We start from the raw sequence: 56,893 nt of genomic DNA, 5'->3' as shown, positions 1-56,893 counted from the left end.
CGTCCGTGCTGGGGCGGCGCTTCTCCGGTCGCACGCGGTGTGCGGGGCCGCTGAGGACCGCCGCTTCGCCCGCGATCGGCCCGTGGGCCCCTCCGGTGATCGGCTGCCCGGCGCGTCCCGTGAGCGGGCCCGTGACCCGGCCTGTGAGCGGGCCCGTGGCCCGGCCCGTGGTGGGCTCGCCGGTGTGTTCCGTGGGCTGTTGCCTGACCCGCACGGCGGTCGTCTCGCTCATGGTCGTCAGGCCGCCGCCCTTGACGTCCCGGGTCCGGGCCACCGCCGCGAGCACCACCTTCCGTGCCCCCTCAGGCGCCCTGAGCGTGACGTCCACGGCCCGCTCGCCGGCGACCTTCCCCAGCGCGCACACCCGCGTGCCCGGCACGACCCCGTCCGCCGGCGCAGCGGCGCCCACGGCGGCCAGCGCCCGCACCGCCGGCGCCCCGGCCGCCGTGCCGTACCCAGCCGAGGCGGGGTGCGGGTCCGGAGCGGAGCGCGAGTCCGGAGCGGAGCGCGAGTCCGGAGCCGAGCGCGCGTCTGAGGTGGAGCGCGTGTCTGGGGTGTGGCCGGCGGCCGAGGGGGCGGCCACGGCGCCGCTCAGGGGGGCGCCGGCGGCCTCGGGACGGCCCGTGGCCGGGCCCTGCGCCGGGGACGGCACGCAGGCCACCTCCGCCAGCGCCTCCGCCGGGCTGGCGGCCACCGCCACCCGGGCCCCTCTGGCCATCCCGTTGATCCGCACCCGGAACCGCTGCACGTCGCCGGTCCGCATCCACTTGCCGACCCCGTCGGCGCCGTTGACGCGTTCGAGCACCAGCGACACCCCGGCCGCGGCCACGGGCACGGCGGGCACCGCCGCCAGGACCAGCGCTCCGGCGATGATCCAGCCACGCCGCATCGCTCCCCAACTCCCCCTGCCGTGACAAAACTACCGCTAGTAATCATTGTGTCACAGAGAGGGACGGCCTAATCGGGGAGGAGCAGATTTTCCACGGCCTTCATGATGGGCAGGTCGGCCCCCAGCCACTCGACGTCGCCGTATTCGCCCGGCCCGAGCCAGCGCAGCGCCAGGTGCTCCTTGGCCTCGGGGGTGCCGGAGACGAGGGAGCAGAGCCACACACGCATGACGTACCCCTCGGCCAGCGGCCAGTCACCGCCGACGCGTTCGCCCACCGCGATCTCCACGCCGAGCTCCTCCCGGCACTCGCGCACCAGGGCCGTCTCGTCGTCCTCCCCGGGGTCCACCTTCCCGCCGGGGAACTCCCAGCCGCCGGCCAGCGCGGCGGGCTCGGCGCGCTGGGCGGCCAGCACCCGCGCGCCGGGAGCGACGATCACCGCGGCCACCACCACAGTCATGGGCTTCATAGGGAAGGATTCTGCAGCTTCTTGATCTGCTCCAGCACGTCGGGGTTCTGGAGGGGACGGGTGAAGCCCACCCGGTTGTCGCGCGCCTGGTAGCTCGTCACCTTGATCGGCCCGCAGAGCCGGCACCGGGCCTCCAGCATCTTGCCTTTCGACACGACCAGACCGACGTGGCCGGGGTTGTTCGGGGAGGTGCCGGGGCCGGAGTTGAAGAACACCAGGTCCCCCGGCTGCTCCTGACCCTCTAACACCTTCACGCCGAACGGCCACTGCCCGAACGTCGTACGCGGGATCGACAACCCCGCCGCCTTGTACGCCGCGTAGATCACCCCGGAGCAGTCGAACGAGTCGGGCCCCGTCCCGCCCCACAGGTACGGCTTGCCGCGCTGCGCCAGCGCGAACTGCAGGATCTTGGCCACGAGGTCGCTCGGCGCGGCCTCGATCAGCGGGTCGTCGCAGTCCTCGGACGCCTGCGGCGGCACCTTCACCTCGCCGGACTTGGCGTACTTCCTGGCGATCTCCTCGACCTGGTCGACGTACCACCAGGCCCGGTTGTAGACGAACAGCGCCCGCCGCACGTTCTCGGGCGCGCCGTTGCGCTTGAGCATCTTGGCGGCGCCGAGGATCGCGTCGGCCGGGTTGTAGACGTCGGCCACGCCGTCCTCGTCGCCGTCGGAGGCGTACCCGTTGACCTTGGCCGTCGCCGGGATCCTGGCCTTGCCGCCCCACGTGGAGATGAGGAACTGCATCGGCCCGGCCGCGCCCGCCGAGTTGGTGCCGCTCTTGACGCCCGGCAGATCGGAGCGGCCGTGGTCGGTCTCGCGCTTGCCCACCGCGGCCAGGATGTTCCACTGGACGCCGATCTTCTTGCCGTGCTTCTCGTACAGCTCCAGGTATTCGGCGGGGATGTCGGAGGTGGCCGAGTCGGAGACCTCCTCCACCTGCGCGTCGTCCTCGCAGTCGACGGTGGTGCCGCCGTTGCTGAGGAACGACGGCATCGACATCAGCAGCAGCGGAGAGATGATCACGGCCGCCAGGAGCAGCATCCCGGCCAGGCCGAGGATCAGGGCGAGGCGGCCTCGCGACAGTTTCACCCGAGCTCGTCCCCCTTCTGGCCGTCGGTGGAGGGCAGGATGTCGTAGATGCGCCAGTCGGCGCCGGACTGGCTGACCGTGACCGCGAACTCCTCCGCCACCTGCTGGTTGCCGCTCCTGGCGGTGACCTGCCGGTTCGCGGTGACCACGAAGACGATGGAGGTCTTGTCGACCTGCCTGATCTCCTTCAGCGTGGCGGTGGCGGTGGAGACGATCTCGTCGGCGCGCTTCTGCTCGACGGTGCCCGCCGAGGTCATCGTCCTGGCCAGCGTGTCGCCGAGCTCGGCCGTGGTGTACGCCTTGAGCCGCTCGGCGTACGCGGCCGGGTCCTCGTCGTGACGCCAGGTGCCGTACGCGGCGGTGAACCGCTCCGCCACGTCCGCCGCCGCGGCGAGCTGCTCCTTGCTCATCGGCAGGTAGGAGTAGACGTCGAACGGCGCGGCGCTCGCGGTCGCCAGCGGCGTGCTCGTCGCCACGGCCGGGCCGGTGACGAGGGTCGCCTCCGGCTCGGGCGCCGCCTGCTCGGGAGAGTCCGGCCACATCGTCAGGTAGATGCCGACCGCTGCGATGACCACGACGACGGCGGCGAAGGCCACCCCTCGCCTGTCACCCGGCTGCGCCATATTTCAGTCCTTGTCGGGATTATTCGGTTTGAGCCAGAAGGGCACGGAAGGCCGGTCACCTCCGGAGCCGCCGCCGCCGTCGCCGCTGCTGCGCAGCCAGAGCGGAGGCGCCTCCGAGGAGCGGGACGACGGCTCGCCGGAGGTGAAGATCCGGGAGGCGGACGACGACCCGCCGCCGCCCGAACGTGCGGAGCCGCCGAACAGCCCGCCGCCGGAGCCGCGCGACCCGTTCGACCCGTTCGAGCCGTTCGACCCGCCGGAGCCGCCGAACAGCCCGCCGCCGCCCGAGCCGCGCGAGCGCGACCCGCCGAACCGGGAGCCGCCAGAGCCGCCAGAGCCGCCGAAGCGCGAGCCGCGCGCGGCGGAGGAGCCGCGTGAGCCGCCGGAAGAGCCGCCGCGCCGGGCCCAGCCGCCGCCCGACGCCCCGCCGAACCAGCCCCCGGACGAACCCGAGGAACCGGAGGAACCGCCGGAACGCGCGCCGCCCGAGGCGGCCGTGGCGCCGGAGACCGCGGAGCCGCCGCCGGTGCGCGGGCCGCCGCCGCCCGCCGCGGGCCCGCGGCTACGCGCCGGCGCGCCCAGGTTGAGCGGGGGCGCGGTGCCCCTGCGCGGTTCGAGCGTGGCCCGGCCGGCCGCCTTGCCGCCCTGCTGGTCGGTGTCGAGCGGGGCCGCCGTGGCGGGGATGCGGGTGCCGGCGGCGGTGCCGTCGCCCTCCTCGGCGCGCGCGCGGACCTGCCCGGCTGCGGTGGACGCCGCCGCGCCCGCCGGGTTGGCCATGCCGGCCGCCCTGATGAGCGGCTCGGCCTTGCGCAGGCCCCAGCGCCCGATGCGGGCCGAGGCGACCGGCGGCAGCGTGCCGGCCGACCGCTCCAGCACCGACGAACTCGCGGCCTCGCCCAGCATGCGGGTGGTCACCGTGTGGCCGCTCATCGAGGCGAACAGGTGCTGGAACGGGCGCCGGTAGAAGAAGACCGCGATCGTCAGCAGGGCCATGAACAGCACCTGCATGCCCCAGGGCATGGCGGTGGAGATGATGAGCGCGTACCCGTAGACCAGGACGCTCAGCACGATCGTCAGCACCGCCTGCCGCAGCAGGGTGCCGATGAGCATCTCCACCCAGCGCATGGCGATGATGCGGCCGCTGCCCGGATGCACGCCGATGAGCAGGAAGATCGGCCCGAGGATGAGCAGGAGCAGGAAGCCCACCTTCAGCACCAGCAGCGAGACCGCCACGAGGAAGATGAGCAGCCCCGCCACCAGGGCCGCGATGAACGCCCCGACGGCGACGCCGAGCCGGTTGGACCAGTCGCGGCCGGAGAAGGTGGCGTAGCGGGGGTCGTTCCTGAGCTTGTCGGCCAGCGAGGCGTACTCCGACTGCCTGGCCCCCACGTCTGGGGCCGGCTGCCCGGCCTGGATCTGCGGGACCGACTGCATCTCCAGCACCTTGCGGCCCCAGTCGCGCACCACGGGCTGCTGCGGGTCGGAGGTGCCGAACAGGCCCACCAGCCATGGCTTGCAGACCAGCGTGGACCACAGCGCGTCGGCGTTCTGGTCGACGCCCGGAGTGCCGCTCTGGGCGTAGCCGCCCGCCTTGACCTGCGGGGTCGTCGCGCCGGGCGGCGGCAGGCAGGACGCGCCGCCCGCCCCGGGCAGGCCGGAGAACGCGGAGTTGACGACCTCGCCGGTCTTGTCGGTGACGACCTTGCCCAGGCCGGTGAAGTCGCCCGGCCGGCTGAAGAACCAGGTCGCCACGGTGACCGCCAGCACCATCCAGATCACGCCCTCGGCGGTCGTGGTGGCCCGCTTGCGGATCAGCCCGTACCAGGCCAGCCAGATCGCGCCGAGGATGACGATCGGCCGCAGGTACGGCCAGTACATGGCGTTGGACAGGTTGATGACGATGTCGTCGACCACGTCCTTGATCGACTGGAGCGGTCCCTCGGTCGCCGCCGCCTGGTACGTGGTGATCGTCAGCCGGTCCACGGCCTTGGCCGCGGTGAAGATGCCGTTGGCCCACATGTTGCCCAGCACGGCCACGTAGTCGGAGCAGGTCAGCTCGTGCGTGTGCCAGAACTGGCCGCTCATGCCGAACTGGGCGTAGTTGGTGGTCGCCGCCTGCGGGCCGCCCGGCGGGGCCGGCGCCTGGATCAGGCCGTCGACGCCGCTGCCGACCATCTCGGGGTTGAGCGGCCCCGACAGGTCGCAGGGCGCCGCGGCGGCCGGGGTGGTGGTGGCGCCCAGCACCAGCGGCACCACCAGCACGGCGCTCACGAGCGCGAGCACGAGCGCCAGTCGTCGGGATAGCCGGATCTTCATGACCGTACCTCCTGCGCCCTGCCCACGCCCCCTTGATGATCATGATGCCCGGCGCCGCCGGGTTTGTCGTGCGTCGGGTTCGTGTCGAGCCAGCGGAGCAGTTCCTCGGAGATCAGGTCTACTCCGATGCGGCCCGCCCTGCCATCCAGATCGCGGAATACGCATTCGCCGTTGCCCAGCGAGCGCAGCACGGCCTTGTGCTCCTCCGACGGCTCCACCCCGAGCAGGGACATGACGTGGTCCACCTCCACCCGTTCGGTGGACCGGAACGCGAAGACGGACGACAGGCAGTTGGTCACCTGCTCGTTCAGCAGGTCTCCCGCGTTCTGCGAGACCAGCACGAGCGCGGTGTTGCGGGAGCGGCCCATCCGGCTGACCTCGGGCACCAGCTTGGCGCCCTCGGGCGTGGAGGTGATCGCCCACGCCTCGTCCAGGAAGATCGCCTTCGGGGCGCGCCGGTCGAGGCCGTTCATCAGCCTGCGCGCGAACTGGGACACCAGGTAGAGCAGCGCCACCGACAGCCGCTGCTCGTAGGAGTAGTCCTCGCGGCCGGTGGCCACGTCGGGCAGCGTCAGCCCGCCGAGGGTGAACACCGTCGTCCACCCCTCGGTGTCGATCTGCTCGCCGCCGGAGGGGTCGAAGCAGAGCCTGGCCAGGTGCATCTCCGACATGGAGCGCAGCACCGCGCCCAGGTTCTTCGAGGCCGGGTCGTCGGCCTGCTCCAGGTAGTCCACGACCTTGCCCAGCGAGGGGTCCGCGCCGTTGGAGACCGCCGCCACCGCCTGGATCATCGCCGACTCGCGCTCCTCCGACATGCGCGGCAGCAGCAGCCGCAGCGTCTCGGTGGCCATGGTCTTCTTCGCCGCGATGTCGTCGCCGAACGAGAACGGGTCCAGCAGGCCCGGCGCGGCCGACCCGAGCGGGATGACCCGGGCCTTGCGCCCCCGCTTCTCCAGCAGTTGCACCAGCGACTCCGCGTCGCCCTTCGGGTCGATCACCGCCACCGTCACGCCGCGCAGCGCCATCTGGTAGATCATCAGCAGCGCGAGCGTGGTCTTGCCGCCGCCCGGCTCGCCGGTGATCGCGATGGCGGTCGGCCGGTTGCGGGTGGCCGCCACCAGCGGGTCGAAGTGCACGATGCTGCGCGCCCTGCCGACGGTCTCGCCGATGTACGGCCCCAGCCAGCCCTCGCTGCCCTCCCCCAGCCGGTCGCCGAGATCGACGGTGGCCGTGGCCATGCCGCCGGCGATCGTGCGCAGGGGCTGGCGCTGGGCGTAGGCGTTGACCCGCACCCGCTCACCCGGCAGCGCCTCGCAGAACAGCGAGAACTGGTCGCCCGTGGAGTTGACCACGTCGATGCCCATGTCGCGGTAGTGCTCGACGACCGCCTCCACCCGCTGCACGCAGATGTCCTCGGTCGGGGCCGCCACGATCAGCCGGTGCCAGCCGTACACGAAGGGCAGCCGCTCCTTGGTGATGCCGTGCTCCAGCATCCGGGCCGCGTCGATCTGCTCGGCCAGCGCCAGCGGCGCCTCCGCGCCCGCCTCGCGGATGTGGTGGTCCATGTCGCGGGCATGCGCGAGCTTGCGCGCCACGTCCTTGGACGCCTTGACCGGCGGGATCAGCCGCATCCGCGAGGAGATCTCCACGGGGAACGGGAGCTGGTCGGCGAAGTGCATCCACGGCTCGCCGTCGGGGAACGGCATCAGGTCGGGGAAGCGCGCGAACGACAGGTGGGCCACGTACGAGTCTCCCTGCGGCTGCACGATCCGCAGCAGCGACCTGCCGTTGTGGATCTCGCCCTCGACCAGCGACTCGATCTCGCCCCTGCCCCAGCGCCTGCGCGGGCTCGCCGACGGCGGCGGGTCGCCGAGTGCGCCCGCCGCGGCGTGCTGGAACAACCACGCCACCTCGACCGAGGTGGCGTGACGGGCGTAGAGAGCGCTCGACGCGAGCGCCCGGCCGAGTCGCTCGGCCTGCTCCGTCCACCGCCCGATCTCGCTGTCGGGTACGTGGTCGTCCTCCATCCCCAGCACCTTCTCCGTCTTCTGGTAGAAGCCGAAGATCTGGGCCAGCACGCCGCTGCCGAGCTGCTTGCCCCGGGGCCCGAGCCGCACCCCCAGGTAGACCTCCTTGGTCCAGAAGTCCTTGGCCCAGACGTGCCGGTACATCTCCTCCAGGTAGTCGCGCCAGCCCGGCCCCTCGTCGGAGGTGGCGTTCAGCGCCATGGCCCACTCCGCCGCGGGGTAGGTGCGGTGCGCCACCCTCAGGTGGACCTCCGCGTCGGGCATCCTGATCGCCGCCAGCGCGATCGTGATGTTGGTGGCCAGCGCCTCGCGCTCCTCGGGCGTGACGAACTCGTAGCTGACCGTCGGAAGCCGGAAGTACGCCCATGCGCAGGTGTCCGTGAGCAGGATGCGGTCGTCGAAGTAGCGGACCGCGAGGCGCTGGTGCGCTCGTGACGCCCTGCTCATGCCGCCCCCTCGGCGCATGAACGGGCCAGACCTGCTCGCTTGTTCACTTATCGCTCACCGATTCTCGTGCCCGGGGGGTCACTCGCCAACTCCTCTTCGCTCGGTCGTACGGTCTGTGCCGCGAAGCCCGCGACCACGACACCGGCGAGGGCGAGATAGGCCCGCCGCCCGGCCGCGCGCAACTGCCCGGGGTCGACGACCTCCGCGCCGCCGGGCGCCAGGTCGTCCTCCCAGGGGACCCTGACGATGGCCCGGCACCTGCCCCTGGCCACCGACTCCGCCTGCTCGACGTCGGCCATCGAACGCCTGCTCACGCCGTTGACCACCATCACCGCCCGCCTGCGCAGCTCCGCGCAGCCGTGCCCGTCGAGCCACTCGTACGTCATCGCCACCGACTCCGACGCCTCCTCGCTCGCCGGAACCACCAGGACGAGCTGGTCCGCGTACGGCAGCAACCTGGCCGCCAGGGCGGCGGCCGGGTCGATGACGGCCAGCTTGTAGTGGCGGTCGAGCAGGCGCATGGATTCGCCGAGCCGGTGGTCGGAGAAGAAGGACCGATCCGCGAGGCGCTGTGCGGCGCCCGCGTCGGTGTCCGCGCTGACCACCTCGAGACCCGAGGCGGTCCGCGTGGTGTAACCCCGCATGGTGAGATAGCCGCTGACCCGGTCGAGCCCCGACAGCAACGAGGTCAGGGTCTCGGGGGTCTCCGGCTGGATCCTGCTGGTCAGCGTGCCGCCGCCGGTGTTGGCGTCGACGGCCACGATTCTGTCGTCACGGTACTGCGCGAAGGTGTGGCCCAGCATGAGCGCCGTCGTCGTCTGGCCCGCGCCGCCGGCGCAGCCCAGCACGACGATCCTGCGGCTGCCCCCGAACACGGCCCGTGCCCTGGCCTCGTCGATCTCCGACCCGTCGGTACGCACCCCGCCGCCGCCCACCACGACCTGCGCGATCCGCCGCCACCCGCCGGAGTCGCGCCCCACCACGGACTCGACCCTGCGCACCCGCCCCTCACCGGGCCTGGCCACGTCTCCCGCCCTGGGCACCGGCACGGCCCCCACACCGTCCCGTGAGCCGCGCGCCACCTCGCGATCACCCGCCCCGGCACGCCCGGCCACCTCGGGATCACCTGCGTCCGCCCGGCCGCGCGCCACCTCACGGTCGCCCGCCTCGGCACTCCCGGCCACCTCGCGGTCGCCCGCCACCGTGTCGGCGCGGCCTTCCGTCGTGGGGGCGTCGCCCTCGCCCGCCACCGTGAGGTCGTGGCCCGTCGTCCTGGCGCCGCCCTCTTCCGCGCCGTCGAGGCCGTCACCCGCCACCGGGGCACCACCTGCTGGTGCCGCGCCGGGGCCGGGGGCGTCGGTCGGCGGGGCCGGGTCCTGAGCGGTGGGGCCGGTCGGCGAGAGCTCGGGATCGGCGGGTGGCCGCGTCTCAGGGTCCGCCGGCTTGCCCCGGGACGTGCCGATCGGGCGTGGCAGGGGCTTGGCCTTGGGGTCGAGCGGCGGCCAGACCCGCTGCGCACCTGACAGCACCAGCCCCGGCGCCAGCCGAGGCGGCTGTCCCTTCCTGTGCTGGTCTCTGGCCACTTCGTCCTCGGGCCGCTCCCTCTCCGGGCGAGGGCCGGCCTCCCGCTCGTGGCCCGGCCCATTACCGGTATCCCCGCGCGAGCCGCTTCCGACCCGTCGCGGCCCCATCTCGGCCTCACGCCGGATTCCGCTTCCCACGGGATACGGACCCGTCTCGGCCTGTCCCGCCGGGTCGCCGGGGACGTCCGCACTGGCCGCGAGCCGCCGCAACCGCCGCAGGGCCTCGGTGTCGATCGGCCGGCCCGCCGCCGCCTTGCGGCTCTCGGCCGTCTTGATCGGCACGCCGGCCTCCCGCGCGGCCACCTCCTCGGCCCCCGCCTCGGGCACGAACGCTTCCTTGTCACCCGCCTCCCGGGCAGCCGGCGCTTCGGCGCCCGCCGGCGCACCATGCGCCTCGGGCTCGGCGGTCTTCCCGAGGGCAACCACCGGCTCGGCACCGTCGTCCGCACCGTCGTCCGCACCGTCGTCCGCCGCCGGTTCAGCGCCGGCACGCGCCTGCCCGGCCGCCGCGTGTCGCGGCTCGATCGTGGCGGTCGGCTCGGTCGGCTCGGTCGTGGCGGTCGGGTCGGTGGTCGCGGGTTCGGTGGCCCTCAGCTCTGCGGCCGTCGGCGCGATGGTCGGGACTTCGGTGGTCGTCGGATCGGGGGCGTCGCCGGTCAGGCCGTTGCTTGCGGTGCCGCCGGCAGCGGTGCTCCGGCGGCGCGCGTCGTCCAGGCTGACGACCTCGCGCCCGGCGTCCTCCCGCTCCGCGCCCGCGGTGTCGTCGTGGCGAGCAGTTCTGCCTGTGTCAACAGACGACTCGTTGGCGGAACCGCCAGCAAAAGGACCTGCGGAGCGAGAAAGGTCGTGTTCGGAGGGCTCGTCCGGGGGTGGCGGGCTCACCGGCGGGCTCTGGTGCCGTGTGGAGCCGCCTGAGAGGCCCTTCTCGCGGTGTACGGGCGTCACCACGCCCTCCGGGGCCGTGACCCCGGCGGCCTGGCGCACCCGGGACCTGAGGGCCGGGGCCGCGCCACGGCGGGTGCCCCAGGCCGTGCGCCCGGTGGCCGGCTCGGCGACGGGAGCCTGCGCGGCGGCGGCCGCCGCGGCGGCGACGGCGGGGCGCACCTGGCGGGGCCCGGTGACCCGCCGGCCCTCGCGCTCGCGCTGCGACTGGCGGGATTTGCGCGGCGGCTTCGCCTTGACCCGGGCGGGGACCGTGCGCCAGACGCGGCCGGAGAACGTGACGGCCTCGGGCTCGGACGTCGGCGCCAGGCGATACCACGCCTTCGGCTGGCCCAGGTAGCGGAGCTGGGATTCGAGCAGCTCGGTCAGCCGCTTGCCCTCGATGACGGGGCGGGTGGACAACCACGTCACGATGCCCGGCGGCACGAGGAACAGCACGTGCCAGGGCATCTCCACCGGCACGCCCACCAGGACCAGCAGGAGCGACCACGGGACGAACACCCCGACGAACACCCCGATCCAGACGATGGGGAGCGGCATCGGCAGCCGTAGGTCGTACAGCTTGTAGAGCCGCTTCTCTATCCGCCAGATGTTCGTATACGTGGGCAGGTCCACGCGGTCCTCCTCTCCACCCGCTCGTTCATGACCGCCGCGGAGCGGTCTCAACCCTCACCTGATGCCCAGAGCGCCCGCGATCGCCTTCGCCGTCACCTCGATGATGTTGGGCACGTAGAAGATCACTCCGATGGCGACGGCCAAGATCAGGAACTGCACGAACCGCGTGATCTCGCGGGTGAAGAGGAAGAACAACGCGACCACGGACACCACCACCAGGAACAACGGGGCGAAGAACGCACGCAGGAAGTCGGCGAGACCCCCGGTGTCGATGCCCGTGGACGTCGGTGTCGGCGTCATCTCTATCAAGGTGAGCACTACGGTCTTCAAGGTCACTTCTTGTCCTCCCGGGGGGTACCAAGCTGCGGCGCGGCCGTGCGTCATCCAACGACCCGGCCGCCACCGCGGATGTCGGCGACGAACCACTTGTCGCCCTGCTTTTCCACGGTCAGGCGATAGACCTGCTCCAACGTGCCGCCGACCGCCGCCGGGTCGGTGGCGTTGGGCGTGGGCGAGGCGTCGCCGTTCGGCACGGCCCAGACCACGACCGCCTGGATCTCTCTGGTGGCACCCCCCACAGGCACCACGACTTCCTTGAGCTGCGAGAAGGTGAACACGCCGCCGAAGCTGGGCAGGCTCTTGCCGGCGGCGACGTAGCGCTGGAGCCCGGCGGCGTCGCCGGACGCGTATTCCTTGAAGAAGCCCTCCAGCTGGGGCTTGAGCTCGGCCGCCGCCGCGTCGTCGGTCTCCGGGGCCGCCACCTGCGGCAGGTCGGCCGGGGCGGGGGCGGGCAGGATCGCGGGCCGGCCCGAGACGACGAACCGCCTGCCGGCGTCGTCGCCGGAGTAGTAGATCGGCACCGACAGCAACATCCTGCGGGGGCCCGACTGGAAGGCCACGCTGACGATGGCGTTGTGGGCGTCGGTGGTCTCGATGTCGTAGGGCTGGATCGCGACGGCCGCCAGCTTGCCGTAACCGTCCCAGCCCAGCTGCGCGTCCATGCCCTCGGCCAGGAACGCCGCGAGCTTGTTCGACCTGCTTGCCGCGTCTTCGGGGCTGAAATTGAGATAGACCCCCGCGAACTGGGCGGCGAAAGCCATGCCACGGTCAGCGGGGAATGCCTGGCCGGCCTGCGTGACGCCATTGGACACAGCAGGCTCTTGCTGGGTAAACCGCTCAAATGGGGCACGAATCCCATTCACCACGATAACCACAATAAGCGCCCAGAGAATGACGCGGCCGGTCCACACCAGCCACCGGCCCCCGCCACCCGACCAGCCGCCACGCCGCGGCCGGCGCGGTGGCGGCGCGTCGAAGTCAGCCGTGTCAAGGGTTGCGGAAAGCCCGGGCCCGTCAGCGATCCGAGGATCGTGCTGGACGGTAGACCTACGAGCCATCACGCCTCCGCTCGCGCCGATCCCCCCGGCTGGCGCGGTGTCGTCCGTTGCCGATCCCCATCATCCGCGGTGAAGTAGTCACCCTATCCGGTCTCCGCCATTGTTCCAGGAAAGCCACGCCCATGCTGCGGCATGACACTCCTCACCGGCAAACCGGCCGTATGACAGGCCACAGTGCCGATTCCTGTCAGTTCCCGGTGGAAACAGCTTTTGACCAGGCCAGACGCCTAATATCGCATAGCGCGGCAGCCACGGATTCCTGTCCAAAACGAGCATGGACGCTCGTGACCTGCGGATTCGGTATGGGTCGCGAGCGGATACGGTCTCAGGCCGGCTCGGGGCCCCGGAAGGCCCGCTCCCTCAGGCCGGCCCGGCATCCCGGAAGGCGCGCCCTCAGGCCGGTTCGGGATCCCGGAAGGCTCGCCCTCTCAGGCCGGTTCGGGGTCCTGGGAGGCGCGTGCCCGGCGCCTGCTGTGGAGATCCACGACCGTGGGCCGCGCCGCGGACAGGGCAGCGGGCAGGGCAGCGGACAGGGCCGCGGGCCGCACCGCCCGCTCCAGCGAGTCGCGCAGCTCGGCCAGCATCTCGGCGGGCTCGTGCGCACGCATCCGGGCGGCCATCTCGTTGCGCTCGTCGACCTTCCTGCGGAGGTAGGCCTCGCGGTTGACGTGCAGGCCGTACATCAGCTCGACCCTGATCAGGGCCAGCTCCTCCTCGAGGCTGATGCCGGCGAGCGCAGGCGCCGGGCGTCGTCTCCGGATGATGCGTCTCCGGATGATGCGACGGAACATGAGGGCCTCCCGAGTCAGCGTGACCGCCGTGACAGATTCGACGCGCGGGGGCCCAAAGTGGTTGACGTGTCAGTTGTCCCGGTAACAAGTGTCTCGGTCGTTGCCGGGGCACCAGCCGTCACCTCGCAGGGGGCTTCGCCGCCGTCCGCCGTCGGTAACCTACCGTAGCGGAGTCTCGCTCTGGGTGATTGCGTCCGGGGACATGCGACGTTTCGCCGCCCGCGTACGCGGGCGGCGCGCAGCGTTCGGCACAGGGTTCGACGCAGCGGCGGCGCAGCGGCCGGTCAGACGTTGAAGCGGAACTCCACCACGTCGCCGTCGCGCATGACGTAGTCCTTGCCCTCGATGCGGGCCTTGCCCGCCGAGCGCGCGTTGGCGATCGAGCCGGCCTCCACCAGGTCGTCGAAGGAGACGACCTCGGCCTTGATGAAGCCGCGCTGGAAGTCGGTGTGAATGACGCCGGCCGCCTCGGGCGCGGTGGCGCCCTTGCGGATCGTCCAGGCCCTGGTCTCCTTCGGCCCGGCCGTCAGGTAGGTCTGCAGGCCCAGCGTCTCGAAGCCGACCCTGGCGAGCTGGCGCAGGCCCGACTCCTCCTGGCCCACCGACTGCAGCAGCTCCAGCGCCTCCTCCTCGTCGAGCTCCACCAGCTCCGACTCGATCTTGGCGTCGAGGAACACGGCCTCGGCCGGGGCGACCAGCGTCGAGAGCTGCTCGCGCAGCGCGGCGTCGGTCAGCTCGTCGGCGTCGAGGTTGAACACGTAGAGGAACGGCTTGGCCGTCAGCAGGTGCAGCTCGCGCAGCTCTTCGCGGTCGAGGCCGCTCTCGAAGATGGTCTTGCCGGTCTCCAGGACCGCCAGCGCGGCCTCGGTGGCCTCCAGCGCGGCCTTCTTGTCCTTGTTGTTGCGCGCCTCCTTCTGCAGGCGCGGGATGGCCTTCTCCACCGTCTGCAGGTCGGCCATGATCAGCTCGGTGTTGATCGTCTCGATGTCGCGCTTGGGGGAGATCTCGCCGTCCACGTGGGTCACGTCGGGGTCGCCGAAGACGCGGATGACCTGGCAGATCGCGTCGGTGTCGCGGATGTTGGCGAGGAACTGGTTGCCCCTGCCCTGCCCCTCGGACGCCCCCTTGACCAGGCCCGCGATGTCGACGAACTCGACCTTGGCGGGCAGGATGCGGGCCGAGCCGAAGATCTCGGCCAGCACGGGCAGCCGGTCGTCGGGCACGCCGACGATGCCCACGTTGGGCTCGATGGTGGCGAACGGGTAGTTCGCCGCGAGCGCGTTGCCGGTCTTGGTCAGCGCGTTGAAGAGCGTGGACTTACCGACGTTGGGCAGGCCGACGATGCCGATGGAGAGACTCACGGTGAGCGAGTTTACTTGCTGAGGACGTACAGACAGGTCACCGGACGGCGGCCCCCGTCGGAGCGCAGGTAGCGCTCGGCGCTGCGGGGGCAGGCGGCCGGCGCGGACTCGAACGACAACACCCTGGCCCAGGCGTGCGGCGAGTCGCAGGGCACCCGGGTGACGGCGGACCTGGCGATCACGTCGGTGGCCGGCTCGGCCACGCACGAGCCCCGGTCGAGGACCTGCCCGCCGGGGCCCAGGCAGATCGCCTGCTCCGCGCCGTCGAGGACGTCGAGGGTGCCGTCGGGGCAGGCTCCGGCGTCGGGGACGAGCGCCAGGGCCCTGCCGTACCAGCCGGAGTCCGCGCAGGCCCGCTCGCGGCCGTCGAGCGTGACGCAGTCGCCGGGGCGCAGCAGCCCGCCGCCGCCTCCCGGCGCGCCGGGGTGGGGCTCCAGGAAGTTGCGTACGCAGGCCGTGCGGCCCTCGCCCACCCGCAGGACGACGTCGGTGTCCACCGGGCAGCCGCCGGGCCCCGGCGGGTCGGAGGCCATCGCCACCACCTCGGAGTCGCCGCCGTTGCACGCGGTCAGCGCGTAGTCGCCCGTGACGCACGCGCCCGGCGACCAGCGCAGCACCGGCCGGGACTGGGTGCCGCCGCCGGAGCCCGCGATGACGGCGCCCGCCAGCGCGACCAGGGCGATCGCCACGGCGGCGCCCGCGGCGGCCAGCTTCGGTAGCGTGTCCATCACAGTACTGTGAGTGACGGCCCGTGCGGCGCACAAGCGGAACCGCCAAGCGTGTCGGGAAGAAACCGGGCCCGCGCTCCTGCCATGATCGATGGAGTGGACGTCGTGTCGCTTCTCCTCGGTCTCGCCGTCGGCCTGCTCGTCGGCTTCCTCATCGCCCGGACCCGCGCGGCGGTGCGGGTGGCCGAGTCCGACGCCCGTGCCAAGGCGTCCGCCGAGAAACTGGTCTATGTCGAGGAGCAGCTCGCCGAGCGCTTCCAGGCGCTGTCCACGCGGGCGCTCGACGTCAACAACGTGCGCTTCCTGGAGCTGGCCGAGACCAGGCTGGCCGCCACCCGCGCGGAGGCCACCGGCGACCTGGAGCAGCGCAGGCAGGCCGTCGAGCACCTGGTGGAGCCGCTGAAGGACGCCCTGGCCCGGGTCGAGTCCCAGCTGCGCGACACCGAGTCCGGCCAGCGGGCGGCGCGGGCCGAGCTGGCCAAGCAGCTGGAGTTCGTCCGCCAGAGCAACGAGCAGCTCCGCTCCCAGACCACCGCCCTGGTCCGGGCCCTGCAGCGCCCCGAGGCCCGCGGCCGGTGGGGCGAGCTGCAACTGCGCAGGGTCGCCGAGATCGCCGGCATGCAGCGCTTCTGCGACTTCGACGAGCAGGTGACCGAGGGCTCCATGCGGCCCGACATGGTGGTCAGGCTGGCCGGGGGCAAGAACATCGTGGTCGACTCCAAGGTCTCGCTGGCGGCCTACCTGGAGGCCGCCGAGGCGTCGGACGAGTCGCTGGCCTCCGTACGCCTCGACGCGCACGCCCGGCACGTGCGCGAGCACATCGACCGGCTGGCGGCCAAGTCCTACTGGCAGGGGTTCAACCCGTCGCCGGAGTTCGTGGTGCTGTTCATCCCCGGCGAGGCGTTCCTGGCGCCGGCGCTCGAACGCGATCCCGGGCTGCTGGAATACGCGATGACGCGGCGGGTGCACATCGCCACCCCCACCACGCTGATCACGATGCTGCGCACCGCGCACTACGCCTGGCAGCAGGCCGCGCTCAGCGAGAACGCGCGGGCGGTGTTCGAGCTGGGCAAGGAGCTGTACGAACGGCTGTCGTCGCTGGGCCGCAACGTCGAGTCGCTGGGCAGGGCGCTGACGCGGGCCGTGGAGGCGTACAACAAGTCGGTCGGATCGCTCGAAAGCCGGGTTCTGGTCACCGCGCGCAAACTTAACGATCTGGGCGTCGTCGATGGTGATCTCGACGCCCCCGAGATGCTGGACGGCCTGCCCAGGCCCCTGGCCTCCCCCGAACTGCTCGAAACCTCATCTCCGATTTCCCACGCGAACGGTAAGTTGGCCAACGGGTCGCAGTAAATGGGGGTGGGCCAATGGGTGGGAAAGGCAGGCGTTCTGCCGTCAGGCTGACTGCTCGCGGCGCCATCGCGCTCGCCCTGGTGGCCACCATGGCGGGCTACGTGCTGACGGCCCTGCTCGACGTGGAGCACATCGTGGGGGCGGCGTTCGTGCTGGCCAGCGTGCTGGGCGCGGCGCTGGTCAACCGGCGCGAGCTGCTGTCGCTGGTGGTGACGCCGCCGCTGGTGTTCTTCTGCGCCACGCTGATCGTCGAGCTCGGGCGGGCGTTCGGGTCGGTGTCGATCATGCAGTCGCTGGCGCTGGGGCTCTACACGTCGATGACGCGGGGCGCGCCGTGGCTGTTCGCGGGCTCGGCGCTGGTGCTGGGCATCGCGTGGCGGCGCGGGCTGCGCGACAACGTACGCGAGCTGCGCGAGGAGCTGAAGGCGGGCGCCGAGGTGTCACGCCAGCGCCAGCCGACGTTCGCCCCGGAGCCCGAGGGCTATTTCGAGCCCAAGGTGTACGGCACCCCGCGCGGCGAGGACTGACCACCGCCGCGCGGGACGCGCGGGAGACGGGCGGCGCCGCGCGGGAGAACGGAAACGTCCCGCGCGGGAGCCGGGGGGCGTCGCCGCGCGGGACGTTCGGGACGGGTGGGCTAGGAGGCGCGCAGGTCCTTGCGCAGCTCGTGGGGCAGGGCGAAGCGCATGCTCTCCTGCACCGGCTCGACCTCCGTCACGTCGCCGAACCCGTGGCGGGCCAGGCGCGCCAGCACCTCCTCCACCAGCTCTTCCGGCACCGAGGCGCCGCTGGTCACGCCCACCGTGGTCACGCCGTCGAGCCACTCGTCGCGGATGAAGTCGGCGTTGTCCACCAGGTAGGACGCCTGCGCGCCGTAGTCCTTGGCCACCTCGACCAGGCGCTTGGAGTTGGAGGAGTTCTCCGAGCCGACCACGATGACGAGCTGCGACTCGGCGGCGATCTCCTTGACCGCCGTCTGGCGGTTCTGGGTGGCGTAGCAGATGTCGTCGCTCGGCGGGTCGATCAGCGTGGGGAAGCGCTCCTTGAGCCGGGCCACGGTCTCGGTGGTCTCGTCGACCGACAGCGTGGTCTGCGACAGCCACACCAGCTTGCTCGGGTCCTTGACCCGCACCTTGTCGACGGAGTCGAGCCCGTCGACGAGCTGGATGTGGTCGGGGGCCTCGCCGGAGGTGCCCTCGACCTCCTCGTGGCCCTCGTGCCCGATCAGCAGGATGTCGTAGTCCTGGGAGGCGAAGCGCTTGGCCTCGTTGTGCACCTTCGTCACCAGCGGGCAGGTGGCGTCGATGGTGCGCAGGTTGCGCTGCGCGGCCTCCTGGTGGACCGCGGGCGAGACGCCGTGGGCCGAGAACACCACGATCTCGCCCTCCGGCACCTCCTCGGTCTCGTCGACGAAGATGGCGCCCCTGGCCTCGAGCGTCTTGACGACGTGGGTGTTGTGGACGATCTGCTTGCGTACGTAGATCGGTGCGCCGTACTGCTCCAGAGCCTTCTCGACCGCTACCACGGCTCGATCGACTCCGGCACAGTAGCCCCGCGGCTTGGCGACGAGGACTCGGCGGGAAGTGGGGGTCTGGGGCTCCATACTTTCTATGCTACGTGGAGCGGCCATCCGGCCCGCATGTGCGTGGTAGCCCGCGGTTTGCCAGACTGGCCGTCCAATACAGACCTCCCAGGGAGACGTTCATGTCCCTCAGCGACGTGATACGCAACATCGCAAAAACCGTCACCAACAAAGACGAGCTGAAGGAGAAGGCCAAGGACCTCCCGCTGTTCGTCGTCCAGACCACTCTGAGCGCTGCGGGGCAGGCGTTGCTGCTCGTGGACCGGATGAAGAACTCCATCAAGGGGCTCGGCGGCAAGGAGGAGCGCGAGGAGGAGGAGCACGACTCCCGCCCGTCCGCCGCCGCACAGGTCGCCGCCGTCCCGGCGGAGACCGCCGAGTCCGCCGAGTCCGCCAAGTCCGCCGAGTCGGCCAGGTCCGCCGCGCCGGCCGGTGCGGCGGAGTCCGCGCAGGACAAGCCGGCGCGCAAGGAGCCGGTGATCTTCGCGCCGCGGCCCAGCGCGGCCGAGTCCAACGGCGTCGCCAAGACCAAGCCCGACCCCGTCATCTTCACACCGGCCGCCAAGACCGAGCCCGCCGCCGCGGCCGAGCCCACCGCCAAGGCTGAGCCCGCCGTGAAGCCGGAGCCGGCCGCCGGCAGCTCCGAGCCCGCGCTGAACGCCGAGTCCGCGGGCAAGTCCGAGCCCGTGGCGGTCGCCGGGCCGGAGGCCGAGGCCGCCTCCAAGGCGAAGGCCACCACCAAGACGGACGCGTCCCCCAAGCCCGCCGTCACGGAGAGCGCCGCCACCCCGGAGCCCGTCACCGCCAAGACCGCCGAGGCGGAGGCCGCCCCCGCCAAGGGCACCGCCAAGCCGAAGACCGCGCCCGCCAAGCCGGAGGTCGCGCCCGCCGCTCCCAAGGCCGTGGCCGAGCCCGCCGTCGAGGAGCCCGCCCCCGCCGCCAAGCCGAAGGCCGCGAAGGCGACGAAGGCGACGAAGACCGCCAAGAGCACGAAGGCCACGAAGACCGCGAAGGCTGGCGAGTCCGGAAAGACCGGAGAGGCCGAGGCTGCCGAGGCGGCCGTTGCCGCGTCCAAGGTCGCCGAGCCCGCGCCCGCACCCGAGCCGGCCCGCGCCCCCGAGCCCGCCGCCGCCACCGCGGAGCCCGCCGCGGCCCCCGAGCCCGTCGCGTCCCGCACCGTGGATCTGACCGAGCCGCTGCCCGGGTTCTCCGAGCTCACCGTCGCCTCCCTGCGCGCCAGGATGCGCGGCAAGACGGCCGAGCAGATCGGCGAGTTCCTCGCCTACGAGCAGGCCACGGCGGCGCGGTCCGAGGTCATCCGCATGTTCGAGAACCGCCTCGCGAAGCTGCAGGCCGGGGAATAGGTCGTACCGAACCCGTAGTCTTCCGCCATGACGTCGAAGACCACGCCAGAGTCTCCCCTGCCGATCCGCACGGTCCTGCAGATGGTGGGCGGTTGGATCGGCAGACTCGGCACGGTCTGGGTCGAGGGTGAGATCACCGACCTGAGCGCGCGTGGCGGCACGGTGTTCCTGACCCTGCGCGACCCGATCGCCAACGTGTCCGCCAGGGTCACCGCCCCGCGTGGCGTCTATGAGGCGACGGTGCCCCGGCCGTCCAACGGCGCCAGGGTGGTGCTGCACGTCAAGCCCGACTTCTGGGTCAACAGGGGCTCGTTCGCGTTCACGGCGCTGGAGATGCGTCCGGTCGGCGTGGGCGAGATGCTCGTCAGGCTGGAGCGGCTGCGGCAACTGCTGGCCGCCGAGGGCCTGTTCAACGCCGACAGGAAGCGGCGGCTGCCGTTCCTGCCGGGCACGATCGGGCTCATCTGCGGCCGCGACTCCGCCGCCGAGCGCGACGTGCTGGAGAACTCCCGGCGGCGCTGGCCCGCCGTGCGGTTCAAGGTGGAGGAAGTGGCCGTGCAGGGGCCGTACGCCGTGGCCGAGGTCACCGAGGCGCTGCGCAGGCTCGACGCCGACTCCTCGGTCGAGGTGATCGTCGTCGCCCGTGGCGGGGGGTCGCTGGAGGACCTGCTGCCGTTCTCCGACGAGACGCTCGTACGCGCCGTCGCCGCCTGCCGCACCCCCGTGGTGAGCGCGATCGGCCACGAGCAGGACAGCCCGCTGCTCGACCTGGTGGCCGACGTGCGGGCCTCCACCCCCACCGACGCCGCCAAGAAGGTCGTGCCCGACGTGGGCGAGCAGCTCACGCTGGTGCGCCAGCTCCGTGACCGGGGGCGGCGGGTGATGAGCGGCTGGCTCGACCGGGAGATGTCCTGGCTGACGTCCGTGCGCTCCCGCCCCTCGCTGGCCGATCCCGTACGCGAGCTCGAACGCCGGGCCGAGCAGGCCGAGGCGCTGCGCGACCGCGCCAGGCGGTCACTGTCGGGGTCGCTCGACCGGGCCGCCGACGACCTCGCCCACCTGCGGGCCCGCCTCATCGCCCTGTCCCCCGCGGCCACCCTTGAGCGCGGCTACGCCGTCGTCCAGCGGCCGTCCGGCGAGGTCGTGCGCCTGGCGAAGGACGTCGCCCCCGGCGCGATGCTGACGATCCGCCTGACCGACGACCGCCTGACCGTCCGCACGGAAGATCCGGGCGACTCCCCGCCCGCCTGACGCCCCTTTCGCCCGTCCGGCGCTCGTCACGGCTGCTCGGCCTCGCTCACCGCGACGGCGGTCAGGCGGTCTCGTGACGGCGGCGGACAGGGCGGTCGGGCGGTCTCGTGACGGCGGCGGACAGGGCGGCCAGGCCGGCCTTGATGTCCTCGATCGTCATGCCGCGCTCCTCGACCTGGAAGGCGATCAGGCGCGCGTTGACCGGCGCGAGCAGCGCGTCGGCGAGGTAGTCGGCGTCCACGCGCGGGCACGCCTGCGCGAGCAGCGTCGCCAGGTGGATGTGATGCACCTTGTACGGCCCGCTGACCTGCTTGCCCATCCCCTTCTCCAGCAGCAGGAACAGCCCCTGCTGCGCCACCGTCCGATCGACCAGCGCGTGCAGGAACGCCACGATGCGCTCACAGGCGGGCGCGCCGGGGCCCAGCGGCGGCGGCCCGGCGAGGAAGGCGGACTGGAACTGCCGCTCCCGCTCGTCGATCAGCGCCAGCGCCAGCCCGGCCCGGTCGCCGAAGCGCCGGTAGACCGTGCCGACGCCCACGCCGGCGATCCTGGCGACCTCGTCGAGCGAGAGGGCCTCGGCGCCACGTTCGGCGACCATCCGGCCCGCCACCTCGATGATCTTGCGCCGGTTTCGTGCGGCATCGGCCCGCTCCGGCTGGGGTTGCCCGATGACGGGCAGCGATCGGCGTCCGCACACGGGCGCAGCATACCGCTTGTAAACGGAGAATCCTCCGGTTACGCTTCACAAACGGAGAGTTCTCCGATTATTGAGGAGCCGAGAATGCCCAACGAGTTCAACCAGAAGATCATCGACGAGTTCAGGGCCAACGAGGGCCGGGTCGGCGGCATGTTCGAGGGCGCCCCGCTGGTGCTGCTCACCACCACGGGAGCCAAGAGCGGCAAGCCTTTCACCACGCCGGTGATGTACATGACGGACGGCGACCGCTACATCGTCATCGCCTCCAACGCCGGCGCGGACAACCACCCGGCCTGGTACCACAACCTGCGCGCCACGCCCGAGGCGACGGTGGAGGTCGGCACGGAGAAGTTCGAGGCCAAGGCCGAGTTCGTGGAGGGCGACGAGCGCGACCGGCTCTACGCCGCGATGGTGGAGCGGGAGCCGGGCTTCGCCGAGTACGAGGCCAAGACCACCCGCCGCATCCCCGTGATCGCCCTGACCAGAGCCGCCTGACCCCCCCGACCCGGGCCGGCCGAGGGGGCGCGCGGTGCCGGTGGGCGAGCGCGGCCAGAAGCCGGTGTCGCCGGTGGCGCCGGGGCGAACGCGCCCAGAAGGGCCGCCGCACGTGGTGCCCGCGCGATGCCCCCAGAAGGTCGTGTCGTGGGCGAGCGCGGTCAGAAGGTCGTGTCGTGGGCGAGCGCGGTCAGAAGGGAGCGTCGTGGGCGGCGCCGGAGGACGGGTCGGAGCGGCGGGCCATGGCGGCGGCCAGCTTGACCCTGGCTCCCTGGAGCCACTCCTCGCAGACGGCCGCCAGCTTCTCCCCCCGCTCCCAGAGCTCGATCGACTGCTCCAGCGTGAGCCCGCCGGTCTCCAGCCGGCGCACCACTTCGGTCAGCTCCTCGCGGGCCTGCTCGTAAGACGGGGTCTTCTCGCCCGAGGGCGCCTTCTCCTCTGCCACGTCACCACCCTAGACGCGCCGACCGACAGCCCCGGCCTCCGGGGACGAGGACAACGCCGGGGGCCGGGGTCAGCCCTTGGGGCGTTGGTGGAGCAGAGCGGCCAGTTCGCCCAGTTCCGTCCAGTCGGCGGTGCCGGTGATGACGAGCGTCACGTCCGGCAGCATGCGGACGAGCGTGCGCTGGTTCTTGTCCTCGCGGAAGCGCTGCTCCCACGCCACCCCGCCGATCTGCTGCGTGCCCACGACCTTGTCGGAGTTGGCCAGGCGGTTGGCGAACCCGGCCGCCGGCCGCTCGTCGCTCTGCGCGAACATCGCGTGCTGCCGCTTGGCGGTGGCGTAGCCGAGGTAGAGGACCTGCGCGCCGTTCTCGCCCTTGGCGATCCTGTTGCTGTTGGGCACCCAGCCGGCCGGGTCGCGCCGCGGCGCCCACACGCCGTACGGCACCGAGTGGCCGAAGTTGGCCACGGTGATGGAGTAGTCGCGCCGCGGGATGTGCTCCTCCCGGCCCTGCGGGGCGACGAGCAGGAACAGCCCGGCGCCCGCGAGGCAGACGAACAGGGCTACCGCGTAGCCGTACAAACCTTGGGTGAACCGCACACTGGGCGAGGTTACCCGCTGGAGCGGGCGGTCGCCGAAGTGGCCGGGCGAATCTGCCCGATGATGGCGAGCACCTCGTCGGCCAGGCCGGGGTCGCCGCCGAGCACCACCTCCGACACGGCCGCCGCCAGCGCCCCGGTGACGACCACGACGAGGGCCGGCTCGTTCTCGAACAGCGCCGCGTTGCGCTGCGCCCACTTGCGCAGCCGGTCGCGCATGACCACCTCGAAGCCGGGCGGCCCGTCACCGCGCAGGAACAGCGCGGCCAGCTCGCGCTCCTCCAGGCAGCCGTCGAGGTAGGCACGGGCGGCGCTGACGAACACCCGCATGGGGTCGCTCTCGCCGGCGCCCCTGGCGTTGCGGGCGGCGTGCTTGGTGCGCTGGGTCTGCCTGGCCTGGAACTCCTCCCACAGCGTGAGGTAGAGGTCGGCCTTGCCGGAGAAGTGGTGGTAGAGGCTGCCCACGCTCGCGTCGGCCCTGGCCACCACGTCGGTCACGCCCGCCTCCGCGAAGCCCTTGGAGACGAAGACCTCACGCGCCGCGGCGAGCAGCGAGCTGCGGGTGGCCGCGCCGCGCTCGGACGTGCGGGGCTGGGTGACGACGTCATCCACATCGCTCATTCGGGATCTCCTCCACGGCGGGGCGCCACGCTCCATGTTGGAGGCAAGATCCTTGGCGCGCACAGCATATGGCGCAAAATCCGTTCTCCCCTAGCAGATTATCCCCCTCCGGCCGGGAATAGACCGGCAACTACGATCGACCTAGTTGTCCCACAAGGAGGGCCAGTCATCATGTCCGACCAGACTTCCGTGCCGCCGGCGCTCGCCACCAGCGAGCACGCCCCCGATCGCAACCTGGCCTTGGAGCTCGTACGCGTCACCGAGGCCGCCGCGATGGCCGCGGCCCGGTGGGTGGGCCGCGGCGACAAGAACGGCGCCGACGGCGCGGCCGTGAACGCGATGCGCCAGCTCATCAGCACGGTCTCCATGAACGGCGTCGTCGTGATCGGCGAGGGCGAGAAGGACCACGCCCCGATGCTGTACAACGGCGAGCGCGTCGGCGACGGCAGCGGCCCCGACTGTGACGTGGCGGTGGACCCGATCGACGGCACCAGGCTGACGGCGCTCGGCATGCCGGACGCGGTGTCGGTGATCGCGGTCAGCGAGCGCGGCTCGATGTACGACCCGTCCGCCGTGTTCTACATGGAGAAGCTGGTGACCGGCCCGGAGGCGGCCGACGTGGTGAACATCGAGGCCCCCGTGGCCGACAACATCAACGCCGTCGCCAGGGCCAAGCACTGCTCGCCGTCCGACGTGACCGTGGTCGTGCTCGACCGGCCCAGGCACGAGCGGCTGGTCAAGGAGATCAGGGAGACGGGCGCGCGCATCAAGTTCATCACCGACGGCGACGTGGCCGGCGCGATCATGGCGGCCCGCGCGGGCACCGGCATCGACCTGATGCTGGGCATCGGCGGCACCCCCGAGGGCATCGTGGCCGCGTGTGCGCTCAAGTGCCTGGGCGGCGTGATCCAGGGCCGGCTGTGGCCGCGCGACGACGCCGAGCGGGGCAAGGCCATCGACGCCGGGCACGACCTCGACCAGGTGCTCACCACCAACGACCTGGTCAAGTCCGACGACGTGTTCTTCGCCGCGACGGGCATCACGCAGGGCGAGCTCATGCAGGGCGTACGGTTCCGCGCCGGCTCCGCGGTGACGCAGTCCCTGGTGATGCGCGGCAGGTCGGGCACCATTCGCAAGATCGAGAGCGAGCACCAGCTCTGGAAGCTGCGCGCGTACAGCGCGATCAACTTCGACACCGCCGGCTGAGCCGTCAAGGGGCGGGAAGCGACGGGCGGGGCGGTGAGGAGGGTCAGCGGCGGCGCTTGCGGCGGGGCGGCTCCTTGACCTTGACCTCGCCCGCGAAGTTCGTCGTGCGCACCTCCACCACCGGCGCGCCCGGCTCGGTGGGCTGCTTGGTCAGGCGGACCGTCTTGTCCTTGGCCACCCTGATCACCTCCAGCCCCTCGGGCACGTGGATCTCCAGCCCGCCGAAGACGAGGGTGGCGTTGAGGATGATCCGCCGGTTCTGCAGGATCGCGTCGCGGAAGTCGAGCTTGGTCGTGCCGAACATGGCCGTCACGCCCAGCTCGGCCGGCACCACCCAGCGCCCGCCGCGCTGCTCCTTCTTGAAGATGGCCGAGACCGGCCGGCCGTCGAGGTTGAGCGGCTGCTCCTCGGGGGGCAGGAGGTCGGTGGTGAGCGCCGCCAGCTCGCCGAGCGTGCGCGCGGAGTAGAGCACGCCGAGCCGTTCCTCCAGCTCCTCCAGCGTGATCCGCCCGTCGGCGTGCGCGTCCTGGAGCACCTGGGCGATGCGCTCGCGATCGGCGTCGGACGCGCGCAGCTCATGGGGCTGCGGCACGTCGCTCGTCGTCGAGGGACGGCGAGCGGTCACCCACTCCTCGGCCAGCCGCTCGCCGACTTCCTGCAGCTTGGGCAACCACGATCCCGCGCGTTCGTTCACACTTCTGACGATATCCGGCGCCCGGCCCGTTCGCTCGTGCCGATTGGCCCCAACTCTGCCGATTCCGGCCAGGAATTCGGCGATTTTCGCGGCGAGCTTCCCGTTCACCTCGGCGTGGCGGTCGTACCGGCCTCGCAAGCCCCTGTTTCTCAGGAATTTCTTAGGAATCTACCGCTATGTACGGCCGTTATCCCGGCAAAAGGGAGGTGTCGTGCATCAACCGGCGCGGTGGGGTCTCGGCGCGGCAGGCGCGGGCATAACGGTGATCCTGGGGCTGGAGCTGACGAGCTTCGGCGAGATGAACCCGTTCAGGCGCACCATCAGCGAGCACGGCCTCGGCCCCGACGGCTGGATCTTCGGGCTCGGGGTCGGCCTGCTGGCGGCGGGCTCGGTGGCCATCGGCGTGTCCTTGGCGCGCAAGCGGCTGGCCGGGATCTTCGGCACCGTCGCGCTCATGGGCTGGAGCGTGGGGCTGTTCCTGGCGGCCTGGTTCGAGAAGCACGACTGGTCGGTCGGGCCCAGCCTGAGCGGCAACATCCACCGGGTGGGAAGTTTCGTGGCCTTCCTCTGCCTGCCGCTGGCGGCCGTCATCATCGCCAGGCCGTGGCGGCACAGGGAGCGGACGAGGGCCACGGTGGCGGCGTTCGGGCTCGGGATCTGCTCGGTGTTGTGGGTGGTGGGCATCGGCGCGGCGGTCGTCATCGGGGCCGGCGAGGGGCTGCCGTGGTACCGGGTCATGCCGCTGGGGCTGGTCGAGCGGGGCCTGGCCGTCACCGAGGTGGCCGCGCTGCTGGCGCTGGGCGTGTGGGCCGCCGCCAAGCGGCTCGACCCGGCGGAACCCGCCCCGGCCCCGGCACGCGCCGGCCTCGCCGGCGACCGGCTGGCCAGAGCGGCCGACGAGGTCTGAAGGCCGGCGCGAGGCGCTGGGGTCCAGGGCCGGAGCGAGGCGACGAGCGCTAAGGCCGGAGCGAGGCGATGAGTGCTAAGGCCGGCGCGAGGCGCTGGGGTCCAGGGCCAGTGCGAGGCGACGAGTACTAAGGCCGGAGCGAGGCGATGAGGTCGTCCACGTAGCCGCTGAAGACGCGGGTCATGTCCACCCGTTCGGGGTCGATCAGCCACTGCGTCTGCAGGCCGTCCACCATCGCGATCAGCCGGTCGGCGTGCGACTCCGCGTCGAGGTCGGACCGGAACTCGCCCAGCTCGGCGCCCCTGCGCAGCGCCGCCGCCACGTCGGCGCGCAGGCGCCGGTAGCGCCGCCTGGCCCAGTCGTGGCCGGGGTGGCCGGGGGTCACGGCCTCGCCGCTGATCACGGCGAAGAGCTGCACCAGGCCCGGCACCCGGGAGTTGTGCGCCACGACGTCCACCAGGGCCCGCAGCGCGGCGATCCCGCCGACCCGGCCGAGGTCGAACCTGCGGGCGTCCATCTCGTCCCGGTATTCCAGCACCGCGACGAGCAGCAGCTCCTTGCTCCTGAAGTGGTGCAGCAGCCCGGCCTGGGACAGCTCGACGCGCTCGGCGATGCGGGCCAGCGATGCGCCGCGATAGCCGTGCTCGGCGAACTCCAGCAGCGCGGTGGCCAGGATGCGCTCCCTGCGCGCCGCACCGGACGCGTAGCCCCGTCTCACGCCCCGTCTCACCCGGGGCAGCCTATCTCGCGCCTTCTCGTGCTGGCGGAGGGCCTTCGGCAGCCGTTAACCTGACCGCGCCTCACGTTTGATACCCCCCGATCAGGAGGCCCCTGTGCCGTCCTCACGTGATCGCCAGGCCCGTGTCGCCACGTCCGTCGTGTACGCCGTACAGGGACTGTCCTTCGCCTCGCTGCTCATCCAGGTCGCCGCCCTCCAGGCCAAACACCAGCTGGACGAGGGCACCCTCACGTTGCTGCTGCTGATCGTGCCCGTGTTCGCGGGCGTCGGCAGCGTGGCGGCGGGTGCGCTCGCCGCCCGGTACGGCAGCAAGGCGCTGTTACGCGCCGCCCAGCCGGTGGTCGCGGTCGCCGTGGTGCTGGCCGGGCTCGCGCCGGACGTGCCGCTGCTGGTGCCGGTGCTGCTGCTGTTCGGGCTGGCCGTGGGCGCGGTGGACGCGGGCATGAACATGCAGGGCGTCGCGGTCGAGCGCAGGTACGGCCTGCCGGTGCTGAACGGGTTCCACTGCGTGTGGAGCGTGCTCAGCATGGCCGGCGCGCTCTGGGCCTCGGCGGCGGCCGAGCTGCCGCTGCCGCTCATCATGGCCGTCCCCATGGTCCTGGCCGTGGCCGGCTCGCTCTACGCCGGGCCCGGCCTGTGCACGCCCGAGGAGGAGAGGGCCGGGGCCGCGAGGACCGGCGACGAGAAGGCCGCCGCCGCGAGCCGCTTCCCCTGGCGGCCGATCGTCCCGCTCTGCCTGGCCATGGGCTTCCTGTACGTCGGCGACGCCGCCGTCTCCAACTTCAGCACGGTCTTCATGAAGGACGTGCTCGTCGCCGAACCCTGGGTGATCCCGCTGGCGTACGTGGCCTACCAGGCGACCACGCTGGCCGTCAGGCTCGGCGGCGACTTCGCCGTCCGGCGGTACGGCCCCGCCGCCATCGTCAGGATCGGCGGCGTGATCGCCACGCTCGGCTTCCTGGGCGTCGTGCTGGCCCCGAACCAGCCGCTGGGCATCGTCGCCTTCGGGCTGACCGGGGTGGGGCTGGCGGTGGTGGCGCCGCAGTCGTTCTCGGCGGCGGGCAGGCTGGACCCGGCGGGCACCGGGGTGGCCATCGCCAGGGTCAACCTCTTCAACTACGTCGGCTTCATCGTCGGCGCGGCCCTGGTGGGCGGGCTCGCGGACGCCGTGGACATGCGGGTGGCCTTCGCCGCGCCGCTGGTGCTGGCCGCCGCGATCGTCGCCCTGGCCCCGGGCTTCGCCCCGAAGCCCACCCCCACCGCCACCGTCTGACCGGCCCCACCGCCGTCCTGCCGCGTCCGACCGGCCCCGCCGCCGTCCTGCCGGCGTCCGACCGGCCCTCGCCGTCCTGGCACCGCCCGACCGGCCCCCGCCACCTCGCCGTGTCGCCGGTCGCGGCGGGACGGGGTCAGTGCCGTACCTCGGCGACCTCGACCGGGCGGCCCTCGCGCAGGGAGAGGTCGGCGGCCTCGGCCACGTAGAGGGCCTCCAGCGCGTCCTCGATCGTGCACGGGTTCGTGCCGCCGCGCAGGAACGCGTCGATCTCGGCACGGTAGGCGGTCTCGAAACGGCTGACGAAGTCCGGCCAGGGCGCGCCGGAGCCCGGCGGCAGGGCCTCCGTCGTGTGCAGCGGGGCGCGCGGACCGAGGCCGACGGCCTGGGTGCGCTTGGTGCCGGCCAGCTCCATGCGCACGTCGTACCCGCCGCCGTTGTAGCGCGAGCCCTGCAAGGTGGCCAGCGTGCCGTCGTCGAGGGCCAGCAGCGCGGCGCTGGTGTCCACGTCGCCAGCCTCGGCGAAGAACGCGGCGCCCCGGTTGGCCCCGCGCGCGTAGACCGACACCACCTCGCGGCCGGTCACCCAGCGCAGGGCGTCGAAGTCGTGGATGTGGCAGTCGCGGTAGATGCCGCCGGACAGCGGGAGGTACGCGGCAGGCGGCGGCGCCGGATCGGCCGTGACCAGGTGCACGCGGTGCAGCTCGCCCAGCTCACCGGCGCGCAGCGCGTGCGCCGCCGCGACGTAGCCGGGGTCGAACCGGCGCTGGAACCCGACCTGCACCCGGTTGCCCGCGGCGGTCTGCAGCACCTTGACGGTCTCGGCCACCGTTGACGCGACCGGTTTCTCGCAGAACGCCGGAATGCCGCGGTCGCACGCCTTGATGATCAGCTCGGCGTGCGTGCCGGTCGGGGTGGCGATGACCACGGCGTCCGCCTGGAACGGGTCGCCGGGCCTGCCGTGCGGCGAGGTGCGTACGGGATCGGCCACGATCAGCTCGTCCACCAGGGGATGCGCGGCCAGGGTGGCGGCGTGGAAGGCGCCGATCCGGCCCAGCCCCAGCAGTCCGACACGCATTCCGCCTCCGATCCCGCCCGGCCTTCCCTCCGGGCGAGCGACTCTCCCCCGGGTCCGGCCTTCCTTCAGAGCCCCCGGTTCCGGTCCGGCCTTCCTTCAGATTCCCCCGGTTCCGGTCCGGGCCTTCCTTCAGGGCCCCGGGTCCGGTCCGGCTTGCCCGGGGCCTCGGTTCCGGGTCCGGCTTTCTTTCTAAGCGAGCCGCTTCCTTCAGTCAACACTTTGTCCGGACATTCTGACCTTTAGTCCGGACACCACCTCGGCCGCCCTGTGCGCGGGCAGCCGCGCGAACCCCACCACCACCGCCGCCGGCCCCGGTGTCTCCCGCATCGGCTCCACCGGCTCGACGGACATGCCCAGCTCGCGCGCCGCCCGGACCGTGCGCGGCTCGTCCCAGCCGGGCGGCAGCTCCAGGTAGACGTGCAGCCCCGCCTCGATGCCCCGCACCCGCACCTCGGGCAGCTCGGCGGCCAGCGCGGAGACCAGGGCGTCGCGGCGGCGCCGGTACTCCCTGCGCATGCGCCGCAGGTGCTTGTCGTAGCCGCCGGTGCGCAGGAAGTGGGCCAGCGCGTACTGCTCGATGACCGGCGAGCCCAGGTCCTGCTCGCCGCGCGCCCTGCGGATCGCCTCGGCCAGGTCGGGCGGCGCGGCCACCCAGCCCAGCCGCAGCCCGGGGGCCAGCGCCTTGCTGACGCTGCCCGACAGGATGACCCGGTCGGGCGCCAGCCCCTGGAGGCAGCCGACGGGGTCGCGGTCGAAGCGGAACTCGGCGTCGTAGTCGTCCTCCAGGACGACCCGGTTGCCGGCGTACGCCCACTCCATCAGCGCCGCCCGGCGCTCCGGGGAGAGCACCACCCCGGTCGGGAACTGGTGCGCGGGCGTCACCAGCACCGCGTCCCCGCTCAGCTTGCGCACGTCGAGCCCCTGCCCGTCCACCGGCACCGGCACGAGCTGCGCGCCCGCGCGGCGCAGCAGCGGCACCTGGCGGTGGCTGGTCGGGTCCTCCACGGCCAGCCGCAGCGCGCGCCGCTGGGTCAGCACGTGCAGCACCAGGCTGAGCCCCTGCGCGACGCCGCCGACGATCACGAGGTTCTCCTGGCCCACCTCGGCCGCCCTGACCCTCCTGAGGTAGGCGGCCAGCTCTTCCCGCAGCTCGGGCACGCCGCCGGGGTCCCCGTAATCGAAAGCCTCCGAAGGTACGGTGGCCAGGACGTGCCTGACGGCCGCCAGCCAGCGCTCACGGGGGAAGTGGCCCAGGTCCGGAGAGGTGGGGCGATGACCGTAGTACGGGGGATGCGAGGCGACGGTCCGGGCCCGGCGCGCGGGCCCGGGTGGTCGCGGCGGCCGGGGCGGGGACGGGTCACGCGACTTGAGCGCGGTCCGGCCGGCGTTCTTGGGGGTGACCTGGGTGCCGACCCCCACCCTGGAGACCAGGAAACCCTCGGCGACCAGCTGCTCGTACGCCTCCACCACCACGCCCCTGGAGACCTGGAGATCGGTGGCGAGGTCGCGGGTGGCGGGCAGGCGCGTGCCGGGCGTGAGCCGCCCGCCGCGGATGGAGTCGCGCAGCTCAGACGCGATCTGCCCGGCGATGCCCCCTTTTCCCCGGTCTATCTGGATGTGGAGGTCAGCCATATTGGTCCTGTCTTCCGGCCGGAGATTGGACTGTTTATGCGAACCATTGTCTCTCTAGCATCCTTCACATGAAAACCGGAATCGCAGGCGCCGCCTCGGCCATGTTCCTGCTCGGAACGCTGGCCGCGGTCTCGGGCCTGATCGGCTCATATCCGATATACGGCGGCCAGGCCGTTCGGTATCTCATCGCGTCGGTCATCCTGCTCGTCATCACCCGAGCGCTCGGTCTCCGGTTCGTCCGCATGACCGGGCGCGAGATCCTCTGCCTGGTCGGGCTGACCCTGTTCGGCCTGGTGGTCTTCAACATCTGCGTGATCGAGTCCACCCGCGAGTCGGGGCCCGCGCTGGTCGGGACCGTGCTCGGCACCGTGCCGCTGGCGCTCGCGCTGGCCGGGGGCAGGCCCGCGCGCCGGCTGCTGATCGGGGCCGGCGTGGTGGTGGCGGGGGCGACGCTGGCCACGGGGCTCGGCAGCGGCACCCCGTCCGGCCTGCTGTGGGCGCTCGGCGCGCTCGTGGGCGAGGTCAGCTTCTCGCTGCTGGCCATCCCGCTGCTGCCGAAACTGGGGGCCGTCAGGGTGTCGGCGTACTCGACCGCGCTGGCCGTGCCCATGCTCGCCGCGGTGGGGCTGGCCGACGCCGGGACCGGCATGCTGCGGATGCCGACGGTGTCCGAGGCGCTCGGGCTCGCCTACCTGGCGGCCGTGGTGACGGTGGTCGCGTTCTTCCTCTGGTACCGGTCGCTGCCCAAGCTGGGGCCGGGGCGGGCGGGGCTGTTCGCGGGGCTCATCCCGGTGTCGGCCATCGCCACCGGGGCGGTGCTGGGGGTGGCGACGCCGTCCGCGTACGACCTGCTGGGGGCGGGGCTCGTCATCGCGGGCATCCTGGTCGGCCTCACCGCCGAACCACCCGGCGCCCGCGCCGCCGTCCAGCCGTCCAAAGCCTGAGCCGAGCCGTCCAGCCGGTCAAAGCCGAGCCGTCCAGCCGGCAAAGCCCGAGCCGTACGGCCCTCCGAAGCCCGAGCCGAGCCGTACGGCCGTCTATGCCCGAGCCCGTCCGTCCGCCGCTCCGAGGGCGCGTAATCTCTTGGAGGACCGAAAGGATGGACATGGGCGAGTTCGACTACACCGACCTGCTGCCGCTTGGAGCCGACGAGACGGAATACCGGCTGATCACCTCGGAGGGGGTGCGGAAGGTCGAGGCGACCGGGCGGACGTTCCTCGAGGTCGACCCCGAGGCGCTGCGGCTGCTGACCGAGACGGCCGTCCACGACATCAGCCACTTCCTGCGCGCCTCGCACCTCGCCCAGCTCAGGAAGATCATCGACGACCCCGAGTCCAGCGGCAACGACCGCTTCGTCGCGCTCGACCTGCTGAAGAACGCCTCCATCTCGGCCGGCGGCGTGCTGCCGATGTGCCAGGACACCGGCACCGCCATCGTCATGGGCAAGCGCGGCCGCCACGTGCTGACCGACGGCCGCGACGCCGAGGCCATCGCGCGCGGCGTGTACGACGCCTACACCAAGCTCAACCTGCGCTACTCCCAGATGGCCCCGCTGACCATGTGGGAGGAGAAGAACACCGGCAACAACCTCCCCGCCCAGATCGAGCTGTACGCCGAGGACCCCCACGGGCACCCCGACGAGTACAAGCTGCTGTTCATGGCCAAGGGCGGCGGCTCGGCGAACAAGTCGTTCCTGTACCAGGAGACCAAGGCCGTGCTCAACGAGAAGCGCATGATGGCCTTCCTGGAGGAGAAGATCCGCTCGCTGGGCACGGCGGCCTGCCCGCCGTACCATCTGGCCGTCGTCGTCGGCGGCACCTCCGCCGAATACGCGCTCAAGACCGCCAAATACGCCAGCGCCCGCTACCTCGACTCGATCCCCACCGAGGGCTCGGCCTCCGGGCACGGCTTCAGGGACCTGGAGATGGAGGCCAAGGTCTTCGAGCTGACCCAGAAGCTGGGCATCGGGGCGCAGTTCGGCGGCAAGTACTTCTGCCACGACGTGCGCGTCATCCGCCTGCCCCGCCACGGCGCCTCCTGCCCGGTGGCGATCGCCGTGTCCTGCTCGGCCGACCGCCAGGCGCTGGCCAAGATCACGCCGGAGGGCGTCTTCCTGGAGAAGCTGGAGACCGACCCGGCCCGCTTCCTGCCGGAGACCACCGACGAGCACCTCTCCGACGACGTCGTCTCGATCGACCTCAACCGGCCGATGTCCGAGATCCTCGCCGAGCTCACCAAATATCCCGTCAAGACCCGGCTCTCCCTCACCGGGCCGCTGGTCGTGGCCCGCGACATCGCGCACGCCAAGATCGCCGAGCTGCTCGACAACGGCGGCGAGATGCCGCAGTACCTCAAGGACCACGCCGTCTACTACGCCGGCCCCGCCAAGACCCCCGAGGGCTACGCGTCCGGCTCGTTCGGCCCGACCACGGCCGGGCGGATGGACTCCTACGTCGAACGCTTCCAGGCGGCGGGCGGCTCGATGGTGATGCTGGCCAAGGGCAACCGCTCCAAGCAGGTCACGGAGGCGTGCCAGAAGTACGGCGGCTTCTACCTCGGCTCGATCGGCGGGCCCGCGGCGCGGCTGGCCCAGGACTGCATCAAGAAGGTCGAGGTGCTGGAATATCCGGAGCTGGGGATGGAGGCGGTGTGGAAGATCGAGGTCGTGGACTTCCCCGCGTTCATCGTGGTCGACGACAAGGGTGACGACTTCTTCGCCGACAAGACGGGCCCGGTGCTCTCGATCGGCCGCCGCTGACGCCGGGCGGCCCACGGCGGGGGTGGGTCGTGCGGGGGTGGGGCCCGGTGGCCCGAGAGGGTGCTCAGGTGGGCCACCGGGGCCCGGTGCGGGAGGTCATGACAGAGGGGCTCATGCGGCCACCGGGGCTCGGTGCGGGGCCACGACGGAGCCGTCGGGCAGCAGCAGACCGGTGTCCTCGAACAGCACGACGCCGTTGCAGAGAAGGCTCCAGCCCTGGTCAGGGTGGGCCGAGATGACGTGCGACCTCTCACGGTCAAGAGAGTCGGCACTCGGGCAAGCGGGGTGGTGACTGCACATCGCGCACCTCTCAGATTGCGCTCCGGGTTGTGGGTACTCAAAAGGGCAGCGTGCGCCCCGACGGCGTGCGAAGGTCCAGCGCGGCTCTGGCCGGCCTCCTCGGCCGGCGGCGAACCTGGGTCTGGCGCATCTCCATCACTCCTTCAACGGTCTGTCCTCAGTAGTGACCGGGGCGGGCCCCCCAGTGTGACGATCGGGTCCGACACTTTCCGGCCGTCCGCTGGTGGTCCGCTGCTTTCTTGGCTTAAGCATGCCCCCGCTCCCTTGAGACATCCTTACAAGTCGGTGACGGCGCCCCGTGATCACCGTCTCTTAGCCCGACGTAAGCCGGAAAGTCCCCTTCCTGGCATCATGCACAAATTTCCGGTCCGTGGTTGTGCCGATCGGCACAGATCCACTCCGAGCTGCGAAAACGTGCCGGGAAAGTACGCCCCGAGCCGGGGCGCGCGGCGCCGCGCCCCGGAGGGCCGCCGGACGGCGGGAGCCCCTCGGGGCACGGGGATGCCGGCGTTCCGGCCCGTCCGATTCGACGCACCGGGGCACGGGTACTACCGTCGGTATCGCGGTGTCCGTCCGGACTGCGTCGAGAAACTGCGGGGCCCTCATCAACTGGGAGGATGTGGCCCGGAGGTTTGCTGACGTGGTGAGTCAGGCGGGTTGACTTAAGTTCGCAACAAATTATCGGCCCCGCCTCTACTGGTCGGTTTACACAAATAGGTAAGCTGCCTGGCATGCGTGCGCCCTCCGGTTACCTACTCGCCGCGCGCTATCGGCTCGTGGAGCCGGTTGGTCGGGGCGGCATGGGCACCGTTTGGCGGGCACATGACGAACTGCTCGACCGGGACGTGGCGGTCAAGGAAGTGCGGCTGCCCACCGTCCTGGACGAGGAGCTGCGCGCCGAGCTGTGCGCGCGCACCGAGCGCGAGGGCCGGGCGACCGCGATGGTCGCGCATCCCTCGGTCATCACGGTCTTCGACGTGGTCACCGAGGACGACCGGCCGTGGATCGTGATGGAGCTGCTGCGGGCCAAGTCGCTGGAGCAGATCATCCAGGAGGAAGGACCGCTCCATCCCCGCAGGGTCGCCGAGATCGGCCGGCAGATCCTCGGCGCGCTGCGCGCCGTACACGCCAAGGGGATCCTCCACCGCGACGTCAAGCCGAGCAACGTGCTGGTCACCGAGGACCGCGCGGTGCTGACCGACTTCGGGCTGGCCGCGCTCGAAGGTGACGTTTCCATCACCCAGGCGGGCATCGTCCTGGGGTCCGCGGGCTACATCGCTCCAGAGCGGGTGCTCGGCTCGAAGGCCAGCCCCGCCGGCGACCTGTGGTCGCTCGGCGCGACCCTCTACACCGCCGTCGAGGGCAGGGGCCTGCACGGCAGGCGTACGGCCGCCGCCGCGCTGGCCGCGCTGACCAGCGGCGAGCCGATCCCGATGACCAAGGCGGGGCCGCTGGCGCCCGTGCTCGACGCGCTGCTCCGGATCGACCCGGCGACCAGGCTCGACTCCGTGCGCGCCTCGCTCATGCTGGCCAGAGTGGCCGCGGGCGGCTCCGCCGAGGAGCCGCTGACCCCGCGCAGGCCGGCGCGGGTGTCGTCGTCGATCTCCATCCCGCAGCCCCCTTTCGTACGCAGGCCCGCGCACCGCGGGCTGCACCGGGCCGACCCTCCCGCGGCGGCCGTGAGCGTGCCCTCACCCCGGCAGGAGCGCAGGCCCGGCGAGGGGGTGCACCGGAGGCGGGTCGAACCGCGCCCCGCCCCGTCTGCTTATGCCCGTTTCAAAGCTACGGTGATAAAGTTGTTCCTTCCTCGGCGGTTCTGGCCAAGAGAACTTCGCAAGCGAGGGTAAAGCACTTCCCAAGCGAGAATCGATATCTTCTTCTCATGCCGGAACAGCAGACACGCCTGCTCGCGGAGCGTTACGAGCTCATCGCCCCGCTCGGCCGGGGCACGATGGGGACCGTGTGGCGCGCCCGTGACCGCGCGCTCGGGCGCGAGGTGGCGGTCAAGGAAATCCGCCAGGACCCGGGACTCACCGAGGATCAGCGGGCCGAGCTGCGCGAACGCATGGTCCGCGAGGGCCGTATCGCCTCGCGGATCAGCCACCCGTCGGTGGCCGCGATCCACGACGTGCTGATCCAGGACAACAGCCCGTGGATCATCATGGAGCTCATCGAGGCCCGCTCGCTGGAGCAGGTGATCGACGAGGAGGGGCCGCTGCCGCCCCGGCTCGTGGCGGAGATCGGCGTCGACCTGCTCGGGGCGCTGCGCGCGGCGCACGCCCAGGGCATCACCCACCGTGACGTCAAGCCGGGCAACGTGCTCATCACCGAGGCCGGGCGCGTGGTGCTGACCGACTTCGGCATCGCCAAGGCCGAGGGCGACTCCCGGCTGACGAAGACCGGCATGGTGATCGGGTCGCCCGGCTACACGGCGCCGGAACGCGCCAGGGGCGAGTACACCGGCCCCGAGTCGGACCTGTGGTCCCTCGGCGCCACCCTGTACTTCGCGGTCGAGGGACGTCCGGCCTACGAGCGCTCCACGATCGCCGAGACGCTCGCGGCGCTGCTCACCGAGAGCGCCGACCCGCCCACCCAGGCGGGGCAACTGCGGCCCGTGCTGAACGGGCTGCTCAACAAGGACTACCGGCAGCGCCTCAACGCTGCCAAGGCGGAGACCCTGCTGCGCATGGTCGCCGACACCCCCACGAGCGAGATGCCGGTGCTCACGGCCGAGGCTCTTATGGCGCAGGAGGCCGCTTTGCCCGATCCGTTCGCCGCCCGGAAAACCCCCGCCGGTGGTCCCGGCGCCCAGGGAGCCGACGCTCCCGACACACCGGGACCCGCCGGGCCAGGCGCACCGGGACCCGCCGGGCCAGGCGCCCAGGCCCCCGGCGGTCGCGGCCCCGGCGGTCAGGGGCGCCCCGGCCCGGTCCCGGCCGGCCACGCGTTCGCCGGCCAGGGGCCCGGCGGCCCCGGCCAGGGACCTGCCGGACGCGGCCCCGGTGGACAGGGCGGCCCCGGCGGTCAGGGGCAGGGGCCCGGTGGACCGGGGTGGGGCGGACCAGGAGCGCCGACCGGGCCGAACGCCTTCACCGGCCCCAACGCCTTCACCGCTCCCAACGGCCCCAGCGCGCCGGGCGGACCCGGGGGTCAGGGACAGAGCGGGCAAGGCGCACGCAGCGGCCAGAGCGGCCCCGGCAGACCGGGCAACGCCGGCGGACCGGGCGGACCCGGCAACGCCGGTGGCCCCGGTGGCCCCGGCAACTCGGGTGGTCCCGGTGGTCCGGGTAGCTCGGGTGGGCCGGGCGGACCTGGTGGGTCGGGCGGACCTAGTGGACCGGGAGGACCTGGTGGGCCGGGCAACGCCGGTGGGCCGGGTGGCCAGGGCGGCGCCGGCAGGCAGGGGCAGGGCGGCGCCGGGCAGCCGGTGCGCGGTTCCAGCGCGCCGACCGTGCCGCAGGCCACGGCCTCCGGACACCCGCCGCAAGGACAGCAGAGCTTCGCCTCCCAGCCCGCCGGGAGCGGTGCCGGGCCGCACGCCGGTGGTTCCGGCCGGTCCGAGGATGACTACGACCCCGAGCGGACGGTCAGCATCTCGCGTCCCAAGGGGCCCTTCCCCACGCCCGAGCAGAGCGGCCGGCCGCCGCAGGGGCCGGGCGACGAGGGCTCGGTCGCGACCACCCGCATTCCCACTCCCAAGTCCGGATCTCCCGGACAGCAGGTCTACCCGCCCACCCCTTCGGCCGGTGGCCACCCGCAGCCCGGCCCGCAGCAGGCCATGCCGCAGCAGCCCGGCCCCCAGGGCCAGCCCGGACCGCAGGGCCAGCCTGTGCCGCAGGGTCCGCAGCAGGGCCAGCAGGGCGCCAAGGGGCCGCACGCCGGGCACGGGCTGGGCACGGACCTGTTCGCGATCGCCGGCCAGCCGGAGAAGCCTCCGGCGGGCAACCGCAACGGCATGCTGGTGCTCATGGCCGTGGCCGCCGCGGCCGCCGTGGTGATCGCCGTGCTGATCGTGGCCCTCTTCTCAAGCTGAGGCACGCGCCCGGGCCGCCCACCACGACCCGGGCCGCGAGCCGAGCCCCCGGCGCATGGGCCGAGATGTCCGAGCGCGGCCGGGAGACGGAGGCAGCCGGGTGCGGCCCGAGGACCTACGTGACCGAGGAGGCCGGCCGCCGGGCCGAGGCGGCCGGGCGGCCCGGGGGTGGGTGGCGGTCCCGCTCGGTGCGAGCCGCGTGGGCCAGACTGGGTTCATGAGCGAGTTCCGGATCGAACATGACTCGATGGGTGAGGTACGCGTCCCCGCAGGCGCCAAGTGGCGCGCCCAGACCCAGCGGGCGGTGGAGAACTTCCCGGTTTCGGGGCGGCCTCTGGAGCCGTCCCACATCGCCGCACTCGGCCTGATCAAGGCCGTGGCCGCGGAGGTCAACGGCGAGCTGGGCGTGATCGACAAGGACCTGGCGGAGGCGATCGCGCAGGCCGCCGCGGACGTGGCGGAGAACGAGCACGACGTCCATTTCCCGATCGACGTCTTCCAGACCGGCTCGGGCACCTCGTCCAACATGAACGCCAACGAGGTGATCGCGACGCTGGCCGAGGAGCGGCTGGGCCGGCCCGTGCACGCCAACGACCACGTCAACGCCTCGCAGTCGTCCAACGACGTCTTCCCGACCTCGATCCACGTGGCGGCGGCCACCGAGGTGACCTACCACCTGCTGCCCTCGCTGGAACACCTGGGGGCGGTGCTGCGGGAGAAGGCGATCGAGTTCGACGGCGTGGTGAAGTCGGGGCGCACCCACCTGATGGACGCGACGCCGGTGACGCTGGGGCAGGAGTTCGGCGGTTACGCCAGCCAGATCGAGCACGCCGTCGTACGCGTCACGAGGGCTCTTGAGCACGTCCTGGAGCTGCCGCTGGGCGGCACCGCCGTGGGCACGGGCATCAACACCCCGCAGGGCTTCGCGGGCGAGGCCATCCGGAAGCTGCGCGAGGCGACCGGCATTCCGTTCCAGGAGGCCCTGGACCACTTCGAGGCCCAGAGCGCGCAGGACTCCATCGTCGAGCTGTCCGGGCAGCTCAAGGTGGTGGCCGTGTCGCTCACCAAGATCGCCAACGATCTCCGCTGGATGGGCTCGGGGCCGCGCGCCGGGCTCGGCGAGATCAACCTGCCCGACCTGCAGCCCGGCTCCTCGATCATGCCCGGCAAGGTCAACCCGGTGATCCCCGAGGCCACGGCCATGGTCGCGGCCCAGGTCATCGGCAACGACGCGGCGATCACGTTCGCCGGCGCGTCCGGCAACTTCGAGCTGAACGTGCAGCTGCCCGTCATCGCGCGCAACATCCTGGAGTCGATCAGGCTGCTGGCGAACATCTCCCGCCTGCTCGCCGACCGCTGCGTCTCCGGCATCACGGCGAACGTGGAGCGCCTGCGCGAGTACGCCGAGTCGTCCCCGTCGATCGTCACCCCGCTGAACAAGTACGTCGGTTACGAGGAGGCGGCGAAGATCGCCAAGCAGGCCCTGGCGGAGCGCAAGACGATCAGGGAGGTCGTCATCGAGCGCGGCCACGTGGCCGACGGCACGCTGACCGAGGAGCAGCTCGACGCCGCGCTCGACGTCCTGTCGATGACCCGCCCCTGAGCCCTGCCCGCCGCCCGGCCGGGCCGGGCGCGGCCGGGGCGCGATCTCGGGCGGGCGGGCGACGGGCCGGCGCGGCAGGCCTGGGCTCGGCCGGAGCGCGGGCTCGGCCGGAGCGCGGGCTCGGCCGGAGCGCGGTCACGGACGGGAGTCGGCGCGGGTGGCGTGAGCGCGGGCGCGGGTGGCGCCGGCGTGGGCGGCGCGGGCGGCGCGGGCGTGGGTGGCGTGGGCCCAGCGGGTGAGCAGGGACAGCGCGGCGCCGGAGTCCACGGCGTCCGTGACGCGCTTGTGGGCCGCCGCCAGCGCCGGCGTCAGCTCGCCCGCCGGCGGCGTGCCGTCGGCGGCCACCACGGCGGCGGCCGCGTTCAGCAGGACGACGTCGCGCACCGGGCCGCGCTCGCCCCCGAGCACCGCGCGCGCCACCTCCGCGTTGTGCCGCGCGTCGCCGCCGCGCAGGTCGGCGTGGCGGGCGCGGGGGATCGACAGTTCCATGGGGTCGAACGTGGTCGGGGTCACGGCGCCCCTGCGTACGACCCAGACCGTCGAGGGCCCGCAGGTCGTCAGCTCGTCGAGCCCGTCGTCGCCCCGGAACACCAGCGCCGAGCAGCCGCGCTCGGCCAGCACTCCCGCGATGACGGGCGCCATGGAGGGGTGGAAGACCCCGACGGCCTGCGCGGAGGGCAGGGCGGGGTTGGTGAGCGGGCCCAGGAAGTTGAAGACGGTGGGCACGCCCAGCTCGCGGCGCGGCCCGGAGGTGCGGCGCATCCCGGGGTTGAAGGCGGGCGCGAAGCAGAACGTGATGCCGACCTCGTCGGCGACCTCGACGACGGCGGCGGGCGGCAGGTCGATGACCACGCCCAGCTCTTCGAGCACGTCGGCCGCGCCCGCCGCGGAGGAGGCCGCCCGGCCGCCGTGCTTGACGACCTTCACGCCCGCGGCGGCGGCCACGACGGCGGCCATGGTGGAGATGTTCACGGTGTTGGCGCGGTCGCCGCCGGTGCCGACCAGATCGACCGGATCACCGGAGACGCGGATCGCGGCCGCCCTGGCCAGCAGCCCGTCGGCCAGCCCCGACACCTCCGCCACGCTCTCGCCCTTGGCGCGCAGCGCGACCGCGAACGCGGCGATCTGGGCGTCGGTCGCCGCCCCGGACACGATCTGCTCCATGGCCCAGGCCGCCTCGCGCGAGGTCAGCGACCGGCCGTCGAGCAGCGTCGTGAGGATGCGTGGCCAGGTGGTGGTCATGAGTGCCCCTTCGTGTCTTCGCTCGACGGGGGGCACCCACCGCAATGGTGACGGCCGCCTCGTCGAGGCGGCCGGTGCGCACTGCGCTGTGAGGTCCGCCTAGGAGGCGGGCCACCACTGCTGCGAGTACGCGATCATGCGCCAACCTTAGCAGATGCCCTTGATCCACATATGGAGCCGCTCAGCTATGTCGCCCGCACCCATGCGTCGCGGCCCGGCGACCGCCTAGGGTGCCAGGTATGGCGAAGGAGCTGACGGGGCGGACCGCGCTGGTGACGGGGGCGGGCGGCGGCATCGGGGCGGCCTGCGCCCGGCGGCTTGCCGCGGCGGGGGCCAGGGTGCTGGTCGTCGACCTGCGGGCCGAGGCCGCCGAAAAGGTGGCCGCCGAGGTGGGCGGCACGGCCGTGGTGGCCGATCTGGGCGATCCCGGCTTCGCCGCGGCGCTGCCCGACGAGCCCGTGGACATCGTGGTGAACAACGCCGGGTTCCAGCACGTGGCGCCGATCGAGGAGTTCCCGCCGGAGACGTTCTCGGCGATGCTCAGGGTGATGGTGGAGGCGCCGTTCCTGATCGCGCGCCGGGTGCTGCCCGGCATGTACGCCCGGGGCTGGGGCCGGTTCGTGAACATCTCGTCGGTGCACGGGTTGCGGGCCTCGCCGTACAAGTCGGCGTACACGACGGCCAAGCACGCGCTGGAGGGGTTCTCCAAGGTGGTGGCGCTCGAAGGGGCGCCCCACGGGGTGACCTCGACCTGCGTCTGCCCGGCGTACGTGCGGACGGGGCTGGTCGAGGCGCAGATCGCCGACCAGGCCAGGGTGCACGGCATCGCGCCGGAGGAGGTCGTCACGGACATCATGCTCGCCCCGGCCGCGATCAAGCGGCTGATCGAGCCGGAGGAGGTGGCCGAGCTGGTCGCCTACCTGTGCGGGCCCGCCGGGGCGTTCGTGACCGGCGTGTCGCTGCCGGTGGACGGCGGCTGGACGGCCAGGTAGTGAGCACCCGGTTCCTGGAGCTGCTGGCCAGGGAGGCGTCGGCGGTCGAGTTCGAGGGCCCGATCATCCAGGCCAGGGCCGCCGGCGCGGACGCGGCCACGATCGAGGAGCTGGAGCGCGCCAAGGTCGAGGCGCTCAAGGTGCGCGACCTGCTCAAGCGGCGGGCCAGGCGCGAGGCGGAGCTGTCGGCCCTCTACGACACGGCCGGCGACCTGGCGGCGCTGCGCGACCTCGACGCCGTGCTGGAGGCGATCGTGCACCGGGCCAGGCAGCTCCTGGCCACCGACGTGGCGTACATGACGTTGCACGACCCCGAGCGGGGCGACACCTACATGCGGGTCACCGACGGGTCGATCTCGGCGAAGTTCCGGGCGCTGCGGCTGGCCATGGGGGCGGGGCTGGGCGGGCTGGTGGCGCAGACGGCGGTGCCGTACGCGACGGCCGACTACTTCGCCGACGCCCGCTTCCGGCACAAGGAGCACATCGACGCGGCCGTCAAGGAGGAGGGCCTGGTCGCCATCCTGGGCGTGCCGCTGCGGCTGGGGCAGCGGGTGATCGGCGTGCTGATGGCGGCCAACCGCAGCGCGCGGCCGTTCCACCAGGAGGAGGTGTCGCTGCTGGCCAGCCTGGCCGCGCACGCCGCCGTCGCGATCGACAACGCCAGGCTGCTGCAGGAGACCAGGAACGCGCTGGAGGAGCTCTCCCAGGCCCACCGGACCGCCAGGGCGCACGGCGAGGCCGTCGAGCGGGCCGCCATGGCGCACGACCGGATGACCTCGCTGGTGCTGCGCGGCGGCGGGATCGAGGACGTGGCGGCCGTGGTGACCGACGTGCTGGGCGGGTCGCTGGCCGTGCTGGACGACCTGGGCCGGGCCATCAGCGGCGACGTGGGCGAGCTGGACGCGGGGGTCTTCGAGGCAGCGCAGGCGTCCAGGGCGCTGGGGCGCACCGTGCGCAGGGGCGATCTGCTGATCGCCTCGGTGGACGTGGGCGGGGAGCCGCTGTGCACGCTCATCCTGCGCAGCGACGACGCCGACGAGCGCATCCTGGAGCGGGCGGCGCTGGTGTGCGCGCTGCTGCTGCTGTTCCGCAGGAGCGTGGCCGAGGCCGAGGGGCGGGTCAGGGGCGAGCTGCTCGACGACCTGATCTCGCGGCCGGGCTCGCCGGGGCTGGCCGACCGGGCCAGGCGGCTGGGCATGGACCTGGGCGCGCCGCACGTGGTGGTCGTGGCCAAGCACGCCGGGCAGCGCGAGCGGGCCGCGTTCTGGGCCTCCTCGCAGGCCACGGTGCGGCACGGGCTGGCGGCCGGGCGCGGCGACGAGGTGGTGCTGCTGCTGCCCGGCGCGGACGCGGGCGGCCTGGCGCGCCGGGTGGCCCGCGAGCTGACGGCGTCGTTGCAGAGCCCCGCCACGGCGGGCGCGGCCTGCGTGGGCCTGCCGGCCGGCGAGCCCTCGGGTCCGCCGCGGCGGACGCGGGCCGGCGAGCCCTCCGGGGCGCCGCAGGACGGCGAGTCGCACGGGCCGCCCCGCGAGACGCGGGACGTGGCCGCCGCCTACCAGGAGGCGCTGCGCTGCGCCGAGGCGCTGCTCGCGCTCGGCCGGGCCGGCGACGGGGCGAGCGCGGCGGAGCTGGGCTTCGTGGGGTTGCTCGTCGGCGACGGCCGCGACGTGCGCGGCTTCGTCGGCAGGACGCTCGGCGCGGTGATCGAGTACGACGCCCGCAGGGGCACCGCGCTGACCGGCACGCTGGCGGCCTACTTCGCCACCGGCGGCTCCCCCTCGCGCACGGCCGAGGCCATGCACATCCACGTCAACACCGTCACCCAGCGCCTCGACCGGATCGGCAAGCTGCTGGGCGAGGGCTGGCTGGAGCCGGAGCGGGCGCTGGAGATCCAGCTCGCGCTGCGCCTGCACCAGCTCGGCCACACATATCCACCACACACTGTGGGCCCCGACGCCATATGAGTGACCCCGGTCACACCCTACGGTGACCGGCATGGCCACTTCCATCAAGAAGATCGTCGCCGCGAGCCTGATCGGCACCACCATCGAGTGGTACGACTTCTTCCTGTACGGCTCGGCAGCCGCCCTCGTGTTCAACAAGCTCTTCTTCCCCGAGTCCGACCCGCTGACCGGCACGCTGCTGTCGTTCCTCACCTACGCCGTCGGATTCGTCGCCCGCCCCCTCGGCGGCCTGGTCTTCGGCCATTTCGGCGACCGGATCGGCCGCAAGACGCTGCTGGTCGTCAGCCTGCTGATGATGGGCACGGCGACGTTCCTGATCGGCTGCCTGCCGACGTACGAGACGCTGGGGCCGGCCGCGGCGCTGGTGCTGACGGCGCTGCGGCTGGTGCAGGGCTTCGCGCTGGGCGGCGAGTGGGGCGGCGCGGTGCTGATCGTCTCCGAGCACGGCGACACGGCGCGGCGCGGCTTCTGGGCCTCCTGGCCGCAGGCCGGCGCGCCCGGCGGGAACCTGCTGGCCACCGGCGTGCTGGCGGCGCTGGCCGCCTGGCAGTCGGACGAGGCGTTCCTGTCGTGGGGCTGGCGGGTGCCGTTCCTGCTGTCGGGGGCGCTGGTGCTGGTCGGGCTCTGGATCCGGCTGACGATCAGCGAGTCGCCGGTCTTCCGGCAGGCGCCGCCGGAGAAGCGGGCCCCGATCGTGGGCGTGCTGCGCCACCACTCCAAGGACGTGGTCATCGCGATCGGCGCCCGCCTGGCCGAGAACATCTCGTTCTACCTGCTGACCGTCTTCGTCATCACCTACGCCAAGCAGAACGGCATCGCCAACTCCACCGTGCTGAACGCGGTGCTGATCTCCTCCGCCGTCCACTTCGCGACGATCCCGGTGTGGGGCGCGCTGTCCGACCGCTTCGGCCGCCGCCCGATCTACCTGGCCGGCGCGGCCGGCGTCGGGGTGTGGATCTTCGCGTTCTTCCCGCTGGTGGACACCGGGAACTTCCTGGCGATCACCGGCGCCGTCACGGTCGGCCTGCTCTTCCACGGCATGATGTACGGGCCCCAGGCGGCCTTCTTCTCCGAGCTGTTCGGCACCAGGACCCGCTACACCGGCGTCTCCATCGGCGCGCAGCTCTCGGCGATCGTGGCCGGCGCGCTGGCCCCGATCATCGCGGTCGCCCTGCTCCAGCGGTTCGGCAGCAGCCTGCCCATCTCGGTCTATCTCGGCCTGGCGGCGCTGCTCACCCTGGCCGCGGTCTACGCCGCCCGGGAGACCCAGGGCCGCGACCTGGCCGAGAGGACGTACGCGCGATGAAGGTCACCACGCCGCGGCTCACCCAGCACGTCCTGACCGTCGAGGGCAGGACCACCGGCGAGCCCGTGCTGTTCGTGCACGGGAACGTCTCCTCCGCCGCCTTCTGGCGCGACACCATGGCCGCGCTGCCGGAGGGGTACCGGCCGCTGGCGCCCGACCTGCGCGGGTTCGGCGGGACCGACCCGGCGCCCGTGGACGCCACGCGCGGCCTGCGGGACTACTCCGACGACCTCCTCGAACTGGTCGCCGCGCTGGGCCTGGACGGGGTGCACCTGGTCGGCTGGAGCATGGGCGGCGGCGTCGTCCTCCAGGCGCTGCGTGACCGTCCGGGAGTCGTCCGCAGCGTCACCCTGGTCAACCCGGTCTCCCCGTACGGCTACGGTGGCACACAGGGCCCGGACGGGCGGCTCACGCACCCCGACGGCACCGGCTCCGGCGCCGCAGCGGCCAATCCCGACTTCGTGGCCCGGCTCGCGGCGGGCGACCTGTCCGACGACTCCCCCACCTCCCCGCGCAGCGTCTTCCGCTCCTCCTACGTCAAGCACCCGGTGCCCGACGAGGACTTCTACGTACGCGCGATGCTCACCACCCGCGTGGGCGAGGCCCACTACCCCGGCGCGGCCGTCACCTCCGGCGCGTGGCCGGGCGTGGCCCCGGGCAGGACCGGCGTGCTGAACGCCCTGGCCCCGACGTACTTCCGCCTCGACGACCTCCACGAGCTCGGCCCCAGGCCGCCCGTGCTGTGGATCAGGGGCGCCGACGACGTGATCGTCTCGGACGCGTCCCTGTTCGACCTGGCCCACCTCGGCGCGCTGGGCGTCGTGCCCGGCTCCCCGGGCACCCCGGCCCAGCCCATGGTGAGCCAGACCAGGGCGGTGCTGGAGCGGTACGGCCGCTACCGCGAGGCCGTGCTGGAGGACTGCGGCCACAGCCCGCACCTGGAGCACCCGGCCGCGTTCCTGCGGCTGCTGACCGAGCACCTGAGGGAGGCGTAGATGCTGGTCGCGCTCACGCTCGTGGCGAGCCTGCTCACCCCCGTCCCGCCGGGGACGCCCCCGGCCGGCCCGCCGGCGCTCACGGTGCCGGGCGCCGAGCACGCCGAGGTCGCCGCGCTGGACGACCTGACCACGGCCGGCACCGCGACGACGGGCCACACCGACCCGGCCGACTGGGCCGGGCTGCACGCCTCCGCCACCGTCAACCCCACCGGCGTGCCCGGCCTGCAGATCGACGGCTACTTCCCCGACACCTCCACGGGCAACGCCACGCACGGCTGGAACCACGACTCCCAGTTCGTGATCAGGCTGCCCGCCCGGTGGAACGGCGGCCTGGTCGTCAGCGGCACCCCCGGCAACAGGGAGCAGTACGCCAACGACTACACGATCTCCGACTGGGTCCTGGCCAAGGGGTACGCGTTCGCCGCCACCGACAAGGGCAACGTCGGCGTGGACTTCCACCTGGACGGCCGGCGCCCCGGCGACGCCGTCGCCGAGTGGAACCACCGCCTCACCCAGCTCACCGTGGCCGCCCGGGCCGTGGTCCGGCAGCGGTACGGCAAGCCGCCGGCCCGCACGTTCGCCGCGGGCATCTCCAACGGCGGCTACCTGGTCAGGTGGCAGCTGGAGAACCGGGGATGGCTCTACGACGGCGGCGTGGACTGGGAGGGCACGCTCTGGCGGGTCAAGGGCGACAACCTGCTGGACTTCCTGCCGGAGGCGCTGAAGGCGTACCCGGACGAGGAGGGGGTGCGGGCGGCCGGGTTCGCGGCGGGGTCGGAGTTCCTGTGGCCCTTCCACCGGCAGTACTACTGGGAGCTGACCCAGCAGCTCTACCAGAAGGAGCTGGACCCGTCGTACGCGGGCGCGCCGGCCGACTACGACTACGACGCGCGCCGGCCGTACGCGGCCGTGGCGAAGATCGCGCTGACCGGCCGGATCACCAAGCCGCTGATCACCGTGCACGGCACGCTGGACGCGCTGCTGCCGATCTCGCGCTCCTCCGACGTCTACGCCGCGATGGTCGGCCCGCACCGCCCCTTCCGCTACCACCGGGTGGCGGGCGGCACCCACCTGGACAGCCTGGTGGACGCCCACCCCGGCCGGCTCACGCCCCTCCTGCCGGTCTTCAGGAGCGCGTTCGAGGAGCTGGAGGGGTGGGTCAGTCGATGAGGTAGCGGTGCCGGCCCGCGCGCGCCAGGCGGACGAGGTGCCGCGCGCCGGGCAGGCGCCGGCCCAGCCGGTGCAGGGCCGTGTCGTGGCCCAGGGGCGAGCGGCGCGGCGGGGCGCCGTCGGCCGGGCGCGTCTCGACCCTGCCCCTGCGCATCTCCAGCGCGAACCGCAGCCCGACCTCCTCCTCGGGGGAGCGCAGCGAGCACTGCCAGGAGCCGGGCCCCAGCTGCTCCACGCCCGGCATCAGCCGCTTGACCGGCACCTTGGCCACGAGCTGGCCGGCCAGCCTGCCCGGCACGCCGGCCTCGACCAGGGCGGGCGCGCTCACCTCGCGGGCGCGCCGGCCGGTGGAGCGCAGCACCAGCTCCAGCGCGGGCCCGCCGCTCGGCGGCACGTACGGCACCGGCAGCACGACGTACAGGTGCCGGTCGAGCTGCTTGAGCGTCACCCCCGGCGACACCAGCGCGATCGACTCGGTGAACGAGCGCGGCTCGATGGCCAGGCCCAGCTCGCCGTGGTCGCTCCAGCACGGCACCACCAGCCGCATCCGGGGCCGCTGGGCCAGCACGCCCAGGCAGTTGAGCGGGCCGTCGGGGCGGCCGACGCGGGCCCTGGCCTGGTTGGCGCCGCTGAACATGCGGACGTGCACCTCCCACTGGCCCTGCCGCAGCGGCTCGCCCAGGGCGGCCTCGGTGATGTCCACCCTGGCCTCGCCCCTGATCCGCACCCTGACCCGGCGGCGGCCCGCCTGGACGCGCTCGACGTGCTGCGTCAGCGGCAGGAAGTGCACGACGCCCGTCTCGGTGTGGCGCACGTAGAGCTCGACGCGGGCGCGCTCGACGGCCTCGGTGATGTCGGTGGCGTCCTCCGGCAGCTTCCTGGTGTCCAGGGAGCGCGGCGGGATCCAGTGCACGCGCTCGCCGTCCAGCCGGTACTTGTCGGGCGTGCCGTCGCCGCCCAGCACCTCCACGGTCAGCCCGAGCACCAGGACGTGGGCGTCCCAGCGCACCTCGGTGAGGTCGGCGCGCAGGCCGGCCCGCCGGGAGGAGTTCGCCAGCAGCACGATCTGGTCCAGGCGGCCCGTGCGCACGTACGCGGCCACCACGCGGAGCTGGACCGGCAGGTGGCGGTCGAGCCGCTCGGGGAAGCGCCGCTCCACGAGCTCCTGCACGGCGCGGAAGTGCGCGCCCCTGTCGACGGACGAGTCGGCGAACCTGCTGGTCAGCAGCGGGCGCAGGACGGCGTAGCGCAGCCAGTAGGCGTACATGCGGTCGCGCTGGCGGCCCTCGCCCACGAAGGTGTCGATGTCGTCGAGCAGCCCCGTCAGCTCGCGCGCGATGGCCCGCGGCTCCTCCTCGGCGGGCGGGCGCTCCCCCAGGTGGCAGCACAGGTGCTCGGCCAGCACCGCGATGACCTTGGCGTGCAGGTAGGCCCGCATCACGAACGCCTGCTCGCCCATCCGGCCGCCGGGCACGGCGAAGCCCAGCTCGTGCTCCTCCAGGAAGGCGCGGCGGTAGAGCTGCTGCGGGACGAGCAGGGTGAGCAGCCGGTCGCGCAGGACGTCGGCGCGGGCGGTGCTGCGGGCGAAGGCGGTCATCGGGGGGCCGTAGTCGCGGACGAGGCGGCCGATCAGCACGTCGGCGTCGGTCTCCACGGCGCGGTCGTGCATGCGCTCGATCGCGTCGCGCTCCAGGCGGTCGCCCGGGTCCAGGAAGTAGACGTAGTCGCCGGCGGCAGCGGCCAGGCCGACGTTGCGCCCTCGCATGGGCGAGCCGGTGTGCGGCAGGTGCAGCGCGCGCACGTTGCCGCGCAGGGCCGCGATGGTGTCGAGGCGCTCGGCGGTGCCGTCCGTGGACCCGTCGTCCACGAAGATCACTTCGTATTGGTCCGCGGGCATCGTCTGCTCCAGAGCGGAGCGGATGCACGCGTCGGCGGTGTCACCCGGATTGTGGACATTGACGATCACACTGACCTTCACACCCATGCGGCCCAGCGTGCGCCCGTATACAGGATCGGGCGCGACGGCTTGCCGATTGGAGGAGGAAAGTTGACTCGTTAATACCAACCCACGGACTGTGAGTGGCCCCAGGCCGCACAAGGCGTGCCATAGCGGCCCTTGATGTAGCCCAGTCCCCACTTGATCTGGGTGGCGGCATTGGTCTGCCAGTCGGAGCCCGCGCTGGCCATCTTGCTGCCGGGCAGCGACTGCGGGATGCCGTACGCGCCGGAGTAGCGGTTCATCGCCCGCTCGTTCCAGCCGCTCTCCTTGGTCCAGAGCCGCTCCAGGCAGCCCCACTGGTCCGCGCCGAAGCCGAACGAGGCCAGCATGGACTTGGCGGTGGCCTTGTTGCTGCCGGGCGAGGGGTCGCTGCCGGGCGGGAAGTTCATGGCCGGGAAGCCGCCGCCCGCGGGGGCCTGCTTGGGCACGATCCAGTCGAGGTCCTTGTCGGACACTCCCGCGCGCCCCTTCTTGAGCTGGTCGGCCCGGTAGGCCTGCTCGGCCTCGGCCTTGAGCAGGTCGGTCTCCGGGTCGGGCGCGGAGAGGTCACCGCTGGCGATCTTGCCGAGGTCGTTGAGCGTGAAGGCCGGCGTGTGCGGCTCGTTGGCGTTCTGGACGGCGCGGTAGGCGACGAAGCCGCCGCCGCCGAAGACGATCACCAGCGAGAGCACGGTGATGACGATGCGCTTCGGGGTGACGCGCGAAGGCCGGCGCGCCGAGGGGAGATCTTCCTTCGGGGGGCGCTCACTCAACTGCGGACCGGGGCTCACGATGCATGAGCTTGCCTTGTCCTGGGGGGTGGTCCGCAACCGAAACGCGGGAATCGCTTGGCATGAATTTCACCAACCGCCAGGTAAGCACCACGTTTCCCTAATATTGTGACTTTAGTCACATGAGTGACGGCCTCCCTTCAGGCGCCCGTCACCGAAGGGAAGCCGCTTTCAGGCTCGCGGGCACACGTACGGATCTCATGATTGACTTGTCACAGTTTGGTGACACAACCCGGGTATATGCGACATGGAATAATAATGTGCGCGTGGCAGGCATCCTCCTTGTAGAAGACGACCCCTCGGTCCGCACGGCTCTCGAGCTCGCGCTGACCCGGCAGGGGCACTCCGTCACGTCGTACGCGACGGGTGAGGAGGCGCTCGACCACATCAGGGCCCGCCGCCCGGAGATCGCGATCCTCGACGTCATGCTCCCGGGCATCGACGGGGTCGAGGTGTGCCGCCGCGTGCGCAAGCTCGACCAGCTCCCGGTCATCCTCCTCACGGCCCGCGGCGACGACCTGGACGTGGTGGTCGGGCTGGAGGCCGGCGCCGACGACTACGTTGTCAAGCCCGTCGAGCCCCGCGTCCTGGACGCCCGCATCCGCGCCGTGCTGCGCAGGGCCGAGTCGGCCTCCTCCGACCGCATCACCTTCGGCGACCTCGTGATCGACCGGGGCGCGCTCAAGGTCATGCTGGCCGGCAAGGAGATCCACCTGACCCCGACCGAGCTGCGGCTGCTGCTGGAGCTCGTCCGCCACCCCGGCCAGGTGCTCAACCGCCGCTACCTGCTGCGCGCGGTCTGGGACCACACCCACATCGCCGACTCGCGCCTGGTGGACGCCTGCGTCCAGCGCATCCGGGCGAAGATCGAGCCCAAGCCCGCCGAGCCCGTCTTCATCCACACCGTGCGCGGATTCGGCTACCGGTTCAGCCCTCCGTGATCCCGCGCCCCACCGGGCTGCGCGCCCGCCTGGTCATCTTCTTCACCCTCGTCGCCGTCACGGCCACGCTGCTGGTCGCCACGTTCGGTTTCGAGCTGGCCAAGGAGGCGCTGGTCAACCGGGTCGAGACCACCTCGATCGACCTGGTGACCAGGGAGCTGGGCAGCATCACCTTCCCCATCGGCAAGCTCAGGCCCGGCGAGGCGCCGCCCACCACCCGCGACCTCGACCGCCTGGCCCACAACCTCAGCGGGCCGGGCCGCAGCGTGCTGGTCGAGTACGGCGGCCTCATGTCCGCGCTGGGCCCGATGGAGATGAGCGACGTGCCCAACGAGCTGCACGGCCGGGCCAAGCAGAACGTCGTCACCCAGCGCAAGATCATCAACGCCGAGCTGTACCTCATCGTCGGCGCCGAGGTGCACCGCGACGCCGCCGGCGGGGCCGAGGCCACGGGGCTGCGCGCGTTCGTCTTCTTCCCGCTGGCCGACGACCAGCGGCAGCTCACCACGCTCAGGACCACGTTCGTCCAGACCGGCGCGGTCATCGTGCTGATCGCCCTGCTCGTGGCGCTGCTGTCGGCCCGGCAGGTGCTGCTGCCGGTGCGGCGGCTGAGCGCCGCGGCCCAGGCGCTCGGCCAGGGCCGGCTGGACACGCGCCTGCCCGTGCACGGCCAGGACGAGCTGGCCGGGCTGACCGCCCGGTTCAACGACGCGGCCGCGGCGCTGGAGCTGAGCGTGTCGGAGCTGCGCTCGCTGGAGGCCATGTCCCGCCGGTTCGTGGCCGACGTCTCGCACGAGCTGCGCACGCCGCTGACCGCCATGACCGCCGTGGCCGACATGCTCTCCGACGAGGCCGAGCACCTGCCCGAGGCGCCCGCGCAGGCCGTGCGGCTGGTGCTCAAGGAGATCGAGCGGCTGCGCGGGCTGGTCGAGCACCTCATCGAGATCAGCCGCTTCGACGCCGGCACCGCCACGCTCAACCTGGAGCCGGTCAACGTGGCCGACGCCGTCCAGGACTGCCTGGACGTGCGCGGCTGGACCGACCGGGTCACGGTCAAGGCGTCCCAGGGCCTGACCGCCAACCTCGACCCGAGCAGGTTCGACGTCATCGTGGCCAACCTCGTCGGCAACGCGCTCAAGCACGGCGAGCCGCCCGTGGTGGTCAGCGCCAGGGCGACCGAGAACGGCCTGGAGGTCAAGGTGCGCGACCACGGCAAGGGCATCCCGCAGGAGGCGCTGCCGCACGTCTTCGACCGCTTCTTCAAGGCCGGCGCGGGCCGGGCCCGCAGCCAGGGCAGCGGGCTGGGCCTGTCCATCGCCAGGGCCAACGTCCAGTTGCACGGCGGCACCATCTCCGTACGCCCCCAGAGCCCCGGCACCCTCTTCACGATCTGGCTGCCGCACGCATGAGGCCGATCCGCGCTTTGACCGCCGCCCTGCTGCCGGCCCTGCTGCCGGCCCTGCTGGCGGCGCTGCTGGTGGGGCTGACGGCCTGCGGCATCTCGCCCACGGACGTGCAGGACAGGGGCAGCTCCCCCGTCGTCACGATCCCGCCGCCGACCAAGACGATCTTCATGATCAAGAACGGCAAGCTCTCCCTGGAGCCGGCCCACGTCGAGAACGACACGGTCGCCAGCCTGCTCGGGGCGCTCTTCGACGCCTCCAACCAGCCGCTCAAGGACGTGGACACGGCGCTGCGCGGGTTCAGGTACCTGCGGACCAAGAGCTCGGTCAACCCGCCGCAGCGCGACGAGGTGCAGCTCCCGCGCACCTCGACGCTGACCGTCTACATCAGCGGCGGGGGCACGCTGACCAAGCTCGGCATCGCGCAGATCGTCTGCACCGCGCAGCAGTACACGGTGCTGGAGACGGTCAGGATCGTGCGGGAGAACGAGAACGGCCCCTCCAAGGTGGAGGGGCAGTTCACGTGCGGCGAGTTCAGGAAGGTCACATCGTGATGTCCTCGAGCATCTCCGTCACCAGCGCGGCGATCGGGGAGCGCTCGGACCTCGTCAGCGTGACGTGGGCGAACAGCGGGTGGCCCTTCAGCTTCTCCACCACCGCGACCACGCCGTCGTGGCGGCCGACCCGCAGGTTGTCGCGCTGGGCGACGTCGTGGGTGAGCACCACCCGCGAGTTGGCGCCGATGCGGCTCAGCACGGTCAGCAGCACCCCGCGCTCCAGCGACTGGGCCTCGTCCACGATCACGAACGCGTCGTGCAGCGACCGGCCGCGGATGTGCGTCAGCGGGAGCACCTCCAGCATGCCCCGGTCGAGCACCTCCTCGATCACCTCGGGCGAGGTGATGGCGCCGAGCGTGTCGTAGACGGCCTGGGCCCAGGGGCCCATCTTCTCGCCCTCGGTGCCGGGCAGGTAGCCCAGCTCCTGGCCGCCGACGGCGTAGATGGGGCGGAAGACGATCACCTTGCGGTGCTGGCGGCGTTCGAGCACGGCCTCCAGGCCGGCGCACAGGGCCAGCGCGGACTTGCCCGTGCCGGCCCGGCCGCCGAGCGAGACGATGCCGATCTCGGGGTCCATCAGCAGGTCGAGCGCGATGCGCTGCTCCGCGGAGCGGCCGTGCAGGCCGAAGACCTCGCGGTCGCCGCGCACCAGGCGCACCGACTTGTCCGGCTGCACCCGGCCCAGCGCCGAGCCCTTGGCCGACAGCAGCCGCAGGCCGGTGTGCGCGGGCAGGTCTCTGGCCTCGTCGAGGTCGGCGGTGCCGGACTCGAAGAGCGTCTCGACGTCGTCGGTGGTGACCTGGATCTCGGCCATCCCCGTCCAGCCGGACTCGTGCACCAGCTCCGCACGGTATTCCTCGGCCACCAGGCCGATCGAGGCGGCCTTGACCCGCATCGGCAGGTCCTTGGAGACCAGGACGACGTCGCAGCCCTCACTGGCCAGCGAGCGGGCCACGGTCAGGATGCGGGTGTCGTTGTCCCCGAGGCGGAAGCCCACGGGCAGGATGGACGGATCGCTGTGGTTGAGCTCGACCCTGATCGTGCCGTCCCCCGTGGGCATCGGCTCGTCCAGCCGGCCGTGCTTGACCCGTAGCTCGTCAAGGTAGCGCAGGGCCTTGCGCGCGAAATAGCCGAGCTCCGGATGGTGCCGCTTGCCTTCCAGCTCCGTGATGACCACGATCGGAAGGACCACGTCGTGCTCCGCGAACCGGGTCATCGCCGCCGGGTCGGCCAGCAGGACCGAGGTGTCCAGCACATAGGTGCGCTTGGCCGACTGGTGAGTAGGGTTGCTCGAGGACACTGCCACACGTTCTCCCCCGGGCGCCCCTTGGTGCGGGCGCCCTGCAGACGAGGTGGGAATCGGACCGGACCCGCGTCCCCGACCGCGAGCTGCCGTCGGCGCCGGAGTCCGGGCCTCCTCGGCAAGTGTTGGCGCAAAGGCGGGCCCTTCCGAAATGTCCGGCCTGTGACCGGACACTTCCAACGTTACGTCCTGGATACCCGAATGTCGGGTCAGGAACCGTAACGTCGGTGTCTCGCAGCGTAATCGCGCAGCGCCCGCAGGAAGTCCACCCTGCGGAAGTCGGGCCAGTAGGCCTCGTGGAAGTAGAACTCCGAATGAGCGCTCTGCCACAGCATGAACCCGGACAAGCGCTGCTCGCCCGAGGTCCGGATGAGGAGGTCCGGGTCGGGCTGGCCGCGAGTGTAGAGATGCTCCGCGATGTGCTCGACATCGAGCACCTCGACGAGGTCCTCGATGCTCGCTCCCTTGCTCGCTTGCTCCTGGAGCAGTGAGCGCACCGCATCGGCAATCTCACGTCTTCCTCCATACCCAACTGCAACGTTCACAATCAGGCCTGGACGGTGTGATGACGCTTCTTTTGCAGTTTTTAGGACATTGGCCGTTCTGTCGGGCAGCAGATCGAGCGCGCCGACCGGGATGATGCGCCAGCCCTCGGCCACCAGCTCCTGCGTCACGTCCTCGATGATGCGCAGGAGCGGCTCCAGCTCTTCCCTCGGCCGGTTGAGGTTGTCGTTGGACAACATCCAGACGGTGACGACCTCGACGCCCGTCTCGCGGCACCAGCCGAGCAGCTCGGAGATCTTGTCCGCGCCCTTGCGGTGGCCGGTGGACACGTCACGCATGCCCATGGCGCGCGCCCAGCGGCGGTTGCCGTCAATGATGACCCCCACGTGCCGGGGGACGCTGTCCTTCGACAGCTTGGCCTCCAGCCGGCGTTCGTACAGCCGGTAGACCAGATCGCGCAGGCCCACGGAGTGCCTCCCCAGCGGTGCTGTGCCTTTGGTCGATTGACCCAACAGGCAATTATCACCGCGTTTCGCCCGTGCCTGCTCCCTCTACGGGGTTCCGTGCACGATCTGCACCGTCCAGACACCCTTCCGCCTCATTCACGAGCTGGCGCACGAACACCGACAGCTCCGCCGAGGTCAGCACCGCTCGCATGCCCACGCCCGTGGCGCCCCACGCCTCCACGTAGGCCCTCCTGGTCAGCCGCCACTCCCCGCGGCCCGGCTGCCAGACCGGGATGGTGCGCAGCTGGCAGCGCAGCTCGCCGCCGGCCACCAGGCCGGCCCGCGTGCGGTAGCGGAAGGCGAACAGCTCGCCGTCGGGGCCGTCGCCCGGGAAGCGGTCGTCGGGGTCGGCCCACCGCCGGGCCGCGCCCCCGCCCCTGCGGGCCTCGTCGACGCCGTGTGCCAGGCGGGTCAGCAGGTGGCCGCAGCGCTCCCCGACGCTGCCGTAGGGGGTGCCGTCGCGGCTCAGCTCAAGGGTGATCTCGTACGGCGTGCCGACGCTGTCCGTGCACGCCACCGGGGTCACGGTCAGATAGGAACCATCGACGCAACGTAGTCCTCCCATCCCCTCACAGTTTCCCGCCGAAAGCCCCGTAAACCGGCTATCCCTCCGGCTTCCAGCGGTGGCCGCCGAGAAGCCCGCCACGTGGGCCGGCGGGCCGCCCGGGGGCGCCAGGAAGGCCGGCCAGGGCAGCTCCAGGCCGAGGTCGGCGCCGGACGTGGTTCAGCGGCGGCCCGGGAGCAGCCGGGTCCACCAGCGGCGTGCGGGTGGCGGGGCTGCTTCTGGCAGCCGGCCGCGCTCGCGCAGCCAGGCGGCGAAGTCGTCGGCATCGGCACGGTAGCCGGGCGGCGGGGCGGTGCGGGCCCTGGTATACGCCGCGAACTCGGCGGCCAGGTCGGCGCCGGCGGCGGCGGCCGTGTCCGGGCGGATGCGCGCCACGATGGCGCGGCGCTTGGCGATCAGGCTCGCGGCCTGCACCCGCATCCGCTCCGGGTCGAACCCCTCGGCCCGCCCCCCCCCCCCCCCCCCCTCCCTCCCGCCCCACCCCCCCCCGCCCCTCCGCGACCCCCGCCTCCCCACCCCCCGGCCGCCCCCCCGCCCCTGCGGGTCCCGCCGGGGTGGGGGTGGCGGGTTCCGTCGGGTCCGGAGTCGGGGTGGCGGGTCCCGCCGAGGCCGGGATCGGGGTGGCGGGTGCCGCCGAAGCCGAGGTCCGGGTGGGGGTGGCGGGGCCGGGGGTCACTAGGGCACCATCCTTACTGCGAGGCCCGCGTAGGGTCTTGTGGAAGGGACTCGGCGGGAGCCGGGGTGACGGCCTGGTTCGGTCGCCTGTGAA

At 72.4% G+C, this 56,893-nt stretch carries 50 protein-coding genes (1 of these 50 cut by a window edge); 21 read left to right on the top strand and 29 right to left on the bottom strand.

What is annotated here, in order from left to right; all coding sequences use genetic code 11:
- From IO39_RS33210 to IO39_RS51190, 12 genes are all read right to left on the bottom strand, one after another.
- Positions 1-889 carry the 5' portion of a hypothetical protein gene (locus IO39_RS33210; RefSeq protein WP_043631493.1) on the bottom strand. Its footprint begins 581 nt before the window's first position, so the window shows 889 of its 1,470 coding nt (coding positions 1-889); the start codon lies at positions 887-889; its stop codon lies off the left edge, out of view.
- 68 nt (positions 890-957) lie between these two features.
- Positions 958-1,356 carry a (deoxy)nucleoside triphosphate pyrophosphohydrolase gene (locus IO39_RS33205; RefSeq protein WP_043631490.1) on the bottom strand — a complete coding sequence of 133 codons (399 nt, stop codon included), beginning with the start codon at positions 1,354-1,356 and terminating at the stop codon, positions 958-960.
- A complete protein-coding gene (locus IO39_RS33200; RefSeq protein ID WP_063765388.1) occupies positions 1,353-2,447 on the bottom strand; it encodes a C40 family peptidase in 1,095 nt (364 codons plus the stop codon). Before IO39_RS33200 ends, IO39_RS33205 begins: the two co-directional genes overlap by 4 nt.
- Entirely contained in the window at positions 2,444-3,070 is a 627-nt protein-coding gene (locus tag IO39_RS33195) for a hypothetical protein (RefSeq protein ID WP_043631487.1), read from the bottom strand. The genes IO39_RS33200 and IO39_RS33195 overlap by 4 nt, the downstream gene beginning before the upstream one ends.
- Positions 3,071-3,073: 3 nt before the next feature.
- Complete coding sequence (locus IO39_RS33190; protein ID WP_052423673.1) at positions 3,074-5,386, bottom strand: type IV secretion system protein; 2,313 nt, start codon at positions 5,384-5,386, stop codon at positions 3,074-3,076.
- On the bottom strand, positions 5,383-7,860 hold the full coding sequence (locus IO39_RS33185; protein WP_043631484.1) for an ATP-binding protein: 2,478 nt from the start codon (positions 7,858-7,860) through the stop codon (positions 5,383-5,385). Before IO39_RS33185 ends, IO39_RS33190 begins: the two co-directional genes overlap by 4 nt.
- Positions 7,861-7,907: 47 nt before the next feature.
- Entirely contained in the window at positions 7,908-11,000 is a 3,093-nt protein-coding gene (locus IO39_RS33180) for a TcpE family conjugal transfer membrane protein (protein ID WP_043631481.1), read from the bottom strand.
- A 54-nt stretch (positions 11,001-11,054) separates the two neighbouring features.
- Positions 11,055-11,300 carry a hypothetical protein gene (locus IO39_RS33175; protein WP_245642445.1) on the bottom strand — a complete coding sequence of 82 codons (246 nt, stop codon included), beginning with the start codon at positions 11,298-11,300 and terminating at the stop codon, positions 11,055-11,057.
- A gap of 80 nt (positions 11,301-11,380) precedes the next feature.
- The gene (locus IO39_RS33170) at positions 11,381-12,100 is read right to left on the bottom strand and encodes a conjugal transfer protein (protein ID WP_245642442.1); all 720 of its coding nucleotides are present in this window, start codon (positions 12,098-12,100) and stop codon (positions 11,381-11,383) included.
- A 725-nt stretch (positions 12,101-12,825) separates the two neighbouring features.
- Positions 12,826-13,188, bottom strand: coding sequence for a hypothetical protein (locus tag IO39_RS33165; RefSeq protein ID WP_043631478.1), 363 nt, complete (start codon positions 13,186-13,188; stop codon positions 12,826-12,828).
- Between the two features lie 284 nt (positions 13,189-13,472).
- Positions 13,473-14,549, bottom strand: coding sequence for a redox-regulated ATPase YchF (ychF, locus tag IO39_RS33160; RefSeq protein WP_043631475.1), 1,077 nt, complete (start codon positions 14,547-14,549; stop codon positions 13,473-13,475).
- Between the two features lie 11 nt (positions 14,550-14,560).
- Positions 14,561-15,277, bottom strand: coding sequence for a hypothetical protein (locus tag IO39_RS51190; protein WP_052423672.1), 717 nt, complete (start codon positions 15,275-15,277; stop codon positions 14,561-14,563).
- Positions 15,278-15,361: 84 nt separating this feature from the next.
- Here IO39_RS51190 and IO39_RS33150 point away from each other — a divergent pair, with 84 nt between their 5' ends.
- Complete coding sequence (locus tag IO39_RS33150; RefSeq protein WP_052423671.1) at positions 15,362-16,630, top strand: DNA recombination protein RmuC; 1,269 nt, start codon at positions 15,362-15,364, stop codon at positions 16,628-16,630.
- 14 nt (positions 16,631-16,644) lie between these two features.
- Entirely contained in the window at positions 16,645-17,157 is a 513-nt protein-coding gene (locus tag IO39_RS33145) for a DUF6542 domain-containing protein (RefSeq protein WP_043631472.1), read from the top strand.
- A gap of 110 nt (positions 17,158-17,267) precedes the next feature.
- On the opposite strand, the gene IO39_RS33140 is transcribed toward IO39_RS33145, so the two are convergent.
- The gene (locus tag IO39_RS33140) at positions 17,268-18,233 is read right to left on the bottom strand and encodes a 4-hydroxy-3-methylbut-2-enyl diphosphate reductase (protein ID WP_043631469.1); all 966 of its coding nucleotides are present in this window, start codon (positions 18,231-18,233) and stop codon (positions 17,268-17,270) included.
- A gap of 101 nt (positions 18,234-18,334) precedes the next feature.
- On the opposite strand from IO39_RS33140, the gene IO39_RS51185 reads away from it, so the two are divergent.
- Complete coding sequence (locus IO39_RS51185) at positions 18,335-19,576, top strand: DUF8129 domain-containing protein (protein WP_052423670.1); 1,242 nt, start codon at positions 18,335-18,337, stop codon at positions 19,574-19,576.
- Positions 19,577-19,603: 27 nt separating this feature from the next.
- Positions 19,604-20,827 (top strand): exodeoxyribonuclease VII large subunit, encoded by a 1,224-nt coding sequence (xseA, locus tag IO39_RS33130; RefSeq protein WP_043631465.1) that lies wholly within the window; start codon positions 19,604-19,606, stop codon positions 20,825-20,827.
- Positions 20,828-20,888: 61 nt separating this feature from the next.
- Here xseA and IO39_RS33125 read toward each other — a convergent pair whose 3' ends face one another.
- A complete protein-coding gene (locus tag IO39_RS33125) occupies positions 20,889-21,524 on the bottom strand; it encodes a TetR/AcrR family transcriptional regulator (RefSeq protein ID WP_052423669.1) in 636 nt (211 codons plus the stop codon).
- A gap of 84 nt (positions 21,525-21,608) precedes the next feature.
- Here IO39_RS33125 and IO39_RS33120 point away from each other — a divergent pair, with 84 nt between their 5' ends.
- Entirely contained in the window at positions 21,609-22,019 is a 411-nt protein-coding gene (locus IO39_RS33120; RefSeq protein WP_052423668.1) for a nitroreductase family deazaflavin-dependent oxidoreductase, read from the top strand.
- A 190-nt stretch (positions 22,020-22,209) separates the two neighbouring features.
- Here the strand turns inward: IO39_RS33120 and IO39_RS33115 are convergent, their stop codons facing one another.
- The 3 genes from IO39_RS33115 to IO39_RS33105 all read right to left on the bottom strand — a co-directional run bounded on the left by IO39_RS33115 (position 22,210) and on the right by IO39_RS33105 (position 23,681).
- Positions 22,210-22,464, bottom strand: coding sequence for an exodeoxyribonuclease VII small subunit (locus IO39_RS33115; protein WP_043631462.1), 255 nt, complete (start codon positions 22,462-22,464; stop codon positions 22,210-22,212).
- Between the two features lie 69 nt (positions 22,465-22,533).
- Positions 22,534-23,061, bottom strand: coding sequence for a DUF4245 domain-containing protein (locus IO39_RS33110; RefSeq protein WP_043631459.1), 528 nt, complete (start codon positions 23,059-23,061; stop codon positions 22,534-22,536).
- 11 nt (positions 23,062-23,072) lie between these two features.
- Positions 23,073-23,681, bottom strand: a complete 609-nt coding sequence (locus tag IO39_RS33105) for a TetR/AcrR family transcriptional regulator (RefSeq protein ID WP_043631456.1) — start codon at positions 23,679-23,681, stop codon at positions 23,073-23,075.
- 171 nt (positions 23,682-23,852) lie between these two features.
- Between IO39_RS33105 and glpX the strand changes: the two genes are divergently transcribed.
- Complete coding sequence (gene glpX / locus IO39_RS33100) at positions 23,853-24,887, top strand: class II fructose-bisphosphatase (protein WP_043631453.1); 1,035 nt, start codon at positions 23,853-23,855, stop codon at positions 24,885-24,887.
- A gap of 43 nt (positions 24,888-24,930) precedes the next feature.
- Here glpX and IO39_RS53235 read toward each other — a convergent pair whose 3' ends face one another.
- Entirely contained in the window at positions 24,931-25,581 is a 651-nt protein-coding gene (locus IO39_RS53235; RefSeq protein ID WP_169789166.1) for a DUF1707 SHOCT-like domain-containing protein, read from the bottom strand.
- 211 nt (positions 25,582-25,792) lie between these two features.
- Between IO39_RS53235 and IO39_RS53230 the strand changes: the two genes are divergently transcribed.
- Positions 25,793-26,488: a DUF998 domain-containing protein gene (locus IO39_RS53230; protein ID WP_169789165.1), complete on the top strand. Its 696-nt coding sequence runs from the start codon at positions 25,793-25,795 to the stop codon at positions 26,486-26,488.
- A gap of 127 nt (positions 26,489-26,615) precedes the next feature.
- Here the strand turns inward: IO39_RS53230 and IO39_RS33085 are convergent, their stop codons facing one another.
- Positions 26,616-27,206 (bottom strand): TetR/AcrR family transcriptional regulator, encoded by a 591-nt coding sequence (locus IO39_RS33085; RefSeq protein ID WP_245642441.1) that lies wholly within the window; start codon positions 27,204-27,206, stop codon positions 26,616-26,618.
- Positions 27,207-27,321: 115 nt separating this feature from the next.
- Between IO39_RS33085 and IO39_RS33080 the strand changes: the two genes are divergently transcribed.
- Positions 27,322-28,500, top strand: a complete 1,179-nt coding sequence (locus tag IO39_RS33080; RefSeq protein WP_043631447.1) for an MFS transporter — start codon at positions 27,322-27,324, stop codon at positions 28,498-28,500.
- 136 nt (positions 28,501-28,636) lie between these two features.
- On the opposite strand, the gene IO39_RS33075 is transcribed toward IO39_RS33080, so the two are convergent.
- Together IO39_RS33075 and pdxR are read right to left on the bottom strand one after the other, a co-directional pair.
- Positions 28,637-29,578, bottom strand: coding sequence for a Gfo/Idh/MocA family protein (locus IO39_RS33075; protein WP_043631444.1), 942 nt, complete (start codon positions 29,576-29,578; stop codon positions 28,637-28,639).
- A 207-nt stretch (positions 29,579-29,785) separates the two neighbouring features.
- Entirely contained in the window at positions 29,786-31,210 is a 1,425-nt protein-coding gene (pdxR, locus tag IO39_RS33070) for a MocR-like pyridoxine biosynthesis transcription factor PdxR (protein ID WP_043631441.1), read from the bottom strand.
- Positions 31,211-31,278: 68 nt separating this feature from the next.
- On the opposite strand from pdxR, the gene IO39_RS33065 reads away from it, so the two are divergent.
- Both IO39_RS33065 and IO39_RS33060 read left to right on the top strand, forming a co-directional pair.
- Positions 31,279-32,154, top strand: a complete 876-nt coding sequence (locus IO39_RS33065; protein ID WP_043631439.1) for a DMT family transporter — start codon at positions 31,279-31,281, stop codon at positions 32,152-32,154.
- A 161-nt stretch (positions 32,155-32,315) separates the two neighbouring features.
- A complete protein-coding gene (locus IO39_RS33060; protein WP_043631563.1) occupies positions 32,316-33,968 on the top strand; it encodes a fumarate hydratase in 1,653 nt (550 codons plus the stop codon).
- A gap of 111 nt (positions 33,969-34,079) precedes the next feature.
- Here the strand turns inward: IO39_RS33060 and IO39_RS58160 are convergent, their stop codons facing one another.
- The gene (locus tag IO39_RS58160) at positions 34,080-34,268 is read right to left on the bottom strand and encodes a DUF5999 family protein (protein ID WP_084773903.1); all 189 of its coding nucleotides are present in this window, start codon (positions 34,266-34,268) and stop codon (positions 34,080-34,082) included.
- Between the two features lie 731 nt (positions 34,269-34,999).
- On the opposite strand from IO39_RS58160, the gene IO39_RS33055 reads away from it, so the two are divergent.
- The 3 genes from IO39_RS33055 to IO39_RS33045 all read left to right on the top strand — a co-directional run bounded on the left by IO39_RS33055 (position 35,000) and on the right by IO39_RS33045 (position 39,904).
- Positions 35,000-36,115 carry a serine/threonine-protein kinase gene (locus tag IO39_RS33055; RefSeq protein ID WP_043631435.1) on the top strand — a complete coding sequence of 372 codons (1,116 nt, stop codon included), beginning with the start codon at positions 35,000-35,002 and terminating at the stop codon, positions 36,113-36,115.
- A gap of 35 nt (positions 36,116-36,150) precedes the next feature.
- Positions 36,151-38,301 carry a serine/threonine-protein kinase gene (locus tag IO39_RS33050; RefSeq protein WP_052423665.1) on the top strand — a complete coding sequence of 717 codons (2,151 nt, stop codon included), beginning with the start codon at positions 36,151-36,153 and terminating at the stop codon, positions 38,299-38,301.
- A 217-nt stretch (positions 38,302-38,518) separates the two neighbouring features.
- Complete coding sequence (locus IO39_RS33045; protein ID WP_043631432.1) at positions 38,519-39,904, top strand: class II fumarate hydratase; 1,386 nt, start codon at positions 38,519-38,521, stop codon at positions 39,902-39,904.
- Positions 39,905-40,039: 135 nt separating this feature from the next.
- Here IO39_RS33045 and trpD read toward each other — a convergent pair whose 3' ends face one another.
- A complete protein-coding gene (gene trpD, locus IO39_RS33040; protein WP_052423664.1) occupies positions 40,040-41,146 on the bottom strand; it encodes an anthranilate phosphoribosyltransferase in 1,107 nt (368 codons plus the stop codon).
- A gap of 239 nt (positions 41,147-41,385) precedes the next feature.
- On the opposite strand from trpD, the gene IO39_RS33035 reads away from it, so the two are divergent.
- From IO39_RS33035 to IO39_RS33015, 5 genes are read left to right on the top strand one after another with little or no spacing between them, the layout of a single operon-like run.
- Positions 41,386-42,138, top strand: coding sequence for a 3-hydroxybutyrate dehydrogenase (locus IO39_RS33035; protein ID WP_043631430.1), 753 nt, complete (start codon positions 41,386-41,388; stop codon positions 42,136-42,138).
- Positions 42,138-44,102 carry a helix-turn-helix domain-containing protein gene (locus tag IO39_RS33030; RefSeq protein WP_342671459.1) on the top strand — a complete coding sequence of 655 codons (1,965 nt, stop codon included), beginning with the start codon at positions 42,138-42,140 and terminating at the stop codon, positions 44,100-44,102. The genes IO39_RS33035 and IO39_RS33030 overlap by 1 nt, the downstream gene beginning before the upstream one ends.
- A 31-nt stretch (positions 44,103-44,133) precedes the next feature.
- A complete protein-coding gene (locus IO39_RS33025) occupies positions 44,134-45,408 on the top strand; it encodes an MFS transporter (protein WP_043631551.1) in 1,275 nt (424 codons plus the stop codon).
- Positions 45,405-46,403, top strand: coding sequence for an alpha/beta fold hydrolase (locus IO39_RS33020; protein ID WP_043631427.1), 999 nt, complete (start codon positions 45,405-45,407; stop codon positions 46,401-46,403). Before IO39_RS33025 ends, IO39_RS33020 begins: the two co-directional genes overlap by 4 nt.
- Positions 46,404-47,576: an alpha/beta hydrolase family protein gene (locus IO39_RS33015; protein WP_043631424.1), complete on the top strand. Its 1,173-nt coding sequence runs from the start codon at positions 46,404-46,406 to the stop codon at positions 47,574-47,576. It abuts the gene before it with no gap.
- On the opposite strand, the gene IO39_RS33010 is transcribed toward IO39_RS33015, so the two are convergent.
- Positions 47,566-49,560: a glycosyltransferase family 2 protein gene (locus IO39_RS33010; protein ID WP_084773901.1), complete on the bottom strand. Its 1,995-nt coding sequence runs from the start codon at positions 49,558-49,560 to the stop codon at positions 47,566-47,568. The two genes, IO39_RS33015 and IO39_RS33010, sit on opposite strands and share 11 nt — an antisense overlap.
- 71 nt (positions 49,561-49,631) lie before the next feature.
- Positions 49,632-50,246, bottom strand: coding sequence for an aggregation-promoting factor C-terminal-like domain-containing protein (locus IO39_RS56985; RefSeq protein WP_500690338.1), 615 nt, complete (start codon positions 50,244-50,246; stop codon positions 49,632-49,634).
- A 365-nt stretch (positions 50,247-50,611) separates the two neighbouring features.
- On the opposite strand from IO39_RS56985, the gene IO39_RS33000 reads away from it, so the two are divergent.
- From IO39_RS33000 to IO39_RS32990, 3 genes are read left to right on the top strand one after another with little or no spacing between them, the layout of a single operon-like run.
- On the top strand, positions 50,612-51,286 hold the full coding sequence (locus tag IO39_RS33000; RefSeq protein WP_043631548.1) for a response regulator: 675 nt from the start codon (positions 50,612-50,614) through the stop codon (positions 51,284-51,286).
- Positions 51,283-52,695 carry an ATP-binding protein gene (locus IO39_RS32995; protein WP_043631416.1) on the top strand — a complete coding sequence of 471 codons (1,413 nt, stop codon included), beginning with the start codon at positions 51,283-51,285 and terminating at the stop codon, positions 52,693-52,695. Before IO39_RS33000 ends, IO39_RS32995 begins: the two co-directional genes overlap by 4 nt.
- A complete protein-coding gene (locus IO39_RS32990; protein WP_157549199.1) occupies positions 52,692-53,243 on the top strand; it encodes a hypothetical protein in 552 nt (183 codons plus the stop codon). Before IO39_RS32995 ends, IO39_RS32990 begins: the two co-directional genes overlap by 4 nt.
- Here the strand turns inward: IO39_RS32990 and phoH2 are convergent.
- The 4 genes from phoH2 to IO39_RS56210 form a co-directional block, all read right to left on the bottom strand.
- The gene (gene phoH2 / locus IO39_RS32985) at positions 53,233-54,501 is read right to left on the bottom strand and encodes an RNA 5'-3' helicase PhoH2 (protein WP_043631409.1); all 1,269 of its coding nucleotides are present in this window, start codon (positions 54,499-54,501) and stop codon (positions 53,233-53,235) included. The genes IO39_RS32990 and phoH2 overlap by 11 nt on opposite strands.
- Positions 54,502-54,758: 257 nt before the next feature.
- A complete protein-coding gene (locus IO39_RS32980) occupies positions 54,759-55,520 on the bottom strand; it encodes an isoprenyl transferase (RefSeq protein WP_043631406.1) in 762 nt (253 codons plus the stop codon).
- 55 nt (positions 55,521-55,575) lie between these two features.
- Entirely contained in the window at positions 55,576-56,124 is a 549-nt protein-coding gene (locus tag IO39_RS32975) for a hypothetical protein (RefSeq protein ID WP_043631403.1), read from the bottom strand.
- A 159-nt stretch (positions 56,125-56,283) separates the two neighbouring features.
- The gene (locus tag IO39_RS56210; protein WP_500690337.1) at positions 56,284-56,640 is read right to left on the bottom strand and encodes an SCO6045 C-terminal-like domain-containing protein; all 357 of its coding nucleotides are present in this window, start codon (positions 56,638-56,640) and stop codon (positions 56,284-56,286) included.
- Positions 56,641-56,893: the final 253 nt, after the last annotated feature.

Origin of the sequence: Nonomuraea candida (genome assembly GCF_000725485.1) — a bacterium.
In the GTDB taxonomy this organism is placed as follows: domain Bacteria; phylum Actinomycetota; class Actinomycetes; order Streptosporangiales; family Streptosporangiaceae; genus Nonomuraea; species Nonomuraea candida.
The sequence above is the reverse complement of the archived record's forward strand: the minus strand, read 5'-3'. Positions and strand labels throughout refer to the sequence as shown.

Excerpts from the sequence above, each read along its gene's own strand:
- IO39_RS33205 (WP_043631490.1), bottom strand. The coding sequence starts at position 1,356 with ATGAAGCCCATGACTGTGGTGGTGGCCGCGGTGATCGTCGCTCCCGGC.
- IO39_RS33195 (WP_043631487.1), bottom strand. The coding sequence starts at position 3,070 with ATGGCGCAGCCGGGTGACAGGCGAGGGGTGGCCTTCGCCGCCGTCGTC.
- IO39_RS33190 (WP_052423673.1), bottom strand. The coding sequence starts at position 5,386 with ATGAAGATCCGGCTATCCCGACGACTGGCGCTCGTGCTCGCGCTCGTG.
- IO39_RS33185 (WP_043631484.1), bottom strand. The coding sequence starts at position 7,860 with ATGAGCAGGGCGTCACGAGCGCACCAGCGCCTCGCGGTCCGCTACTTC.
- IO39_RS33175 (WP_245642445.1), bottom strand. The coding sequence starts at position 11,300 with ATGACGCCGACACCGACGTCCACGGGCATCGACACCGGGGGTCTCGCC.
- IO39_RS33170 (WP_245642442.1), bottom strand. The coding sequence starts at position 12,100 with ATGGCTTTCGCCGCCCAGTTCGCGGGGGTCTATCTCAATTTCAGCCCC.
- IO39_RS33165 (WP_043631478.1), bottom strand. The coding sequence starts at position 13,188 with ATGTTCCGTCGCATCATCCGGAGACGCATCATCCGGAGACGACGCCCG.
- IO39_RS51190 (WP_052423672.1), bottom strand. The coding sequence starts at position 15,277 with ATGGACACGCTACCGAAGCTGGCCGCCGCGGGCGCCGCCGTGGCGATC.
- IO39_RS33150 (WP_052423671.1), top strand. The coding sequence starts at position 15,362 with ATGATCGATGGAGTGGACGTCGTGTCGCTTCTCCTCGGTCTCGCCGTC.
- IO39_RS33145 (WP_043631472.1), top strand. The coding sequence starts at position 16,645 with ATGGGTGGGAAAGGCAGGCGTTCTGCCGTCAGGCTGACTGCTCGCGGC.
- IO39_RS33140 (WP_043631469.1), bottom strand. The coding sequence starts at position 18,233 with ATGGAGCCCCAGACCCCCACTTCCCGCCGAGTCCTCGTCGCCAAGCCG.
- IO39_RS51185 (WP_052423670.1), top strand. The coding sequence starts at position 18,335 with ATGTCCCTCAGCGACGTGATACGCAACATCGCAAAAACCGTCACCAAC.
- xseA (WP_043631465.1), top strand. The coding sequence starts at position 19,604 with ATGACGTCGAAGACCACGCCAGAGTCTCCCCTGCCGATCCGCACGGTC.
- IO39_RS33120 (WP_052423668.1), top strand. The coding sequence starts at position 21,609 with ATGCCCAACGAGTTCAACCAGAAGATCATCGACGAGTTCAGGGCCAAC.
- IO39_RS33105 (WP_043631456.1), bottom strand. The coding sequence starts at position 23,681 with ATGAGCGATGTGGATGACGTCGTCACCCAGCCCCGCACGTCCGAGCGC.
- glpX (WP_043631453.1), top strand. The coding sequence starts at position 23,853 with ATGTCCGACCAGACTTCCGTGCCGCCGGCGCTCGCCACCAGCGAGCAC.
- IO39_RS33075 (WP_043631444.1), bottom strand. The coding sequence starts at position 29,578 with ATGCGTGTCGGACTGCTGGGGCTGGGCCGGATCGGCGCCTTCCACGCC.
- pdxR (WP_043631441.1), bottom strand. The coding sequence starts at position 31,210 with ATGGCTGACCTCCACATCCAGATAGACCGGGGAAAAGGGGGCATCGCC.
- IO39_RS33065 (WP_043631439.1), top strand. The coding sequence starts at position 31,279 with ATGAAAACCGGAATCGCAGGCGCCGCCTCGGCCATGTTCCTGCTCGGA.
- IO39_RS33060 (WP_043631563.1), top strand. The coding sequence starts at position 32,316 with ATGGGCGAGTTCGACTACACCGACCTGCTGCCGCTTGGAGCCGACGAG.
- IO39_RS58160 (WP_084773903.1), bottom strand. The coding sequence starts at position 34,268 with ATGTGCAGTCACCACCCCGCTTGCCCGAGTGCCGACTCTCTTGACCGT.
- IO39_RS33055 (WP_043631435.1), top strand. The coding sequence starts at position 35,000 with ATGCGTGCGCCCTCCGGTTACCTACTCGCCGCGCGCTATCGGCTCGTG.
- IO39_RS33050 (WP_052423665.1), top strand. The coding sequence starts at position 36,151 with ATGCCGGAACAGCAGACACGCCTGCTCGCGGAGCGTTACGAGCTCATC.
- IO39_RS33045 (WP_043631432.1), top strand. The coding sequence starts at position 38,519 with ATGAGCGAGTTCCGGATCGAACATGACTCGATGGGTGAGGTACGCGTC.
- trpD (WP_052423664.1), bottom strand. The coding sequence starts at position 41,146 with ATGACCACCACCTGGCCACGCATCCTCACGACGCTGCTCGACGGCCGG.
- IO39_RS33035 (WP_043631430.1), top strand. The coding sequence starts at position 41,386 with ATGGCGAAGGAGCTGACGGGGCGGACCGCGCTGGTGACGGGGGCGGGC.
- IO39_RS33025 (WP_043631551.1), top strand. The coding sequence starts at position 44,134 with ATGGCCACTTCCATCAAGAAGATCGTCGCCGCGAGCCTGATCGGCACC.
- IO39_RS33020 (WP_043631427.1), top strand. The coding sequence starts at position 45,405 with ATGAAGGTCACCACGCCGCGGCTCACCCAGCACGTCCTGACCGTCGAG.
- IO39_RS33015 (WP_043631424.1), top strand. The coding sequence starts at position 46,404 with ATGCTGGTCGCGCTCACGCTCGTGGCGAGCCTGCTCACCCCCGTCCCG.
- IO39_RS33010 (WP_084773901.1), bottom strand. The coding sequence starts at position 49,560 with ATGGGTGTGAAGGTCAGTGTGATCGTCAATGTCCACAATCCGGGTGAC.
- IO39_RS32990 (WP_157549199.1), top strand. The coding sequence starts at position 52,692 with ATGAGGCCGATCCGCGCTTTGACCGCCGCCCTGCTGCCGGCCCTGCTG.
- IO39_RS32975 (WP_043631403.1), bottom strand. The coding sequence starts at position 56,124 with ATGGGAGGACTACGTTGCGTCGATGGTTCCTATCTGACCGTGACCCCG.